The organism is Stenotrophomonas sp. YJH_SMC_130, assembly GCF_059369035.1.
In genome coordinates this window covers 1-54,557 of sequence record NZ_JCAFSH010000009.1, presented here as the reverse complement: position 1 = coordinate 54,557, position 54,557 = coordinate 1, and the positions used below count along the sequence as shown (strand labels likewise).

Below are 54,557 nucleotides of genomic sequence, written 5' to 3'. Positions count from 1 at the left end.
GCGAGGCGATCGCGCAGGGCGTGCCGGGCGTGATCGGCATCCATCTGGAAGGGCCTTACATCGCGCCGGCGCGCAAGGGTACGCACGATGCCAGCAAGTTCCGCGTGCCGGACGAAGAAGAGATCGCGCTGGCGGCGTCGCTGGACAACGGCGTGACGCTGCTGACGCTGGCGCCGGAGCGCGTGCCACTGGAAACCATCCGTGCGCTGGTCGAACGTGGCGTGATCGTGGCCGCCGGCCATACCGCAGGCACGTACGAAGAGATCCGCGCCGGCCTGGATGCCGGCGTACGCGGCTTCACCCACCTGTACAACGCGATGTCGCCGCTGCAGGGCCGTGAGCCTGGCGCAGTGGGCGCTGCGCTGGAAGACCGCGACAGCTGGATTGGCATCATCGTCGATGGCGTGCATGTGCATCCGGCCAGCCTGCGCGTGGCGCTGGCGGCCAAGCCGCGCGGTCGCCTGCTGCTGGTGACCGATGCGATGCCGCCGGTCGGTGCCGACGATCCAAGCTACGTGCTGTATGGCGAAACCATCACCGCCATCGATGGCGTGGTGCGCAATGCCGCCGGTTCGCTGGCCGGTTCTGCGCTGGACATGGCCACGGCGGTGCGCAACACCGTGCAGCTGCTGGGCCAGCCGCTGGCCGAGGCCGCGCGCATGGCCTCGACCTACCCGGCACAGTTCCTCAACGTCGACGACCGCCTGGGCCACATCGCCGAGGGCTACCAGGCCGACCTGGTGCTGCTGGATGACGCCCTGCAGGTGCGTGGCACCTGGATTGCAGGTCAGTACGAGGCCGCCTGATGAACAGTACGCCGCCACGCCGTCTGGGCTCGATCGATGCCCTGCGCGGCATCACCGTGGCGGCGATGCTGCTGGTCAACAATCCAGGCGACTGGAGTGCAGTGTTCGCGCCGCTGCGCCATTCGGAATGGCATGGCTGCACGCCCACCGACCTGGTGTTCCCGTTCTTCCTGTTCCTGGTGGGCGTGTCGATGGCCTTCAGCGTGGCACCGCGCGCGTTGGATGCCGCCGCACGCCCGGTGTTGGCGCGCGGCGTGCTGGAGCGCGCACTCCGCATCCTGGTGGCCGGCGTGCTGTTGCATCTGCTGATCTGGTGGGCGCTGCATACGCACCACTTCCGCATCTGGGGCGTGCTGCAACGGATCGCCGTGTGCGCGGCATTGGTGGGCGTGCTGGCGGTGTATGCACGGCCGCGCATGCAGGCCGGCGTGCTTGTTGGATTGCTGGTGGGGTACACGATGCTGCTGCTCGGCATGGGTGACCTGGCGCCGTGGACCAACCCGGCCAGCCGCTTGGACACCACGCTGTTCGCACCGTGGATCTATCAATGGCATGCCGATACCGGCCTCGGCCATGACCCGGAAGGATTGCTGAGCACGCTGGGTGCACTGGCCAGTACCGTGCTCGGCCTGTTGGCCGGTGGCCTGCTGCGCAGCGGGCGTTCGACGGCACTGGCCGGGCTGGGCGTGGCGACCGCCGTGCTGGGCCTGCTGCTGGCCGGGGTGCTGCCGTTGAACAAGCAGCTGTGGACGCCCAGCTACGCGCTGTGGACCGGCGGCCTGGCCGCGCTGGCGCTGTGGCTGGGCCACGTGCTGATCGACCTGAAGGGATGGCCGGCGCTGGGCCGGCGCTTCGGCGTCAATGCGATCACCGCGTATCTGGGGGCCTCGGTGATGTCGGTGGCGTTGATGGCCAGCGGTGCCTGGGGCTGGATCTGGCAGCAGCTGGCCAACGCGATGCCGGGTGCGCTGGAGCTGGCGTCGATGTTGCAGGCACTGGCGTTTGTCGCGCTGTGGTGGGGCGTGGCCTGGTGGCTGGACCGTCGGAAGATCTACTTGAAGATCTGAGCAGTCCCGGGGTCGGACCCCGTTCCGCAGGAAAGGGCCCTGACCCGATCCGCCAACGGCATCCACGCATGTGCGGCTCCCAACGCCCAGAAAAAATGAACGATTTCAGCCACATCACATTGGCGTGAGGGCCCGGCGATTTCATATCCGAAGTGTGATTTCCCGCACGCAAGTTCACCTATCGAAACGGTTCACATGACGGCAGACTGCACACGCAGCAGCGTGCATTTGCAGTTCCTGATTCCCTGTCCAGGAGGACTGTATGACCCGTGCCGTCCCGCGCGCTTTCCGTCCGCGCCGCCTCACCGTTTCCATGCTTCAGGCACTGGCAGTCCCGTCCATGGTGCTGTTGACCGCCAGCGCCGCCTGGGCCGGCTGCAGCACCGTCGCTCCGGTCGCCGGCCAGACGGTCACCTGCGACGCCAACGCGCCGAATCCGCAGACGGTGCCCATCTCGGCCAGCGGCGAAGCGGGCATCACCGTCAACGTCGCCAGCGGTGCCCAGTTGCAGCAGAGCGGTGGGGCGTCGGCCGTTACCCTGGTCGGTGCAAGTGGTCACTTGTTGACCAACCAGGGCGCGATCAGTTCGGTGGGGGGTGTGGCGGTCCAGCTCGGTGGCGGCAGCCGTGTCGAGAATTCGGGCAGCATCAGCACCGGCAACAACACCGCGCTGCAGTTCGTCGGTGCGGGCGACAGCGTGCTGGTCAACCGCGGAACGATCAGTGGGCGTACCGGCGTACAGTTCGATTCAGGCAACGACCGCCTGGACATGCAGGCCGGCAGCATCAGCGGCGGTGTCCTGCAAGGGGATGGCAACGACGTGCTGTTGCTGGGCAATGGCACCATCGACAGCGTCGACCAGGGCAGTGGCGATGACCAGATGACCGTCACCGGCGGCACCGTCACCGGCCTGGTAGCGCAGGGCAGTGGCCGCGATGATTTCGTCATGAGTGGCGGCACGATCGGCGCGCTGCAGCAGGGCGACAACATCGATACCTTCCGCATGAGCGGTGGTCGCATCATCGGCGCGTTCGAGGATGGCGACCAGGCCTGGATGACCGCTGGCCGCATCGGCCGCGTCAACATGAAGCTGGACAAGAACCTGTGGGACCAGTCCGGCGGCACCGTGGATGGCAACGTGGTGACCGGCTTCGACACCGACACCATCATCATTTCGGGCACGGCCTACATCGGCGGCAACATCAGCGTCAGCGGCGGCAACGACAGCGTGACCATCACCGACGGCACCGTGCGAGGGCAGGTACTGCTCAGCACCGGCGATGACACCTTCAACTGGAACGGCGGTGGCATCGTCTACGGTGCGATCGACATGGGCCCGGACAACGACGTGGCCAACCTCAGCAACCTCAACCAGGGCAACCTGGGTGCGGTGCCGCTGTTCGACGGGGGCAGTGGCATCGACCAGCTCAACCTGAGCAACGTCAAGACCGCAGGCGTGGGCCGCTTCCAGAACTGGGAGGCGATCAGCCTGGCCAACAGCACGGAGCTGAGCTTCGATGGCGACCTGGTGCTGGGCGACAGCGCAACCGGCACCGGTACGCTCACGGTGGACGACACCAGCACCGTCTACGCGGGCAGTGGCGGCCATGCCATCCGCCCGTTCAATAGTGCTGCACTGGTGGAGATGGTCAATGCCGGGCGCATCGACCTGACCGGTACCGGCGCCGGCGATGTGTTCACCGTGCGTGGCAACTACCGCGGTGACGGTGGTGGCCTGTACCTGCGCACCGTGCTGGGCGCGGACAACTCACCCAGCGATCGCTTGGTGATCGATGGCGGTACCGCCACCGGAACCACCGGCATCGGCGTGCTGAATGCCGGTGGCAGCGGCGCGGCCACGCTGGCCGATGGCATCCTGGTGGTGCAGGCCTTGAATGGTGGCCGCACCGCGCCGGGCGCGTTCTCGCTGTTCGCACCGGTCGCGGCCGGTGCCTACGAGTACTTCCTGTTCAAGGGCGGTGTCAGTGCCGGTACCAGCGAGAACTGGTACCTGCGTTCGACGCTGGTGACCGGCCCGACGCCGGCACCCAACGGTGGTGGCAGTGCCACCCCGCCGCCGCTGACGCCGCCGGTGGCACCACCGCCTCCCATTACCCCGGCGCCGCCACCGCCGCCCGAAGGCGCCACCGATCCGGACCTGACCGCAGGCGAGACCGCACCACCACCACCGCCGCCGGAACCGGCGCCGGTGGCACCGCCCAGCGATCCGGCGGTGCCGGATGTGCCCGTGGCCGGCGGTGCATTGCCCGGTACCGGTGCACCGCCGACGCCGGGTGCACGCCCGGCCGAAGGCGCGGTGGTACCGCTGTACCGCGTGGAAACCGCCGCCTATGCCGTGGTGCCGCCGCTGCTGCGCGAGACCTCGCTGGCCAGCCTCGGTACCTTCCACGAGCGGCAGGGCGAACAGCGCCTGCTGTACAACCAGGGCGCATTCCGCACCGCCTGGGGCCGCCTGGTGGGGCAGAGCAGCGAGATCCATTGGAAGGGCGATGCGCAGCCCGGCTTTGATGGCGATGTAATGGGCCTGCAGGCCGGCCTCGACGTGTGGGCCGCGGCGTCGGACAACCACCGCAACCAGATCGGCGTGTTCGTCGGCCGCACCCGCGCGCAGGGCAAGACCACCGGCCTGGCACTGGGCTGGGAGAACGTACAGGTGGGCCAGAACCGCCTGGACGACAAGCACGTGGGCCTGTACTGGACGTTCACCGACAGCAGCGGTGGCTACATCGACGCCGTGGCGATGCAGAGCCGCTACGACGGCCGCGTGCGTTCCTCGCGCGGGCTCGGCTTCGGCCTGAGCGGCGACGGCACCAGCGTGTCGGTGGAGGCCGGCAAGCCGCTGCTGCACGTCGGGCAGTCCGCATGGTGGCTGGAACCGCAGGTGCAGGTGATCTGGCAGCGCACTTCGCTGGATGACCGTCGCGATGAAGTATCGAGCGTGCGCTTCGACAACGACAACGCCTGGACCGGCCGTGTGGGCCTGCGTTTGGCCGGCGATTACCAGCTGGCCGACAACGGCTGGCAGCCGTATTTCAAGCTGAATTACTGGCATGGTCGTTCCGGCGAGGACCGCATCCGTTTCGACGGCGACGTGATCGTCAATTCGCAGCGCTCGCGGGCGCTCGAAGCCGGCGTGGGTGTGGTCGGGCGCTTCAACCGCACCATCAGCGCGTACGCGGTGGCCGACTACACGCGCGAGCTGGGCGGTGACCGCAACGAGAAGCGCCGCATCATCGAAGGCAACATCGGCCTGCGCGCGGACTGGTAGCGCGCGGTACGGATGTCATGACTCGTTCCGGTGGGTGTCGACCTTGGTCGGCACGAATCCTACCGGCGCCATGACCTCCGCGCAGCCGAGCATAGGCTCGGCTCTACAACAGCGGTGCGCAAGCATCCGGTTCCACCAGCGCCCCGGCATGATCGGCCAACACCACCACCGCATGTAGCAACCCTTCCTCCACCTGCGGTGGACACTGTGCCTGCGCGTCATCCATGTCGCGCGCCGATTGTGCGGCCAGCAACACACCGCCGCAGGCGGACAATGCGGCAAGACAGCGCGTCGCCTCGGCCAGTTCCCGGCCGCGCGCCTCGCTGAGTTGCCGCTCGCGCCACGCCTGGCCGTCGGCTCCGTGGCTGTGTGCGATGCCGCGCAACCGGGCGAAGAACGCCGACGGCGGCGCCTGTTCGTTGGCTTCGGTGAGCGCATCTTCCAGCGCTTCGGCGGCCGTAGTGGACAGCTGCAGGCCGGGCAGTGCAGCGCCGAGCAGCGCCTACAGGCGTGGATAGGCGGGGTAGGGCGTGTTCATGGCAGCAACCTCACAAGGCAAGGCCACCTGCGGGATGCAAGGTGGCGGGCGGTGCGGGTTGGCGTGCCGGTCAAAATCAAAGCGAAAAAAGCCGACGGATCACGAGGATCCCCACGCACCGCCCGCCATGGGCAAGCCGGTGCATTGTCGCGATTGCCGTTGATGCGGCAAATCGATCGCTTCGATGTTTGATTCAGGACGCCAATCCCGGCCAGCGCAAAGTACGTTGGCGCAGCCACCTTCGCGCTTTCACTCGAGCAACGACATGAGCAAAGTTGTAAATCATGCCCCGCATGGGGAGTGCCAAAGCCGACACACAACGGCGGCGGCAAGCGCGTATGCTGCGGTACCTGCTCACGACGAAGGAACGTCGAATGTCTATTGATCTCCGCGTGATGGCCACTGCACTCGGCGCCCTGTTCTGCACCACCGCACAGGCCGTGGCACCAGACGCCATCGACCTGCCGACAGCACAGGCACAGGCCCAGTTGCTGGACATGCTGGAGAAGGAATCGCTGTACCGCGACCGCGTGGACTGGCGGGCCATCCGCACGCGCCTGAAGGCGGCGCAGAACGACCCGGCTGAGGCCCGCGCGGTGCTCCGGCAGGCCATCGGCCGCAGTTCCGGCGGGCACGGGGCTTGGATCAGCGCAAAGCAGCTGCAGGCGATGGCAGAACGCCTGGCGCGCGCCAATGGCGCAGCAACAGCGGTCCAGAAAGCAACGACGGCCCCGGCCGAAGCGCTTGACCCGCGCATCGGCCGGGTACAGATCGAGGGCTACGGTGTCATGCAGAGCCCCACGGCGCACCAGCAGATGAAGGAGCGTGCCAAGCGCTGGCAGGCGATCATCGATGACCAGGACAACGGCAGCCGCTGCGGCTGGATTGTCGATCTGCGCGGCAACACCGGTGGCAACATGTGGCCGATGCTGCTGGGCGTGGCGCCGCTGTTGCGCGTCACGCCCAGCGCCGACGAGAACGTGGGTTCCTTCGCTGCCGCAGATGGACCGTCGCTCTGGCAGCTGACCTCGTCCAGTGTGCGTCTTGGCGGTCGCGTGCGGATCGATCTTGGTGGGCCCGGCTATCTGCTAAAACATCCGGGCGCGCCCGTCGCCGTGCTGACCGGGCCGCGCACTGCCAGCTCCGGAGAGGCCACCGTACTTTCCTTCCGCGGTCGGCCGCAGACGCGCAGTTTCGGCCAACCCACCTCGGGGCTGTCCACCGCCAACGTGATGCGGCCGCTGGCTGATGGCAGCGCGCTGCTGCTGACCACCAGCGTGATGCGGGACCGCAATGATCGTGGTGATGGCTTGAAGATCGAGCCCGACCAGCGCGTCGAGGGGGACGCCGCCACCGTGGCCGCCGCCCAAGCCTGGCTGCTGGCCCAGCCCGCCTGCCAGGGCACCCGGTCATGATCCTGATCGGCCAACAGGAACGGGTGCTGATCGTCGGCCCCACCGAAGCCCACCACTGCCTGCGCTGCCAGACCGAAACCGAATTCGCGCCGCAGCTGCGCTACAAGATGGCGCGCATCGACCTGCTGTTCGGCTTCACCTACCAGCGCCGCTACGAACTGGCCTGTACCCGTTGCGAGCACGGCTGGGTGCTGGATACCGAGACCATGGACCAGCAGCTGGGCGGGGTACCGATCCCGTGGCGGCACCGCTTCGGCCTGCCGTTGATGCTGGTGGTGGTGGCCGGGCTGGCTGCGCTGGGCTGGCTGTGGCGACACGGATACATCGGCCGCTGATGAAGATGAAACGGTTGCTTATGTCCCATACTGGGACTAGGATGTCCGAATGAAAGTGGTTGCTTTGGCGACGCTGAAACGATTCTGGGAACGTCACCCTGATTCGGAAGCAGCGCTGAGGTCCTGGTATGACGAAGTGAGGCACGCCGTCTGGGACACACCGCATGACGTACGCCAACGTTACGCAAGCGCAAGTTTCGTGGCCAACAGTCGTGTGGTGTTCAACATAAAGGGCAACAGCTACCGGCTCATCGTCGCTGTGGGTTACAGGTTTCAAGTGGTCTACATCAAGTTCATTAGCACCCACGCCGAGTACGACCGGATCGATGCCGACACTGTGGAGCTTCTATGAACATCCATCCCATCCGTACGGAAAGCGACTACGAAAACGCGCTGCGCGAGATTTCGTTCTATGTCGACAACGAGCCGGAGCTGGGCAGCGAGGATGGCGATCGATTTGAAATTCTCGTAACGCTGGTTGAAGCCTACGAAGCGAAGCACTACCCGATCGAGCCGCCAGATCCTATCGATGCAATCCGCTTCCGCATGGAGCAGGGCGGTCTGACCGTGAAGGATCTGGTGCCCTCCATCGGCCAGCTCAACCGTGTCTATGAAGTGTTGAATCGCAAGCGCGGTCTGACTCTTGAAATGATCCGGAAGCTTCACCGCAACCTGGGCATTCCCGCAGAAAGTCTCATCGGCCGCTGAAGCCCCTGCCGATACGCTGCCGTGCCTCACTCCCGGCCTGTTAAAGTTGCAGCCTGCAACCACGTACCGGAACCGACCATGGACCACGACACCCCGTTCGAACCCCTCAACGACCTCGAGGTGCGCCTGCTGCAGGCCCAGGACGGTACGCTGACCGCAGCGCAGTTCCTCGACGGCCTGCTGACCTCGACGGCGTTCGTGCTGCTGGACAAGGCCATCGGCGAAGATGGCGCCTGGGACGAGAGCATCTCGCCGCTGGTGCTGACCAGCGAGAGCGGTGAGCCGATGTTCGCGGTGTTCACTGCCCCCGAGCGCGCGGGCCTGTGGCACGAGCAGCTGCCGCAGTTTGCGCATGCCATGCCGATCGCGGTGCACGCGCTGCTGGCCGGTATCGGCGACGGCGTCGGCCTGGTGCTGAACCCGGGCCTGGACGTGGGCATGGAGATGATTCCCGATGCCGTGGCCCAGCTGAAGCAGCGTGCGGCGGCGATTACCCGCGGCATGGCGCACTGAATCCAGCGATTGCGTGGTTGCCGGCCAACGGCCGGCACTACCCGTGGTGCCGGACGGCGGCGATGGCTTGCAAGTGCGTCCTGTTCAATGGAGAGGAGCATCGTGGGCAGGCGTTCTAACCGATCGCTGTGGGTCTATGAGATCGGCCTTGTTGCGGGTTTGGCACTGGTAGCTGCGTTCATCACCCGGTTCAATCCGGTGGAGACGCTCCGATTGGGTGGATGGCTGTTCCTCTTGATGCAACCCATCTTGTTGGGTGCTCATGCTGTCGACCACTTCTCGCGTAAGCGTCGTCGATAGACGGGCGATCGGTGCCGGCCAGCAGCCGGCATCACCAGGTGCTTCAGCGGGCGGCGGCGATGGCTTTCACCCGCGCCTTGGCCAGCGCCTCGCCAATGGCCGGCCCCTTCAGGTGCGTGGTATCCAGATCACGTGCCTGCACTGACAGCGCCGCCTGGTGCAGGCGCTTGAGCGTTTCGCCCTGCGGGTAGTCGGCGTCCTCGAAGCCGAGCCGGCCGCGCTTGTCGGCTTCGCAGCACAGTGCGATGCGCGCCACGCGCTCCGGCCGACGCAGCGCATCACAGCGGCCCAGTAGTTCCAGCACGGTGGCATCGCGCAGTTCGTCGATGCGATGCACGTTCAAGTGCTCGCGGCACACCGCTTCAGCCAGCTGCTGGTGCTCGGCTGGAATCTTCAACCGCGCACACAGTGCCTTCAACGGCTTGATGCCGCGCTGCTCGTGCATGATGTGGCGCGGCCATTCCTCCGGCGGGGTCAGGCCCTTGCCGAGATCGTGGGTGAGGGCAGCGAAGCCGACCAGGTCATCGCCGGGGGCGAGCTTCGCGGCCATGTCGCTGACCATTTCCTGGTGGATGCCGGTGTCGACTTCCGGGTGGAATTCGGCACGCTGCGGTACGCCGTACAGTGCTTCCAGTTCGGGCAGGATCGGGCCCAGTGCCTGCGCATCGTGCAGCGTGCGCAGGAAGGCGGAGGGCCGCTCACTGACCAGCGCCTTGCGCAGTTCCTGCCAGACGCGTTCGGGCACCAGCGCGTCCAGCTCGCCGCTGGCGGCAACCTCGCGCATCAGTGCCATGGTCTCTTCGGCGACGCTGAAGCCCAGTGGTGCAAAACGGGCCATGAAGCGCGCCGCGCGCAGCACGCGCAGCGGATCCTCGACGAAGGCCGGCCCGACATGGCGCAGCACGCGCTGTTCCAGGTCACGGACACCGCCATAGGGATCGACCAGCGTGCCGGTGTCTTCGTCGCAGGCAATCGCATTGATGGTGAAGTCGCGGCGCTGCAGGTCTTCTTCCAGCGTCACCGCCGGATCGGCATCGACCACGAAGCCGCGATAGCCGCGGCCGGATTTGCGCTCGGTGCGCGCCAGTGCGTATTCCTCACCGGTCTTCGGGTGCAGGAACACCGGGAAATCACGGCCGACTGCGGTGTAGCCCTGTGCTTCCATCTGCGCGGGCGTGGCGCCGACCACCACCCAGTCGCGGTCGCCGGCAGGGCGCTGCAGCAGGCGGTCGCGTACGGCGCCGCCGACAAGATAGATCTTCATGGGGGGATGATCGCATGGCCGGCGCAGATGTTCCGGCACGACCGATGCTGAGGCCTCACGGCAGGCCGCGCCACTCCGGCACGAACAGGCCGGCCAGGAACCATAGGCCGTAGACGATCCACAGGCAGAGGACGTACAGCTTGATCTGGGCTTCGTCCCACAGGCTGCCCCAGCTGTCGACGAAGGCCAGCGACTTCCAGCCTTCCATCCAGGCCGCGCCACCCCAGCGCAGTACCCAGGTGGCGAACAGGCTCCAGGCGGCGAATATCCCGATCCAGGCCAACAGGCTCATTGCGTTCCCCTCCCCGGGAAATGGCTACCAGGTCGTGCCAGCCAGAAGCCGGCACGACCGCAGTGCGATCAATCGCCGCCCTGCTCAGCGTCGGCCGCGCAGCTGAATTTCTTGCGCTTGTCCACCAGGCGGCCCATCAGGCGGTCGCTCAGCGGCAGCGCATCACCATTGAGGCGCCAGTCGTAGATCACGCTGAAGGCCAGCACGCGGGCGACGTACTCGCGGGTTTCCTTGTAGCTGATGGTCTCGATCCACAGATCCGGATCGAAGCCCGGGCGTTGGCTCTGCCAGCGTGCTGTCGGCGTTGGCCCCGCGTTGTAGGCGGCGATGGTCACGTACGGCAGGCCGTCGTACTTGTTCATCAGCTGGCGCAGGTAGGCGGTGCCGATGGCGATGTTGGTGTCCGGGTCGTACAGGCTGTCGGCGCCGCCGTAGCCGGTCAGGCCGATCGACTTGGCGACGCTGGCACCGGTGGCCGGCAGCACCTGCATCAGGCCCATGGCGTTGGCAGGCGAGCGCGCGCGCGGGGTGAACGTGCTCTCGGCACGGATCTCCGCCGCCACCCAGGCCGGATCGATCGCGTTGCGTGCCGACTCGCGGCGGATGGTGGCGTCGTGGTGCAGCGGGAAGCGCAGGTCATACAGGCGCTGTTCCTGCGGCTGCTTGCCGAGCGCGAACACGGCGCGGTCGAACCAGCCGTTGTCCTGCGCCACGCGCACGGCGAGGCGGCGCTGGGTGTCGTCGAAGCGCGACAGCGCGCTGTTCCATTCGGCCACGGCCCAACCGGCGCGGTCGATCTGGTACAGCGCCATCGCGCGCTGGATGGCCGGGTCGCGCGCGACCGCTGCCTGTGCCTGCGCGCTGTCGTTCGGCTTCCACGGGCACAGGGTGTAGCCCTGCTGCAGCTTGTCGGCGGCCAGGAAACCGTGGAAGGTCGGTGCGCGTGCGGCTTCGCGGAACAGCGGCTGCGCCTGCTGGGCCTGGCCGGTCTTCTCCAGCATGCGGCCTTCGAAGTAGCGCCAGCGCGGGTCGCTGCGCTGCTTGCTGCCCATCTTGCGGATCGCGGTCAGCGCCGCCGGCCAGTCGCCGCGCGACATCGCTTCGCGCACGCGCCACTCGTGCAGGCGTTCGTCATAGGCCGACTCCGGCACCGCGTTGAGGCGGCGTGCCGAATCGGGCAGGTAGGAGGCCACCGTCCACAGCGCGATCTGGTACAGCACCTGGCCCTGCTGGTCGGCACTCAGGCCGAGCGCCTGGGCGTACTGCGGCAGCTGCTGCTCGGTGGCGCCGGGGTCGGCCTTGGCCAGCTTGGCCAGGCCATCGGTGGCGATGCGCCGGCTGCGCTCGTTACGAGGCCAGTTCAACGCGCTGGCGTTGGGCTTGTCGACAAAGGCGGCGTAATTGTTCGCCAGCGCCAGGTCGGCGGCGGGCAGGCCGCGTGCGGCGCTGCGCATCACCGCCGGTTGCTGGGCATCGGCGGCGGCATCGATGCGTTCCCAGCGCAGGGCGTCGCTCAGGCCACCCTGCGCCTGCAGCACGGCGAAAACGGCATCACAGCCGTCCGGCAGCGACTTGCCGTTCTTGCGCCACAGGTCCTGCGCCTCGCTGATCCACTGCGGATCGACCTTGCCCGTCACCTGACGCGCGGTCAGCTGCGCACAGCGCAGGCCGGCGTTGTCGGTGGGCACCCAGTTGGCGAGCAGGGTGGGCCAGTCCTGGCGGCGTGCGAGCGAGGGCAGCCACACGCTGCGGAAGGTGGTGGCCACGGCCTGGCCGTCGTAGCGCTTGAGGAAGGCCTGGGCCTGCGCGGTATCGACGCTGTCGATGTTGCGCCGCAGGTTGGCGTACTCCAGCCAGCCATAGGCCGGATGACGGCTGAGCGCAGCGGCCTGGCCAGGATCGTACTGGCCGCGTTCGGCGGCTGCGATCGCGGCTTTCAGCTGCGCGTTCTGGGCATCGAGGGACTGGGCATTGGCGCAGCCGATCAGCAGCGTGGTGGCCAAGGGCAGCAGGGACAGGGCGGTCGAAGTGCGTCGGGTCATGGCATGCAGCATAGCGGGCAGTGGCTGAATTCAGTTTCGCATTGCGTGCACGCCCGGCGTCGGCAACGACAGCTGAATGAATCCGCGCAGGCCCCTGCCGCACGGGGTCGCAGGCGTCGTAACGTCGGCCTTGGGCGAACGGCCCGGCTGCAGGGAGCGGCACATGGCGTTCAGTAGCGCAGGAAGAAGCGGCCCGCTGGCGAACATCAATGTCACGCCACTGGTGGATGTGATGCTGGTGCTGTTGATCATCTTCATTGTGACCGCGCCCATCGTGGCCCGGCCGATTGCGGTGCAGTTGCCGCAGGCCACCGATCGGGTGGTCGACCGTCCCGAACCGCCGCCTCCGATCGAGCTGCGCCTGGATGCCTCGAACCAGCTGAGCTGGGATGGCCAGCCGATGGTCATCGACGATCTGCAGGCGCGCCTGCAGGCGCAGGTGGACGAAAATGTCGGCAACCTGCCGGAACTGCGCATCGCCACCGATCCCGCGGCCGAGTACGAAGGCATGGCGAGGATATTGGCTGCGGCCGAGGCGACCGGCATGGAGCGGATTGCCTTCGTGCGATAGAGCGTTGCCTCACTGCCGCTCATGCGGTAATTGCTGCATGAGCGGCGCTTGCCCTGCTGACAGTGTCGCGTCCAGGATCCGCAGAAAAGCCATCTCAATCTGCGCCGGAACCGGGGTCGGATGTGCTCGCCACCTTCCGATCTCAGGGGCATGTTCAACGTCGAAAGCGGTCAACTCGGCTCTCTCGAAATCCACCACAACCGTCAACCCCTCTCCTGAGGCCGAGGCCGCATCGCTGGGAGAGAGGCAGTTGTTGCACTCGATCACGCCGCCTGCCCTCGATTCACCTGCCAGAGGAAGAAGCAGCGTGATCACCATCATGACGCTCGGCACGGCAGTTAGTGCTTTCATGATCGATCCTCTCGCGAATGGCTGGAGATGCGAGTCTGCACCGGGTCGATCAACCGGGCCTTCTGAATGAAGGAATTTCAGAATATTCCTGAAATGGTTCGGCAAAGGCACTTTCATGCGCGCGGCAGTTTCCGGCGCGCGCTGTCGCGGCCAGCATCAAAGCGAAGGCGGAGGAACATTACCGTCCGGTTCTAAACGGCCCCCATTTGACGCAAATGGCCGTCAATTGCGTCAATTCCGCGTGAAAGAGTGTCGATCGTCACGCCGTGATTTTTACCGCTTGTTTACAAAGGAGACGCTGCCGCCATGCAGGGGGGTGCGGCAGCCCATGTCCCGACATTCCTTTGGAGAGAGAGCGAATGAATCACCTGCACCACCGCCCTTTGGCGGTTGCCGTCGCGCTGTGCGTGATGACCCTGGCACCGTTGGGTGCCGCTGCACAATCCACCACCAACCTGGATGCGGTGGAAGTCACCGGTACCCGCATCAAGCGCGCTGAGGTGGAGGGCCAGGTGCCGATCCAGACCCTGACCCGCGGTGATATCGAACGCACCGGCCTGACCTCGATCGGCGAAGTGCTGCAGCAGCTCACCGGTTCCGGTTCGGCGCTCAACGCCAAGTTCAACTCGTCCGGTAACTTCGGTTTCCCGCCCGATGGCAGTGGCGTGGGTGCCGGCTCGGCGCAAGTCGATCTGCGCCACCTCGGTGCCAAGCGCGTGCTGGTGCTGGTTGACGGCATCCGCTGGGTCAACGAGTCGTCCGCATCGGGTGTCGGTGCGGCCACCGACCTCAACACCATTCCGCTGGCCATCGTCGAACGCATCGAGGTGCTGGAAGACGGCGCGTCGTCGCTGTACGGCTCCGATGCCATCGCCGGCGTGGTCAACATCATCACCCGCCGCGACTTCGATGGCGGGCAGGTGACCCTGAACTATGGTGAGTACAGCAAGGGCGACGGCACCCAGAAGGGCGTGGACCTGGCGTGGGGCAAGAGCGGTGATCGCTTCAGCCTGTTCCTCGGTGCCAGCTGGACCAAGCAGGACCCGGTGTTTGCCAAGGATCGCGAGCAGTCGCGCTTCCCGATTCCCGGTACCGGCCTGGCCTTCGGCAGCGGCGGCATTCCACAGGGCCGCTTCGCCTTCGTCGACCCCAACACCGGTGCCGAGCAGGACATCGTGCCCAACAGCGGCGTGCCCAACCCGCGCTATGACGGCAGCGCCGGCTGCAACCGCAGCGATGACTACCACTGCTTCACCAGCGCCGACCGCTTCAACTTCGCCGAATACAACATGGTGCTCACGCCGTCCGAGCGCAAAGGCCTGTTCGGCCAGTTCCGCTTCGACATCACTGGCAACGTGCAGTGGTACATCAAGGCACTGGGCAACCGCCGCGAGTCGACCAACCAGGCCGGCCCCGAGCCGCTGTTCTTCGGCCCCGATGGCGCCACCGGCAATCCGTTGGCCGACAACATCGTGGTCTCGCGCCTGAATCCGTACAACCCGTTCGGCTTCGACCTGGTGTCCTCGGGCAACATGAGCCTGATCGGCCGCCGCCCGGTGGAAGGCGGTGCGCGCGTGTTCAAGCAGGAGGTCAACACGACCTACGTGGCCACCGGCCTGGTCGGCAACTTCCAGGCCGCCGACCGCAGCTGGTATTGGGACGTCAACGGCATGTACAGCAAGAACAAGGCCGAACAGACCAACTACGGCAGCTACAACATCTACAACGTCAACATGGCGCTGGGTGACCCGGCGGTGTGCGCGGCAACCCCGGGCTGCGTGCCGTTGAACATCTTCGGTGGCGTCGGTTCGATCACCCCGGACATGCTGAAGTGGATCCAGCCGGTGGTGCGCGACCGCAGCCAGAACGAGCTGAGCCTGTTCACCGCCAACCTGTCCAGCGAGCTGTTCTCGCTGCCGGCCGGCCCGGTGTCCTTCGCCACCGGTTTCGAGTACCGCAAGTACGAGGGCTGGTACCAGCCGGATCCGCTGACGGTGATCGGCCACTACAACGGCGTGCCGTCGCAGCCGACCTCCGGTTCCTACGACGTCAACGAGGCCTACCTGGAGTTGAGCGTGCCGATCTTCGCCGACTCCTCGTTCGGCAAGAAGCTGGACCTGAGCCTGGCCGGCCGCTATTCGGACTACTCCACTTTCGGTGGCGAGTTCACGCCCAAGTACGGCCTGCGCTGGCAGGTGACCGATGACTTCGTGCTGCGCACCACGTACGCCGAGGGTTTCCGTGCACCGTCCATTGGCGAACTGTACGGCTCGGCCGCACGTGCCGACCTGCAGCTGTTCGATCCGTGCTCGGTGGGCCTGGGCGGTACGCCGCCGCGTGGCAGTGCCGCCAATTGTGCCGCGCTGGGCGTGCCGGCCGGCTTCCAGCAGGCCAACTCGCAGATCTCGGTGACCACCGGCGGCAATCGTGATCTGGAACCGGAGCGCTCGCGCAGCTTCAGTACCGGCTTCGTGTGGAGCCCGTGGTTCGGCAACAACGCGTCGTGGTCGGAGCGCTTCGATGTGGAGGTGACCTTCTACCGCCACGCCATCGATGGTGCGATCCAGGCCATCAACGCGCAGACCCAGCTGGACCTGTGCGTGGACACGCTCGACCCGGTGTACTGCGATGGCATCACCCGCGCCAGCACGGGTGCGGTCAGCAGCTTCAACAACCGCTTGACCAATCTGGGCTCGATCAAGACCGACGGCTGGGACGTGGACCTGTTCTGGACGTTGCCGCAGACCTCCTTCGGCCAGTTCAAGCTGGCCTGGAAGAACACGTTCGTCGGTCGTTACGAAGCCACCGGCGCGGCCGGGCAGAAGCAGCCGCAGAAGCCGGGCGTGGAAGTGGCCGACAGCTCCATTCCGGAGTGGACCAGCAACGCCAGCATCGCCTGGACGATGGATCGCTGGAGTGCGAACTGGACGGTGCGGCACATCTCCGAGCTGACCGAGAACTGCGGCGATGCCGTGGCATTCCCGGTGTGCAGCAACCAGGCCGACGGCACCAACACGCTCTCGGCCACCACCTTCCACGACATGCAGGTGGGCTACAAGATCGACTGGATGAAGGGGCTGCAGCTGACCGCGGGCCTGAACAATGTGTTCGACAAGGATCCGCCGATCTGCCTGTCGTGCTCGTTGAACGGGTATGACGCTTCGACCTACGACATCCCGCGCGGTCGTTACTGGTACCTGCGCGCGGACCTGCGGTTCTGATGTGAGGGGGGCAGCGCCGGTCAGTTCCGGCGCTGCCTTGCGGATGTAGCGCCGAGTCCGCGCTCGGCTGATTCTCTGAGCCGAGCATGGGCTCGGCTCTACAGGTGCGGGGCGGTCGTACCCCGCGTCTGATCAGAACGCCCAGGTGAACGTCAGTGAGCCATTGCGGCCATCGCCGTACGCACCGAAACCGGTGATCTGCGAGTAGTACTTCTTGTCCAGCAGATTGTTGAGGTTGGCCTGCACGCTCCATTCCGGCGACAGGCGGTAACGCACGAAGGCGCTGACCAGGGCGTAGCCGCTCTGTTCGATGCGGCCGTAAGCCGGCACCGCGTAGTAGATGCGGTTCTGCCAGTTGGCGCCGCCGCCGACGGTCAGTGCCTGCAGCGACTGCGGGGTGTAGCTGGTGAACAGTTTCAGCGCGGTCTGCGGCAGGTTGGTGTTGATGTCGGCGCCGTTGATGTCCTTGGCCACGTAGCGCGAAGCACCGAAGGTAGCGTTCCAGCCGGGCGTCAGTTCGCCGTTCACTTCGAACTCGAAGCCACGGCTGACGGTGCCGCGCGCGGCCACGTAGGCCGTTTCGCCGCCGGTGCCGCCGATGACCGGCTCGCCGGTGGACTGGCCGACGTTGTCCTGCTCGATGCGGAACACCGCCACCGAGGCATTCAGTCGGTTGTCGAACCAGGCACCCTTCACGCCCACTTCGTAGCTCTTGCCGTCCACCGGGTCCAGGTAGCTGCCGTTGCGGTCCTTCAGCATCTGCGGCTGGAAGATCTCGGTGTACGAGGCATAGGTGGAGTAAGTGTCGTTGATGTCGAACACCAGGCCCGCATACGGGGTGGTGACTTTGTGCGAACGGTCGGCGCCTTCGCCTTCGCTCTTCCAGTCGGTGTAGCGCGCGCCCACGATCAACTTCAGCGGATCAGCCAGCGACAGGCGTGCTGCAGCATAGGCGGCCTTCTGGGTGATGGTGCCTTCGCTGGCCAGGGCCAGCGGATTCCAGTTCGGTTCGCTGATGTTGCCGTTCCAGTTCAGGTAGCTGGAGAAGGGGTCCCAGGCGAGGCCGGCGCCGCCGATCTGGTAGTCGCCGTAGTTGGCGTACTCGCGCTTGTTGTAGCTCAGGCCGCCCATCACTTCGTGCTTCAGGCCAAACAGCTCGAACGCGCCACTGAAGTAGCCGTCCACCGCATTGACCTTGCGTTCGGTGTTGTAGAAGCCGGCCGACGGCGAAATGCCGGCACCGGTGTTCTTGTCGAAGAACGAAGCGCCGGTGACCCAGTCGTTGTAGGCCGGGTAGAACAGCTTGTCGTCGGCCTTGGTTTCGTCGTGGGTGGCGCCGATGCGGACTTTCCAGTCATCGTTGAAGGCGTGTTCCAACGTGGCGAACGCGCGCTTGCTGGTGGTGTCCCAGTAGGTGCAGCTCGGGTTCGGATTGAACGATTCGTCGTAGCCGGTGCTGGTTCCATCGGAGAACAGCATCGGGAAACCACCCCAGGTGGCGCCGTTGGCGCGCTTCTGCTGGTAGTCGTAGCCCACGCTCAGCTGGGTGTCCGGGGTCAGGTCGGCGTCGATGACGGCGTAGCCCAGCGTCTTGTGCTGGTTGTAGCGGTCCATCTGCGCGTCGGTGTCTAGGTAGCTGCCGATCACGCGGGCGCGCACCGAACCGCTCTTGTTCAGCGGGGTGGTCACGTCCACGGTGCTGCGGGTGCGGCCCCAGCTGCCGACGTTCACCGAGACGCTGCCGGTCAGTTCGGCGCTGTCGGCGTGCTTGCGCACCAGGTTCACCGACGCCGACGGGTTGCCGGCACCGGTCAGCAGGCCGGTGGCGCCACGCACCACTTCCACGCGGTCATACAGCGCCAGGTCCAGGCCGGAATCGCCGTAGCTCCAGTTCTGCACCATCTGCGTCGGCAGGCCATCGAACTGGTAGCTATCGATGTAGAAGCCACGCGAATAGAACTCAGTGCGCTCGCTGTCGGACTGGGTGCTGCTGACGCCGGTGGTGTTGGCCAGCACGTCGATGATGTCGTCCAGGTTCTGATCTTCGATGCGCTGGTGGCTGATGATGCTGAGCGACTGCGGGATCTCGCGCGGCGCCAGGTCGAAGCGGGTACCGGCCGAGGTGCGGCGCACCGAATAGCCTTCGGCGCGTTCGCCCTTGACCACCACTTTGTCGAGCGTGGTCGGGTCGGCGGCGGTGTCGGCGAAGGCGGCCGGGGCCACGGCGCAGAGTGCAGCGAGCACGGCAACGGACAGCCGTTGCGGCTGCGGGATACGGAAGGCGGAACGGTTCATGGGGGTCCTGGACGAGCACGCGCGCTCGGCCAGCATCCAGAAGGCGAGGCGCTACGGGTGGGAAACGGGCGGGCAGGCCGTCCTGGCACCACCGGAAACGAAAGAAATGGTAATACGAACTATTCCTATTTACAAACCATGAGCGCGGAAGGCGCTCACGCAGGACTCGACGCAGCACATGGCGTTCAGCGCAGCAGCGGCAGTGGATCGCGGGCACCGTCGGTGCCGTAGACGCCCCAGTGCAGGTGCGGCGGCGTGCCCTTGGCGTTGCCGCTGTCGCCGACGTGGCCGAGAAGGTCGCCGGCCTGGACCACCTGGCCGCGCGCCAGGCCCTCGGCCCAGTCGTCCAGATGGGCGTAGTAGTAGCGCTCGCGCCCGGGCCCGATCACCCACACCTGGCGGCCACCGAGGCCGCGGTCGCTGACATCCACGACGACGCCGGCGGTGGCACTGCGCACCGGGGTGCCGCGCCTGGCGAAGATGTCGATGCCGGCGTGGGAACGGTCACGGCCGCGCGGAGCGCCGAACGTATCGGCGATCTGGCGGGGCCGCACGCCTTCCACCGGCACCGGAAGCTCGGTGGCCGGAGGCATCCGCGAGAGTGTCCACAGCAGTTTCGGTGCAGCAGCCCATGGGCTGTTCCACAGCGCCATCGCGGCAACGATCGCGATGACCAGCCACAGGCCGCGCAGCAGCCAGCGGCGCAGGCGACGGGCGGGGGAGGGCGGTGTGTTCATGGTCTCCGACTGTAGCGCCGAGCCATGCTCGGCGGCTGTTGCTTTGCGGTCAAGGCGCAGTCGAGCATGGCTCAGCGCTACAGAACCGGGGCCAGCGGCACTTTGAAACTGCGCTTCAACGTTCCCAGTGCCACCGAGGTGCGGAAGCGCTCGATGTTGTCATCGCCACCGAACAGGCGCTCGGTGATCGCTTCGTACTCCTCCATCGACGCGGCCGAAAGCAGCAGCAGGAAATCGCCATCGCCGGTGATCGAGTAGCACTGCTGCACCGCCGGGTCGTCCTGCACGCGGCGCTTGAACGGCGCCACGCGTTCACGCAGCTCGCTGACCACGCGCACCTCGACGATGATGGTCAGCGGCCGGCCGATCTTTGCGGCATCGATCACCGCCACATTGGCCGCGATCACGCCGCTGTCCTGCAGGCGCTTGATGCGGCGCTGCACGGCCGGGGTGGACAGGTGCACGGCCTCGGCGATCTCGCGCTGCGGCAGGGTGTTGTCCCGCTGCAGCAGGTCGAGGATGGCGCGGTCGAAGCTGTCGAGCGCGGGGGCGGTGGCCATGGCGAGCAGAAGTTGCACGAACGGGCTGTCAATTGAGCCAAGTGCTCGGCGCCGGCGCAATAGACTTTGCCCATGCAGACCTCACGACTTGCGCCGATGTTGCCGGCGCTGGCGGTGCTCGGCTCGGTCACCTCGCTGGCCATCGGCACTTCCTACGCCAAACACCTGTTCCCGCTGATCGGCGCACAGGGCACCAGTGCGCTGCGCGTGGGCTTCTCGGCACTGTTGCTGCTGATGTTCTGGCGGCCATGGCGCTGGAAGACCCGCCGCGTGGACGCGATCACCATCCTGCGCTACGGGCTCACCCTGGGCCTGATGAACCTGCTGTTCTACATGGCGCTGCGCACGATTCCCTTCGGCATCGCGGTGGCCATCGAGTTCACCGGGCCGCTGACGGTAGCGATGCTGTCATCACGACGCCCCATCGACTTCGTCTGGGTGGGCTGCGCGGCGGTGGGGCTGTTGCTGCTGCTGCCGATCGGCGGTGGACCGGCGCTGGATCCGGCCGGCGTGCTGTATGCCATGGGCGCAGCGGCGTGCTGGGGCCTGTACATCGTGTTCGGCAAGCGTGCCGGCCACCTGCACGCCGGGCATTCGGTGTCGCTGGGGCTGCTGGCGGCATCGCTGGTGGTGGTGCCGGTGGGCGTGGTGCATGCCGGCACCGCGCTGCTCGATCCGAAGATCCTGGCAGCCGGCCTGCTGGTGGCGCTGGTGTCCAGTGCGATCCCGATGTCGCTGGAGATGATGGCGCTCAAGCGCCTGCCAAAGGAAACCTTCGGCATCCTGATCAGCATGGAGCCGGCGGTGGCCGCGCTGTGGGCGATGCTGCTGCTGCACGAGCACCTGCATGGATTGCAGTGGCTGGCGATCGGCTGCACGGTGCTCGCCTCGGTGGGCAGCACGATGACGGCGCGGGGGTTGAAGGCGTCGGCCACCGCCTGAAAAAAGGGGACGGAGGGGATTAAGTCGTTCATGCCCTGATTTAGGGGGCGCCAGGCGGCGGCCGGCGCGAAGCGTGCGGACCAACGGTCCGCACCTACCAGGGGGGCGGTTCAGCGCAGGGCGTCGGCCGGGACGTCGATCTGCATCGCCAGGGCGAGGTGATCGGAGAACGCGGCCGGTATGGCTTCCACGGTGCGGGTCTGCAGGCCACTGCTGACCAGGATGTGGTCGATGGCGCGGTCGGGGCGCCAGCTGGGGAAGGTCGGCACGATGCAGCCGGGCGGCTGCAGCCGGGTCTTCTGGTACAGCACCTGCATTTCCGGGCGTTCTGCCAGGCAGTTGAAGTCGCCCATCAGCACCGCGTTGGGATGGTCGGACAGCAGTTCGGCGATGAAGCCCAGCTGCGACATCCGCGATCCCGCGCCCAATGACAGATGCGCCACCGCCACCGCCAGGCCGTCGGTACCGTCGCCGAACTTGGCCAGCAGCACGCCGCGCCCGCCGATGCGGCCGGGCAGGGCGTGGTCCTGCACTTCCACCGGTTCGAGCTTGCTCAGCAGGCCATTGGCGCTGGAGGCGACCCCGCCCATGCGCCGGTTTGGCTGGTGGCTCCAGTAGTTGAAGCCGGCGCGCTGGGCCAGGTAATGGGTCTGGTTGGTGAAGCCCGAGCGCAGGCTGCCCGGGTCGGCCTCCTGCAGGCCGACGATGTCATGTTCGCGCGCCAAGGTGGCGATCGCGTCCAGGCTGCTGCGCTTGCGACCCGCCGGCAGCGCATGTGACCAGCTGCGGGTCACATAGTCGCTGTAACGGCGGGTACTTGAGCCGGCCTGGATGTTGGCCGTCAGCAAGCGCAGGGTCCGTGTACGGGGGGAATTCACGGCCGGGAAATGCTTCTCTTGGATCAGTGAGCCTGGGCCGCACCGCGTTCGCGGGCGATCAGGTGATCGGCGATGCGCAGCATGTCCGGGAAGCTCTTGCCCTTCACCAGGTACTTGCCGTTGACGATGATCGACGGGGTGCCGCTGATCTGGCTGCGCTGGGCGAACTGCTTGGCCGAGTTGGTCTTGGCATTCACCGCGAAGCTGCCCATGGTGGCCGCGAACTGCTTCGGATCGACGCCGTAGGCGGCGTAGAACTTGGCGATGTCTTCCACCGAGTCACGGCCGCGCTCGCCCTTCAGGGTCTTCTGCGAGTGGATGGCGGCGTACAGCGCTTCGTGGGTCTTCTCCTGCACGCCCAGGGTCTGCGCGGCGTAGAAGGCACGCGCGTAGTCATCCCAGGTGCCGCCGAACATGGCCGGCACGTAGACGAAGTTCACGTCGCTGGGCAGGCCAGCCTTCCACGGGCCGACCAGCGGCTGGAACGCGGCGCAGGCCGGGCAGACGTAGCCGAAGATCTCGGTCACTTCGATCTTGCCGGCGGCCGGCTGGAACGGCTGGCCGTTCGGGATCACCTGGTAGTCGGCACCTTCCACCGGAGCCGGGCCGGTCAGTGCGGCGGTGGTCGGGGCCGGTGCGGCGGCCGGCGCCGCTTCGGCCGGGGCCTTCTCGCCTTCAGCGGCAGCCGGCGCGGCGCCTTCGCTGCCCGCTGCCGGCGCAGCAGCCGGTTCGGTGCTGGCTGCCGGGGTGGCTGCCGGTTCGGCCGGGGCTGCGGTGGTGTTGGTGCTGCCGTCGTCGGCCTTGCAGGCGGCCAGGATCGGCAGCAGCGCTGCGAGGGCGAGGGCGTAACGGATCTTCATGGAAACGTCTCCAGCATCTGGAAAGGTGGGGCCGGCGGCAGGCGCCGGCCAAGGGGAAATGATGACATGCGGCGGCGGCGACGCCGTGTCGGTGGTGGGTGTTGGTTCAGCGGCCGCGGGCGGCGCGCGCCTGCGCGATCAGCGCCGAGGCAATGCGCAGCTGGTCGTCGAAGCTGTTGCCGCGCACCAGGTACTGGCCGTTGATGATGATGGCCGGGGTGCCCGGAATCTTGGTGCGCTGGGCGAACGCGCGCGCGGCGTCGACCTTCTTCTGCACGGCATCGCCGCGCAGGGCCTGGATGTAGCGGTCCGGCGTCACGCCGTAGGCCTTGTAGAAGGTGGCGAGCTCATCGGCCGAGACGTTCTGCATCGGCAGCGACCCCTGCTCGTGCAGGGCCTTGAACACGGCGGCATGGCTGCGCTTGGCCACGCCGACTTCGTCGGCGGCGTAGTAGGCCAGGGCCCAGGCATCCCAGGCACCGCCGAAGGCCGCCGGGACCGGGGTGAAGCGCACGTCGGCCGGCAGCTTGGCCGCCCAGGCTTCCAGCTGCGGTTCGAAATGGGCGCAGTGCGGGCAGGTGTAGCCGAAGACTTCGACCACCTCGATCTTGCCGGCCAGCGGCTGGAACGGGCCCGGCTGGGCGATGCGCTCGTAGTCTTTGCCCTCGACCAGCGGGACATTGGCGGGGGGGGCGGCGCAGGCTGCCAGCGGCAGCAGCACCAGCAAGGACAACAGCAGGCGGGAAATCAACCTCATCGACACGCATCTCCGTTGAAAAAAGCAACGCCGGCGCAGCCGCCGGCGTGAAGGAAACATACCGCAGCCGTGGGCCGGCGTCGCGGCCCGGGCCGACCAGTGGTGGTCAGGGGGCGGCAGCCGGTTGTGTTGGCGTGGCCGTGGTGGCCACATCGTCGGCCTTGTTGTGCAGGCCCTGCAGGTAGCTCGACAGCGCCTGCACCTCCTGCTCGCTGAGCTTCTGCGCGACCGTGGCCATGATCTGGAAGTGCGCCTTGTCGGTCTCGTTGGTCTGGCCGGCCTGGTACTCCTGCAGGCGGCGCGCGACATAGCTGGCGTGCTGGCCACCGAGATGCGGATAGGCCGGGCCGGGATTGCCGGCACCGCTGGGGCCATGGCAGGCCATGCAGGCCGGCAGGCCACGCTTGGCATCGCCGCCGCGGTACAGCTGCTGGCCGATCTCGTAGAACTTCATGCCCTTGTAGGGGCCCTCGGTGACCGCCGTGTCATCGGCGATGCCGGCGTTGGCATTCTGCGTGGCGAAGTAGGCGCCGATATCACGCATGTCCTGCGGGGTGAGGTTCTGCACGAACGGCACCATCGCCACTGCCGCGCCGGAACTGCGCTGGCCATTGGCGATCAGGGCCATCTGCTGGGCCACGTAGCGCTCGCTCTGGCCGGCAATGGACGGATACATCTCCACCGTGGAATTGCCGTCGACGCCATGACAGGCCGCGCAGGCCGAGGCCTTGGCCTGGCCGGCCTTGGCATCGCCCCAGTGGGTCTTGCTGAAATCCACCTCCAGCGAGGCGGTGTTGATCGGCCCATTGTCGGGCAGCGGGGTCAACGTGGTCTGCGCGAACGCAGCAGCGGCAACGACTACAGCAGTGGCAAGGGCGGATACGGCAAGAACGCGAGCGTGGCGCATGCTGAAGCTCCGTATGGACCGGGCCGGGCGGTGGCCGCCGGCATCGTTCGGATTATCAACGCCGTTTCCGCGCACGGTCAACGCAGCAGTGCAGCAAAATGCCCGCAAAGGCCGCCGGCACGGGCGCGCGGCGCCGCAACATGCGATCCTAGGCACATGTCATTGCTCATCGAACGCGCCCGTTACCACCTTTCGGCCCACAACGTGCGGCAGCTGCCGCCCGACGAAGGGGCCGAAGTGGCCTTCGCCGGCCGCTCCAACGCCGGCAAGTCCAGTGCGCTCAACGCGCTGACCCGCCAGAACGCCCTGGCGCGTGTCTCCAAGACCCCCGGCCGTACCCAGCAGCTGGTGTTCTTCCAGGTCACCCCGGAGGCGCATCTGGTCGACCTGCCCGGTTACGGCTACGCCAAGGTGCCGCTGGACCTGCAGGCGCACTGGCAGGCCTTCATCGACAAGTACTTCCGCACCCGCGAGGCCCTGAAGGGGCTGGTGGTGGTGATGGACATCCGTCATCCGCTGAAGGACTACGACCGGCAGATGCTGTCCTATGCCGTGCAGCGCGGCCTGCCGGCGCACGCCCTGCTGACCAAGGCCGACAAGCTCAGCCGCAGCCAGCAGATGCAGTCCCTGCAGAAGGTGCGCAAGGAGCTGCAATCGGCCTACGGTGACAGCGTCAGCGTGCAGGTGTTCTCCGGCGAAGACCGTACCGGCGTGGACGAAGCCCGCGCCGTGATCGGCGGCTGGCTGGGGCTGGAATAAGGCCTTCCCTGCCTTCCTGTAGAGCCGAGCCTATGCTCGGCTGTGGAATCCCGGCACGCTGCGCGTGGTAGCCGAGCATGGGCTCGGCGCTACACGAGGTCATTTCAACGGCGAATACTCCGCCGGCACCCAAGCGTAGGCCTGGCCTTCGCTGCGGACGTGGCCCAGGCCGGGGAACGGCAGGTGCGCACCGGCCACCCACCAGCCGTTGGCGGTGGCCTGCTGCAGCAGCCCGCGACGGCTGGCGATGGCCGCCTTGCGGTCCGAATCGGCCTCGAACGCGGCCTCCGGGTGCGCGAACTGCACCGCATGGAAGTGCAGCACGTCGCCCCACACCAGCAGTGACTGGCCCTGGCTGTCGAACCGGTAGGAGACGTGGCCGGGGGTGTGGCCATGGGTGTCCATCGCCACCGCGCCGCCGGGCAGGGCATCGCCGGGGTTGAACGTGCGCAGGTGGCCACTGGCCTGGTACGGCGCCACCGCGTTGCGCGCCAGCGGGAAGGCGAAGCGCACACCCTTCGGCGCAGAAGCCTCGCTGGCCGGGTTGAGCCAGTAGTCGGCATCGGCCCTGGACAGCCACACCGTGGCATTCGGGTAGGCCGGCTTGCCCTGCGCATCGAGCACCCCGCACAGGTGGTCCGGATGGGCGTGGGTCAGCAGCACCTCGTCCACCTCGGCCGGGTCCACGCCGGAGGCGCGCAGGTTGCCCAGCACCTGGCCCAGGCCGGGGCCGAAGCACTGCGCGGTGCCGGTATCGACCAGGGTCAGGTGGTTGCCCTGGCGCACCAGGAAGGCGTTGATCGCGGTCTGCAGGCCCTTCTTGTCTTCGGGCACGTAGCGGCCTTCCAACAGGCGGCTGACCAGTGTCGGCGGCACGTCGACCACTTCCTGCCGGCCCAGCGCGACCACGCCGTCGAACAGGGCGGTGACCTGCAGCGCACCGACGCGCTGGTGGTAGACGCCGGGCACCTGCTGGGTGGGCGCGGGCGAGGTGGCTTCGGCCAGCGCGGCCAGTGGCAGGGCGGACAGGGCAAGCAGCAGGGCGGTGCGCAGGGGCAGGTAACGCAGGGTCATGGCGGTTCTCGGTGGATGACGGGTGGTTCCGTTGGCTTAGCGTGCCGTGGCCGGCGTGTGCGCGGCGCTCAAACCACTACGTGGAATGCTCAGGGAAGGGTGGGGCAGGGCTGCGCCCTGCACCCGCAGAGGCAACAGCAACAGTAACAGCGGGCTATCCGTGGGATGGCGGGGCGGGTCCGGTTGCGGGGGACGCCGTAAATACGTCCCTGTAGGCTCGGTCGCGCCATCCATGGCGCTCACGCCCCCGCAACCGGACCCACCCCGCCTTCGACAGTTTTCCGCGAACTGTTGGAGATGCTCTTGGGGTCAGATCCGTTTTCCGCAGGAAAACGGATCTGACCCCAGAGTTTCATTCGATATCTGACAGATGTGTCGACCAAGGTCGACACCTACCAACAGCCGAGTGAACCTGTCGAAGGTGGGGCGGTGTCGGAGTGCGGGGTGTCAGCCGCATGGATGCGGCTGCCAAGCCTACAGGGACGTACTTGCGGCGTCCCCGCACTCCGGCACCGCCCTGCCATCCCACGGATAGCCCGGTGTTGCTGTTGCTTCGGCCGTTGCCGTTGCCTCTGCAGGTGCAGGGCTGCAAGCCCTGCCGAACCCCCTCAAATGTCTGTGGGAGCCAGCCCGTACTGCTCGGCAAAGCGTTTGCTGAAGCTGGCCGCAGACCGGTAGCCCGCGCGTGCGGCTACGGTCTTCAGCGGCAGGTCGGTGGTGTAGAGCAACTGCATGCCATGCGCCAGCCGGGCCTCGGTGAGCAGCTGGCGCAGGCTGGTGTCCTCGGCGGCGAGCCGACGGCGCAGGGTCGCGCCGCTCAGCGCGAACAGCGCTTCCACATCACGCGATTGCCAGTCGCGAGCCGGCTCGGCGGCGATGCGGTCGCGGATCTGTTCGCCCAGACTCGGCGCCTGCGGCAGCAGCAGGTTGCCGTGGCCCTGCCGGCACAGGGTCAGTACCAACGAGGCCAGGGCCAGCCGCGCTTCGCTGTAACGGCCGTCCTGCAGCGATTGCCGCCACTGGCGCAGCACCACGCCATGATCGATCAACGGCAGTCGCGCCATCGCATGACCGGCGGCGGGAAGCTCCCCGCTCCACAGCGTACGTGCGGCCGCCAGCACTTCGGCACACAGCGGCACGATGGCGCTGAGGTAGCGCCCACTGCGTGGGTCGGGGGTGTTGACCACATCGATGCGGCAGCGCTGGGTCAGCAGCAGGATGTCGCCGGGGATGAACTCCAGCGACTGGTGCGCGGTACGCACCTGCTTGCGGCCTTCCAGCAGGATCGCGAACTGTGGTTGTGGAATCTCCACCGAGCTGGCGCCATGTTCGCGCCGAGCGGTGATGCACGCATAACCTTCGGCGCGTGCGCAGCCGGCCAGGCTGGCCATCTCGGCCAGCAGTGCGGTGGCCGGTGGCAGCATGGCGGTCATGACACGTGGGCACCGAACAGGCGACCGACGCCGGCCGCCGCGGCCATCGCCAATGCGCCCCAGAACATCACCCGGATCGCGCCGCGAACCGGCGGTGCGCCGCCGGCCCTGGCCGCCACTGCGCCGGTCAGGCACAGGCCGAGCAGGGTACTGGCCGTGGTCATCAGTGCGACCCTGTCGACCGGCGCGAGCAGGGCGGTCAGCACCGGGAGCGCCGCGCCGCAGGTGAACGCACCGGCCGAGGCCAGCGCTGCCTGCAGCGGGCGGGCGCGCAGGGTATCGGTGATGCCCAGTTCGTCGCGGGCGTGGGCACCCAGCGCATCATGGGCGGTGAGCTGTTCGGCCACCTGCCGTGCCAGCGCAGGCTCCAGGCCGCGGTGGCGGTAGATCGAAGCCAGCTCCTCCAGCTCGCTGTGCGGATTTTCGCGCAGCTCGCGCCTTTCCATTGCCAGGTCTGCGTCCTCGGTGTCGGCCTGGGTCTGTACCGAGACGTACTCGCCGGCGGCCATCGACATCGCGCCGGCCACGGTGCCGGCCACGCCGGTGGCGAGGATGGTGGTAGCGGAGGCGCCGCCGGCGGCCACGCCCACCACCAGGCCGGCCACCGAGACGATGCCATCATTGGCGCCCAGCACGGCGGCACGCAGCCAGCCGACGCGCTCGGAGCGGTGCAGTTCGGGGTGTCGTGAATGGCGGCTCATGACGTTGAGTGTACGAGGGTCAAGAGGGCGTCGGTAGGATGCTGAAACCCGTCACCGTCGCATGACGCAACGAGGTGCCACGCTATAGTGCGCCCTTGCGATGGAAGGCCGCGAGCCCCACATCCCCCGCCACCGTCCAGCGAGCCTTCCCCTTGTCGAGCCCCAGCCACGTCGCCGATACCCCCATTACCGACCGCTCGCAGCTGGTGGAGGTGATCGCCTCCGGCGAGAAGCCCCGCGCGCAGTGGCGCATCGGCACCGAGCACGAGAAGTTCGGGTTCCGCCTGGATGACCTGCGCCCGCCGACCTTCGAGGGGGAGCGCGGCATCGAAGCACTGCTCAACGGCCTGGTCCGCTTCGGCTGGGAGCCGGTACAGGAGAATGGCCGCACCATCGCCCTGCTGCGCGATGGGGCCTCGGTGACGCTGGAACCGGCCGGCCAGCTGGAGCTGTCCGGTGCGGCGCTGGAGACCATCCACCAGACCTGCGTGGAGACCGGCACCCACCTCAACGAAGTGGCGCAGGTGGCCGGCGAACTGCAGCTGGGCTTCCTCGGCATGGGCTTCCAGCCGAAGTGGAAGCGCGATGAAATGCCGTGGATGCCGAAGGGCCGCTACAAGATCATGCGTTCGTACATGCCCAAGGTCGGTTCGCTGGGCCTGGACATGATGACCCGCACCTGCACGGTGCAGGTGAACCTGGACTACGCCACCGAAGCGGACATGGTGAAGAAGTTCCGCGTGTCGCTGGCGCTGCAGCCGATCGCCACCGCGCTGTTCGCCGATTCGCCGTTCACCGAAGGCAAGCCGAACGGCTACCTGAGCTATCGCTCGCACATCTGGACCGACACCGACGCCGACCGCACCGGCATGCTCGACTTCGTGTTCGAGGATGGATTCGGCTACGAGCGCTATGTCGATTACCTGCTCGACGTGCCGATGTACTTCTCCTATCGCGACGGCACCTACCACGACGCCAGCGGGCAGAGTTTCCGCGACTTCATGCAGGGCAAGCTGCCGGTGCTGCCGGGCGCGTTGCCGACCCTGCGCGACTGGTCGGACCACATGACCACCGCGTTCCCGGAAGTGCGCCTGAAGAAGTACCTGGAAATGCGCGGCGCCGATGGTGGCCCGTGGAGCCGCCTGTGTGCGCTGCCGGCGTTCTGGGTGGGCCTGCTGTACGACGACACGGCGCTGGACGCTGCCTGGGACCTGGTGCGTGACTTCACCCTGGCCGAGCGCCATGCGCTGCGTGACGGCGTGCCGAAGCATGCAATGAACCTGCCGTTCCGCAACGGCACGGTGCGCGACCTGGCCCGGGAAGCGGTCAGGATTTCCGTGGAAGGCCTCAAGCGCCGTGCGGCGCGCAATGCCGATGGCCAGGACGAGAGCAAGTTCCTGGACGTGCTGCAGGAGATCGTCGAATCCGGCCTGACCCCGGCCGAGCGCAAGCTGGCGCTGTTCCATGGCCGCTGGCATGGTGACGTCGATCCGGTGTTCCGCGAGTTCGCGTACTGACCGTCATGCGGGGTTGCCGGCCAGCGGCCGGCACTACCCAAAAGAAAAACCCCGGCATTGCCGGGGTTTTTCATTTCCAGATCCGTCTTGGCTCAGGCCGCGTTCTTCAACGTCGCCATGTCGATCACGAAGCGGTAGCGCACATCGTTCTTCGCCATGCGCTCCCAGGCTTCGTTGACGTTCCTGATGTCGATCATCTCCACATCGCTGACGATGCCGTGCTCGGCACAGAAGTCCATCATTTCCTGGGTTTCGGCCATGCCGCCGATCGCCGAGCCGGTCAGGTGCTTGCGGCCGAAGATCACGCTGCCGCCGGTCAGCGGCGGGTCCAGTTCGGTCAGCACGCCCACCAGGCACATGGTGGCTTCGCGCTTGAGCAGGCCCATGTACGGATTGGTGTCATGGCTGACCGGGATGGTATTGAGCAGGAAGTCGAAGCTGCCGGCGTGCGCCTTCATCTGCGCCGCATCGCGCGAGACCAGCACCTCATCGGCGCCCAGGCGCTTGGCATCGGCGCCCTTTTCCGGGGTGGTGGTGATCATCACCACGTGCGCGCCGAGCGCCTTGGCGAACTTCACGCCCATGTGGCCGAGGCCGCCGAGGCCGATCACGCCGACCTTCTGGCCCGGGCCGACCTTCCAATGGCGCAGCGGCGACCACGTGGTAATCCCGGCGCACAGCAGCGGTGCGGCCGCCTTCAGGTCGAGGGTATCGGAGACCTTCACCACGAAGCGCTGCTCTACCACCACGTGGTCGGAATAGCCGCCGTAGGTCGGTGCGCCGCTTTCGCGTTCACGGCCGTTGTAGGTCCAGGTCGCGCCCTCGGCGCAGTACTGCTCCAGGTCGTGCTGGCAGGCGTCGCAGTGGCGGCAGGAGTCGACCATGCAACCCACGCCGGCGTGGTCGCCGACCTTGAAGCGGGTGACGTTGCTGCCGACCTCGGTGACGCGGCCGATGATCTCGTGGCCCGGCACCATCGGGTAGATCGAGCCACCCCAGTCATCGCGGGCCTGGTGCAGGTCGGAGTGGCAGATGCCGCTGTAGAGGATCTCGATGCGCACATCGTCGGGACCGACCGCACGGCGTTCGAACTCATAGGGGACCAGCGGAGCGGTATGGGAATGGGCGGCGTAACCACGGGCGAGGGACATGGGGAATCCTTGGCAGGGTTTATCGAAAGGCGCTTTACAATACGCCGCGTTCCCAATGGCAAGAAGCGTGGATATCGGCATGATTCATCAAGTGAAACTGCACAATCATGGCCACTGACAACCTTTCTCACCTGGCCGCGTTCGCCGCAGTCGCCCGTCACCGCAGCTTCCGCCGCGCTGGCGCCGAGCTGGCGCTGTCGACCTCGGCGGTGAGCTATGCGATCCGCGCGCTGGAAGAACGACTGGGCGTGGGCCTGTTCCACCGCACCACGCGCAGCGTGGCCCTGACCGAGGCCGGGCAGCGCCTGCTGGAGCGCTTGCAGCCGGCGCTGGGGCAGGTGCATGACGCGCTGGAAGAAATGAACCACTTCCGCGCCGCCCCGGCCGGCCTGCTGCGCATCAACGCCACCCGCGCGGCGGTGGCGACCCAGCTGCGGCCGCGGCTGGCGCGCTTCCTGCACGCTCACCCCGATGTGCGCGTCGAGCTGACCGAAAATGATGGGCTGGTCGACATCGTCGCCGAGGGCTACGACGCCGGCGTGCGCCTGCACGAGTTCGTGCCCGAGGACATGGTGGCGGTGCCGATGGGGCCGCCGCTGCGTGGGCTGATCGTCGGCTCGCCGGATTACCTGCGGCGGCATCCGGCGCCGCTGCATCCGCGCGACCTGGCCGCGCATGAATGCATCCGCTTCCGCTTTGCCAGCGGGCATCTGTACAAGTGGCAGTTCGAGCGCGGTGGGCAGGCGCTGGAAATCGACGTGCCCGGACGGCTGACGCTGAGCGAGCAGGGCACCGTGGTCGGCGCGGTGCTTGATGGCATCGGCCTGGCCTACGTGCTGGAAGACACCGCGCGGCCGTATATCGAATCGGGGCAGATGGTGGCGGTGCTGGAAGACTGGAGCGAACCGTTCGCCGGGTTTGCGCTGTACTACCCGAAGCAACGGCAGATGCCCGGTGCGTTGCGTGCGTTCGTGGATATGTTGCGGGAGTGAGGTGCGGTGGTTTGCATCCACGCCGTGCGTGGATCTACTGCCGAACGACAACCTCCACGCGTTGCTTGAAGCGGATCAGTAGATCCGCGCCATGCGTGGATTGGCGCCCGCGACGCAGCCAGCAATTCATTCGACCAGCGCGTCGTAGCCTTCGCCACTGAACTGGATCAGGCAGAAGCCGTGCCCGAACGGATCGGCCAGCACGGCGATACGGCCCCAGCGGCGCTCGCGCACCGGTTGCTCGAGCATCGCCCCGGCCGCGACCGCACGCATCAACGCGGCATCGATGTCCTCCACCACCCAGTCCAGGTGCAGCGGGGTCCAGTGGCGCTCGTAGTCACGCACGTCGCCGTCTTCGGTGGCGGCGCTGCCAGCCTCGTTCTGCAGCAGATAGAGCGGTGTTGGCCCACCGAGCAGTTCCACCGCGCCGGTACCGAGCCGACGACCGATGCGCAATCCAAATGAGGCCAGGTAGAACGCTTCGGCGGCGGCCAGGTCGGGCACGGCGATGTTGATGATGAAGTTGCGGGCAGTGGCGTTCATGGCAGTGATTTCCAGCATCCGGTGATTGCAGTCTAGTCCCGCCACCTGTTGCTGCCGGTTCATCTCCTGCGAGGATTCGGGCAAGCTGGGCGACCTCTATCGACAAGGACTTCCATGAGCGCGCTATCCGACATCGAACAGGCCACCGGCCAGGCCTTCCCGCCCCTGTTCAAGCAGTTGCATGCAGCGGGTCGGTTGAGCTGGGGCAGTCCGCATTCGGAATGGTCCGAGGTGGTGTTCCCGACGCTGCAGGCGGATCCGCCGGTGCTGCTGTACGCGCAGGAATACGAACCACTGGAACACGATGAGCTGCTCGAAGCGTGGCAGGAGCTGACCGCCGAGGATCATTACAATCCCCTGCGTCCCGACCTGCAGCTCCTGCCGTTTGCGCGGACCGGCGGCGGCGACAGCTACTGCTTCTGGAGCAACGCGCCCGGTGTTGCCGAGCCGCCCGTCGTGCTGGTGTGGCATGACGATGATCGTGCCGATGTGCTGGCCGCCAACTACCAGGATTTCCTGTTCCGCAAGATGGTCGAAGCGGTTGCCGACTACCAAGCGCCGTATACGCTGCTGTCGCACGGCGAGCTGGCCGGCAATCTGCAGCGCTGGCTGCAGAGCCACCAGTCGTTCCTGCGCGGCGACCAGTTCGCGGCGTTGCAGCGGTTGTTCGCCCGCGTTGACGATATTGAAGAAGGAAACATCAGCGAAGACGACGCACAGGCCATCGTCGTTGAAGTGATCGGCTTCGAGCGGTTGGACGAGTCGTTCGCTTACGTGCGCGAGGAGGCTTGAACCAAGGGTCGGAGCCGCACCTGTGGCGGGGATCCGACCCCGTGCGGGATCAGCCTGCGGCCGGGTAATCGAGGTAGCCTGCCTCGCCGCCCCCGTAATAGGTGCTGCGGTCCGGCGTGGCCAGCGCGACGTTGCGCTGCAGGCGCTCGACCAGATCCGGGTTGGCGATGAACGGCTGGCCAAACGCGGCCAGGTCGATGGTGCCAGCTTCGACCAGCTGCAGGGCGCGTTCGCGGGTCATGCCACCTGCCAGGATGACGGTGCCGCCGTAGGCCTGCTTGAACTGCCGCAGGAACACCTCGCCCAGCACCGACTGGCCCGCCTGCAGGTTGTCGTTGAGATGCACATAGGCCAGGCCGCGCTTGCCCAGCTCCTCGGCCAGGTACAGGTAGGTGGCCTCGTTGTCGGGGTAGAACGGCATGTCGAAGGTGAGGTTGTTCGGCGCCAGGCGCACGCCGATCCGCTGCGCACCGATGCGCTGGGTCATCGCATCGACGGTCTCCAGGATCAAGCGCGCACGATTGGGCAGCGAGCCGCCATAGCGGTCCTCGCGCTGGTTGATGAGCGGGTTGAGGAACTGTTCGAACAGGTAGCCGTTGGCGGCATGCAGTTCGATGCCATCGAAACCGGCGGCGATGGCGTTGTCGGCGCCGCGCGCGAAGTCGTCGACGATGCCGGGGATCTCTTCGGTGGCCAGCGCACGTGCCGGGGTGGGATCGGCGTGGCCGCGGCTGCCGTCGTCCAGATAGACGAACGAGGTGTTCTTCGGTGCGCTGGCGACCGGCCGGGTACCGGCGCTTACCGGTTGACCACCGTCGGGCTGCAGCGAGTAATGCGACATGCGGCCGACGTGCCAGAGCTGGGCGAAGATCGTGCCCTGTGCGGCATGCACCGCCTCGGTGACGAGCTTCCACCCGGCGACCTGCTCGGCCGACCAGATACCCGGCACGTCAATGTAACCCTGGCCCTGCGGCGAGACCGGGGTGCCTTCACTGATGATCAGGCCCGCGCTGGCGCGCTGCCGGTAGTACTGCGCGGTGAGTTCATTGGCCACCGCGCCGGGGTTGCGGGCGCGGGTCATCGGGGCCATCACGATGCGGTTGCGCAGGGCGATGTCTGCCAGATCGAAGGGGCGGAACAGGGCGGCGGTCATGTCGGTCATCTTGATGCGGGGAGGAGGCGCCAGCGGCGCGATGCACACAGAATGGAGTTGACATGCAGGCGCATAAAGCGCTTCGATCTCCCCAAGTGCGGGACTATTTGTCCCCAATGGAGCGCGATAGATGCTGCCGCTGGAATCATTGAATGGCCTGGTCACGTTCGTTACCACGGCCCGCTCAGGCAGCTTCACCGAGGCTGCCGACGCGCTGGGCATCTCACGCTCGGCGGTCGGCAAGGCCATCGCCCGGCTGGAAGCGCGGCTGGGCGTGCGCCTGTTCCACCGCACCACGCGGCGCATCGCGCTGACCACCGACGGTGAGGCGTACTACGCATCGTGTGCGGCGGCGCTGGAAGAAATCTCCGCCGCCGAGGCCTGCCTGGGGTCGGCCGGCCTGCCCAGCGGTCGGCTGCGCATCGACATGCCATCCTCGTTCGGGCGCCTGGTGGTACTGCCGGTGCTGCTGCGCCTGTGCCGGCAATACCCGGACCTGCAACTGACGATGACCTTCACCGATCACTTCGTCGATCCGGTCGAAGAGGGCATCGACCTGCTGATCCGCTTCGGCGGATTGCACCAGGCCGAGCATCTGGTCGCGCGCCGGCTGGGTCGCCAACGACTGGTCACCTGCGCATCGCCGGAGTACCTGCAGGCGCATGGCGTGCCGGCCTCCGTGGAGGATCTGGCGCAGCACCGCAGCGTCGTTGGTTTCCGCCACGGCCAGCCGGTGGCGTGGCGGATCGGCAGGGACGATGCCGAGGGAACGTTCATCCCGAATGCGACCTATCAGCTCAACGATGGTGACGCGGTGATCGATGCGGCCATCGCTGGGCTGGGCATCTGCCAGATGCCCGTTTCACTGGTACGCCGTCATCTGGAATCCGGGGCGCTGCAATCGGTGCTGGATGCGCACATGCAGCGGCATATCGACATCCATGCGCTGTGGCCACCGACCCGCCACCTGCGGCCCAAGGTGCGCTACGTGGTGGATGAGCTGGCGCGGTTGGCGGCTCAGGGCGTGTTTGATTGAGCGTAGGGCATCAGTAGTTGATGATCCGGGCGGACGTGTCTTCGCCTTCCTGAAGTGCTTCAAACACCTCGGCCAGAAGCGCGATCAGATCGCGCCCATGTGAGGTGACGAAGTAGGTCGCCAGGCTGTCGATGTCGCCAGCGATATCGTCTCCCCACGGTGGACGCTGGGTTCTATCCTCGAACGACCATATGACACGGGCTGGCGCATGCTCGGCCAGCTCTCGGCGGACCCTATGTAGTTCGGCCAGCGCGGCGGCAGCATCTGATTGCTGCAGTCTGCCGGCGTATAGCTGATTCAAGAGGATTGGGAATCGACTTCCCCAGCCATTCGGCTCCAGGTTGCCGGATATGGTCGAGAAGAAGGCATAGAGAAACGCGCCACTGCCGATCTCATCGGTGATGCGCCCGAGTTGGATGCCAACACCCATTGCCTGGTTCCTGATTCTGCCGATCCTACAGCATGCCCCGATGCGTTAACGGTAGAAGCGCAATTGCTCTAATTGATTGATATGAAAGGATTCAACGGCACTATTGCGGAGACGGGAGATGCCATTTCCGTCACTTTGACAATACGCATGTATACTATCCCCCAGTATAGTTCCGAACTGGCCCGCCATGCCGCACTCCCCCGAAGAGAAGAAGAAGGTCCTGGCCCGCGTGCGCCGCATCCGCGGCCAGTGCGATGCGCTTGACCGCGCGCTGGAAGCTGGCGCCGACTGCGGGCCGGTGCTGCAGCAGATCGCCGCCATCCGTGGCGCGGTCAACGGCCTGATGTCCGAGGTGATGGAGGCCCATCTGCGCGAGGAATTCGGCCAGCCCGCCGCCTCCGACGAACAACGCGCCGAACGCGTGCGCGACATGAGCGCGTTGATCCGCTCGTACCTGAAGTAAACGACGGCGCAACATGGCGCCGCCCATCCTGTCATTGCCTGTCTCTGGAGAGTCCACCCATGAAGTCCCGTGCCGCCGTCGCCTTTGGTCCCGGCCAGCCGCTGCAGATCGTCGAGATCGACGTCGCCCCGCCGAAGAAGGGCGAAGTGCTGGTGAAGATTACCCACACCGGTGTCTGCCACACCGACGCGTTCACCCTGTCCGGCGATGACCCGGAAGGCCTGTTCCCGGTGGTGCTGGGCCATGAAGGCGCCGGCATCGTGGTGGAAGTGGGCGAGGGCGTGACCAGCGTCAAGCCGGGCGACCACGTGATTCCGCTGTATACCGCCGAGTGCGGCGAGTGCCTGTTCTGCAAGAGCGGCAAGACCAACCTGTGCGTGGCCGTGCGCGCCACCCAGGGCAAGGGCGTGATGCCCGATGGCACCAGCCGCTTCAGCTACAACGGCGAGCCGCTGTATCACTACATGGGCTGCTCGACCTTCAGCGAGTACACCGTTGTTGCCGAAGTCTCGCTGGCGAAGATCAATCCGGACGCCAACCCGGAGCATGTCTGCCTGCTCGGCTGCGGCGTCACCACCGGCATCGGTGCGGTGCACAACACCGCCAAGGTGCAGGAAGGCGACAGCGTGGCGGTGTTCGGCCTGGGTGGCATCGGCCTGGCGGTGATCCAGGGTGCGCGCCAGGCCAAGGCCGGCCGCATCATCGCGGTGGACACCAATCCGTCCAAGTTCGAACTGGCGCGCGAATTCGGCGCCACCGACTGCATCAACCCGAAGGACTTCGACAAGCCGATCCAGCAGGTCATCGTGGAAATGACCACCTGGGGTGTGGACCACAGCTTCGAGTGCATCGGCAACGTCAACGTGATGCGCGCGGCGCTGGAATGCGCGCACCGTGGCTGGGGCCAGAGCGTGGTGATCGGCGTGGCCGGTGCCGGGCAGGAGATCTCCACCCGCCCGTTCCAGCTGGTGACCGGTCGCAAGTGGATGGGCACTGCCTTCGGTGGCGTGAAGGGCCGCAGCCAGCTGCCGGGCATGGTCGAGGACGCGATGAAGGGCGACATCGAACTGGCCCCGTTCGTCACTCACACCATGGACCTGGACAAGATCAACGACGCCTTCGACCTGATGCATGAAGGCAAGTCGATCCGTTCGGTGGTCCACTACTGAGGCGCGGCGTGGGCTGGTTCGATGCCTTGCGCAGGCCGCGTGCGGAAGATCCGCGCGCGGCGCTGGTCGACCCGATCGAGCAGGCGTTGCGTGCGCTAGGCTGGGTCGACGGCGAGGTGGGGCCACCGCGTGCGGTGACTTCGGCCTTCGGCAGCGACAATGGCATGCCGTTCGAGCAGTGGCTTGCGCAGGTATTCCTGCCGCGCCTGCACGAAGCCCGCGCCGACGGCCAGTGGCCACCGCGCAGCGACGTGGCGGTGGCGGCGTACCGCAATCTGGATGGCCAGCCTGGCGTCGAATCGCTTCTGCGCCTGCTGTCGCAGCTGGATGAGTTGATCAACACACGTGACGGCTGACGCCGCCGCGCAGGAGAGCACCATGGAACGCATTGAACACCGCGCCTGTTTCGGCGGCTGGCAGGACGTCTACCGGCACCATTCCACCACGCTGGGCTGCGACATGCAGTTCGCCGTGTACCTGCCGCCGCAGGCGGAAACGCAGAAGCTGCCGGTGCTGTATTGGCTGAGCGGCCTGACCTGCACCGAGCAGAATTTCATCACCAAGGCCGGCGCGCAGCGCTATGCGGCCGAGCACGGTGTGATCATCGTCGCGCCGGATACCAGCCCGCGCGGTGATGACGTGGCCGATGCCGAAGGCTACGACCTGGGCAAGGGGGCAGGCTTCTACCTCAATGCCACCCGTGCTCCGTGGGCGAAGCACTACCGCATGCACGACTACGTGGCGCAGGAACTGCCGGCGCTGATCGAGGCGAACTTCGCGGTGACCGATGCACGCGCGATCAGCGGCCATTCGATGGGCGGCCATGGTGCGCTGGTGATCGCGCTGCGCAACCCGGGGCGCTATCGCAGTGTGTCGGCATTCTCGCCGATCGTCGCGCCCAGCCGTGTACCGTGGGGGCAGAAGGCGTTCACGGCTTATCTGGGCGACAACCCGACCGACTGGGCGCAGTGGGATACGTGCGCGCTGCTGGAGGCGGCCAGCGAGCGCCTGCCGCTGCTGGTCGACCAGGGCGAGGCGGACGAGTTCCTGCAGACCCAGCTGCAGCCGCAGCGCCTGCAGGAGGCCTGCGCGGCCGCCGGCCATCCGCTGACCCTGCGCCTGCAGCCGGGTTACGACCACAGCTACTATTTCATCGCCAGCTTCATCGGCGAGCACATCGCCCACCACGCCCGCGCCCTGCACGCCTGAGGGCTCTCCGGTAGTGCCGGCCGCTGGCCGCCGGCAACCCGCAGCCCTGCAATTCCCTGGGATTGCCGGCCAGCGGCCGGCACTACCATGGTGATGCACGCGGAGTGTCGTTTTGCCGCAGTGGATCACGCCGCTGTGGCGTGCCGGCGCGCTATCGTGCGCTCAGACGGCCTTGCGGATCGGGGGGATGCATGCCGGTAGTGCTGGCGCTGCTGTACGTGCTCTGCCATGGGCTGGCCGTGGCGTTCTGGCCGAGCCCGGCGGGCGTGGGCTCTTTCCTGTTCCTGACCGGCGCACCGCTGCTGGCCGCCGCCGCGTGCCTGGTGCGGGCGCAACGTGACCGCGCCGCTCTGGGCTGGCGTTCTACCGCGATGGCACTGCTGCTGTGGGCCGGTGGCATGACGTTCAACATGGTGGATGCGCTGGGCGCCGGCCGGGCTGACTTCACCCCACGCATCAGCCTGTTGTTGTACGTGCTGTATGGCGTGCCGCTGGTGTTCATCCTGGCCCGGGCACGCCGCGAGCGCCCGAGCATCAGCCTGATCGACGCGGCGATGGCGGCGCTGCTGGGTGTGCTGTTCTTCGCGCACACCGCATCGTTCGCCGCCCGTGTCGAGGTCGACGCCCATGCCATGTCCAACATGCAGCGCATGTTCGACATCCAGAACCTGTGTATCGCCGCGTTCGCCGTGGTGCGATGGCTGGCCGGCGATGTGCCCGAACGGCGCAGGTTCTTCCGTGCACTGGCGTTGTACGCACTGGCCTATCTGCTGGTGGCCTACTACATCAACCACTACACCTCCGATGATGCATTCGGTGCGTTCAACGACCTGCTGATCGACGTCCCTTTTCTGCTGATCGCCTGCATGGCGCTGGACACGGCGCCGGACACAGGCACCACGGCACACCCGCGGCTGGCGAGGACGGTGCAGGCCGCCGGTCCGATCATCCTGCCGTTGCTGCTGCTGGTGGTCGGCACGCTGGTGGTCGATCATGCGCGGCCGTTGGCCGTCGCGGGCTTCGTCGTAGCCACCCTTGGTTTCGGCCTGCGCAGCGTCCTGCTGCAGACCGATCTGCTGGAGCGTCAGGCAGCGCTGGATCAGCTGGCCCGTCAGGACGGCCTGACCGGCGTGGCCAACCGCCGCGAGTTCGACGCACGGCTGACCTCCGAGTGGAATCGCGCACGGCGCAGCGGCACCGAGCTGGGCCTGCTGCTGGTGGATATCGACCACTTCAAGGCCTTCAACGACCGGCACGGCCATCCGGCCGGTGATCGTTGCCTGCAGGCGGTGGCCGGGGTGCTGAAGGGCGTCGCAGGTCGCGGCGGTGACAGCGTTGCGCGTTATGGCGGTGAAGAATTCGCTGTCATCGTGCCTGGAAGCCCACTGTCGGGCGTGCTGGCGCTGGCCGAGCGCCTGCGTGAAGCGGTCGAAGCGCTGCCATTGCCGGAAGGCCCGGTCAGCATCAGCGTCGGCGTGGGCTACCTGCACCCACCGGCGCTGGCCAGTGCCGACCAGCTGCTGGCCGATGCCGATGCCGGCCTGTATGCCGCAAAGCGTGCCGGCCGCAACCGGGTGGTCCTGCATGCGCGCGTGCTGGATGACGAGGGCAACGCGCACGGCACCATGGACTGTTGAGCGGACCGGCCCATGGCGTGCCGCCCGTCCAGGGACATCGCACTCGGTAGTGCCGGCCGGTGGCCGGCATCTCCTCGGTTGTCGGCCAGCGGCCGGCACTACCACGGCGTGGCCTCAACGCACGTCGCGCAGTTCCCAGTGGTGGCCGGCCAGCAGGCGCAGGCGCTGCTTGAACACGTCACTGTCGATACGGGTGGTGGCGACCAGGTTGATGCGCAGGTCCTTCTGCTCGCCGGTCACGGTGGCGTCCGGATCGGTCACGCCCCACTGCGGTTCCACCGCATCCGGGTCGGGTTGCTTGGCTTTCCAGCGCTCGAACAGCGTGCCGCTGCGCAGGGCGTCCTGCAGCTCTTCGGCGAAACCGGCGGCGCCCTGCGAATGGAAGGACAGGTCAGGGTCGTTGCCGCGGGCTTTGGACGGGTCGGGCAGGCTGATGTGGTACTGCGCAGGCATGAAGTTCTCCTTGAAGTGCGGCAAGACTGGCACAACCGCGGTGGAATCGATGTGCAGATTCCAGCCACGGTCGGCCTTCATTCAAACCGGTGTGGCCCATCGGCGAAACCCACCGTGACCGCGCCCTTGCCGACATTGACCATGCCGGTCAGGCTCATCACCGATTCGTACACGGTCACGCCATGGCCGGCGCAGACCTCTTTCAGCTGTGCGTAGCCGGGCAGGGCACGCAGCTCGTCCAGTTCTCCGCCGTAGCTGACGCACACCGTCGGCGTCATCAGCCCGGCACGTACGCGCTGGCCGACCACCGCGAACAGCTTCTGCACGGCGCTGTCGAAGCCCTTGATCTTGGCGACCGGCCCGGTTTCGCCGCGGTAGCCGTGCAGCACCGGCTTGATGTCCAGTGCGCTGCCCAGCGCCGCACTGAGCAGGCCGACGCTGCGGTCGCCCTTGTGCCGGGCGCGCGCACGCATGTAGTACAGATCACGGGTGACCATGTAGCCGTGCACGTTGCCGGCCAGTTCTTCCAGCCGCTCGCGGATCTGCTGCACGCTGGCGCCACTGTCACGCAGGCGAACCGCCTCCACCGCAGTCACCGCCTGCGCGGCGAACAGGTTCTGGGTATCGAGCACGCGCAGCGCGAACGGCGAGTTGTAGCCCGCTGCCTGCCGCACCGGCTTGTAATCGTTGAGGATGGCGAAGCTGGCCTGCAGCGCATTGTCGTGGATCGGGCTGCGGGTCTTGGTGATGGTCATGCAGAACACGTGGTCGTAATCGATCACCAGCTGCTGCAGGAACAGGTCGCGGATCTGGTTGACACTGAAGGGGATGGTCTCCGCCTCGGCACCGTGCTCGGCCACGTGTGCATGCAGGAAACTCAGCGTGGCCTGCTCATCGCGATGATCGGCCAGCACGGCTTCGCCGATGCGGACGGTGATCGGCAGCAGCACGATGTTGTGCTCGGCAATGAAGTCCTGCGGCAGGTCGCAGGCCGAGTCGACGACGATTCCGATGCGCATCCGCGGCTCCCCCTCCAGGGCGGTTGTAGGTTCGGAAACGTGAAATCTATCTCAAATTCTGGCGTGGCGCGCGAGGGAAACGCGCCAGGCCCTGTTCAGCGACTGCGCTGCACGGCCACCGGAAGTTCGGCCAGGCGCTGCCATTCGGGCTGCTGCAGCAGGGCGGGATCGGCCAGCACGGCGGCCATCAACGGATGGGCGTCGTTGCCCCAGAACAGTTCGTCATCGATGGCCAAGGTCGGTACCCCGAACACGCCGGCAGCAATGGCGGCCTCGGTGTTCCTCCGCAGCTGCTCCTTGACCGCGGGGGCCGCGATGGCGCTGGCGACATCCTCGATCCCCAGCCGCGCAGCCGGTTCGCGCAGGGCCTCGGCGCTATCGGCGGCATTGCCGTCGCGCCAGATCCAGTCGAACAGCACGTCCACCGCCTGCACGCTGCCACCGGCGGCCAGGCACAGCCGCAGGGCAGACAACGGGTTGAACGGGTGGCCCGGCGGGAACCGCAGCGGTGTGCCTTCGGCCTGCGCAGTCCACAGCAGCTGGCGGTACATGAAGCGGCGCTTGGCCGGAATCTCGGCCGGCCCGAGGTTGCCCAGGTGATGCAGCACCGCACCGAAGGCGATCGGCACGGTCTGGATCTGTGCGAACTGGGGCAGCTGCTTCAGCTTCTGCCAGTGCAGGTAGGAATAGGGCGAGACGAAGTCGAAGTACCAGCGCAGGGTGGCCATGCGGGTTTCCTTGGATGACTGGAGGTCAGGGCTGCGCGTTGCGCTGCAGGTAGCGGTCGCGCAGTTCGGTCTGGCGCGAGCGCATCGGCATCGCCCGGCCGCCCAGCCAGACCTGTTCGGCATAGTGCGCCACGTCCAGCGGGTCGCCTTCCCACAGCACCAGGTCGGCACGCTTGCCCGGCTCGATGCTGCCGATCTGGTCGGCCACGCCGAACGCCTGCGCCGGCACCCGGGTCAGGCCGGCCAGGCCGTCGGCCCAGGGCAAACCGTTGGCCACGGCATTGCCGGCCAGCTGGCGCATCTTGCGGGCGTTGTGCGAGGCGTCGCCACGCTGCACGAACGAGACCGCCACGCCGGAACGTTGCAGGCGTGCCGCATTTTCCAGCGTGGCGCCGATCTGGTCGAAGCTGGCCGGCAGGTTGGACAACACATCGACGAACACCGGTACCTGTGCGGCGGCCAGCTCCGGCGCCAGCTGCCAGGCTTCGCTGCCACCGGCGATGGCGATCTTCACCTTTTCGCGGGCGGCCCAGCGCAGCAGCTGGCGGATGTCCGCCGCGCGGTCCACCTCCACCACGATGCGGCCCTGGCCGGCCAGGTAGCGGCCCAGCGTGCGGCGCCCGGCCGGCGTCAGCAGCGCGTGCGGTGAGTCCGCGGCAACCTGGCCACGCGCCTCGTCCACCATCTGCTGCAGCAGCATCCATTGCGCTGCACGCGACTGCCCGGTCAGCTCCACTGCGGCCGACCCCAGGCGCAGGAACAGCGCGCGCGGCCCGAGGGGATCGGCGCTGCCGTCCAGCCGCATCACGCCACCCTGGCCTGCAACGAAGCCGCCGCCGGTGGCAGCCCCCAGGGCGGTGAAGCCGATGCCGTCCAGGCGTGCCACCGGGATCAGCACCGAGGCCGGGTTGTACGCCAGGGTGACATCGAACTCGGGGCGCAACGGTTGTTCGCCGATCTTCAACGTGCTGTCGACCGTGCTCGCTTCACCGGAGACCTCTTCGATGCCGATCTCGGTGATGCCCCCGAACAGCGCCGGTGTCAGCGGGCGGCCATCGGCCTCGACCACGCTGGCCCCGGCCGGGGCGGACAGCCCGCTGCCGACTGCGCGGATGATCCCGCCCTGCACCAGCACATCGGCGTGCTGCAGGCTGCCGCGCGTGCTGGCCGTATGCACGGTCGCGTTGCGCACCAGCAGGTCCTGCGCCTGCGCGGATGCGGAGAGGCAGGCCAGCACCATGACCGTAGCGCCGAGCCATGCCCGGCGACGCTTGTTCAACGCGCCCATCAGTGCACCTCCTGGCCAAGCTGGAAGTCGGAACGTGGCGTGGCCGCAGGTGCGCTGCGGTCGTACAGGCGGCGGCCGTCGATGAAGACCTGCTCGGCCAGCGCGTACGAGCTGAAGGGGTTGCCGTTCCACACCACCACGTCGGCCATCTTGCCGGCCTCCAGGGTGCCGGTCTGGCCTTCAATCCCCAGCGCCCTGGCGGCGTTGGCGGTCATCCAGGTGATGGCGTGTTCGGGGGGGATCTCCGGCATGCGTGCGCGGCGCGCGGCGGCGATCACCTTGGCCGCTTCCTGGTTCAGGCGCTGGATGCCTTCGGGTGAATCGGAATGGACGATGGCGCAGCTGTTCTTCGGCCGATCGACCAGTGCGATGTTCTCCGGAATACCGTCGAAGGCTTCCATCTTGAATCCCCACCAGTCGGCCCACAGCGCGCCGCAGACGCCGTCGGCGGCCAGCCGGTCGGCCAGCTTGTAGGCCTCCACGCCGTGGTGGAAGGCGGCCACCTTGAAGCCGAATTCCTTGGCCAGGTCGAGCATGGTGGCCATCTCGTCGGCGCGGTAGCAATGGATATGCACGCGGATGTCGCCTTCGATCGCACCGGCCAGCGTGTCCAGCTTGAGATCGCGCTTGCCGCCGGCATCACCGGCGCTGTCGCCCTTGTCGCTGCCGAACCAGCTCCTGCGCTTGGCCGGCTTCGGTTTGTTCTTGGCGATGTAGTCGGCGGCATCGATGAAGGCGGCGCGGTAACCGGCAACGTTGCCCATCCGCGTGGCCGGAGCGACGCCCTTGCCTCCGCCGTACACCCGCTTCGGGTTCTCGCCACAGGCCATCTTCAGCCCCCACGGTGCGCCGGGAAACTTCATCGCCTGGTAGGTGATGGCGGGGACGTTCTTCAGGGTCACACCACGACCACCGACCAGGTTGGCCGAGCCCGGCAGCACCTGCATGCTGGTCACGCCGCCGGCCAGTGCGGTGGCGAAGCCCGGGTCCTGCGGCCACACCGAGTGCTCGGCCCAGACGTTGGCGGTGACCGGCGCGGTCATCTCGTTGCCGTCGCTGTGCGCGCCAACGCCGGGGCTGGGGTACACGCCCAGGTGCGAGTGCACGTCGATCAGGCCCGGCGTGACCCACTTGCCCTGCGCATCGATGCGGGTGACGCCGGCGTCGGTCTGCAGCTGGCGGCCGACGGCAACGATGCGGCCCTCGCGCAGCAGCACGTCGGCGTTGTCCAGGCGCTGGCCGGTGCCGGTCAGCACGGTGGCGTTCTGGATCAGCACCGGTGCATCGGGGTGTGCCTGGTAGGTGCTGGGGTAGGGATCGGCGACGAAGCGCGAGGCGCCCACCGCCGGAGCCGTGCTCAATGAAAGCAGTGCCAGGGCTACCCCAGCGCGCAACAACGTCGATGCCATGCAGTTCCCCTTGCAGCCTGGTCCAACCGCCGACGCTAGCCCGGAGGCGGCGGGCTTGCCAAGTGACCTTCTTCACAGGCCTGCCGACGATAGCTCGACGGCACCGGCCGGGTGGCTGAAAATACCCGGTCCCCCGCCGTACCGGACCGCCCATGAAGAGCAAGCAGGAAATCGTCGACAACTGGCTGCCCCGGTATACCGGCGTGCCCTTGGACCAGTTCGGCCAGCACATCCTGCTGACCAACTTCGGCGGCTACCTGCACACCTTTTCCGAGCTGACCGGTGCGCCCATCATCGGCCTGGACCGGCCGATGGCCAGCGCCACCATCGATGGCATCACCATGATCAACTTCGGCATGGGCAGCCCCAATGCCGCGATCATCATGGACCTGCTGTCGGCGGTGATGCCCAAGGCGGTACTTTTCCTGGGCAAGTGCGGTGGCCTCAAGCGCAAGAACCAGCTGGGTGACCTGGTGCTGCCGATCGCGGCGATCCGCGGCGAGGGTACGTCGGGCGACTACCTGCCGCCGGAAGTGCCTGCCTTGCCGGCGTTTGCGCTGCAGCGTGCAGTCTCGACCATGATCCGCGACCTCGGCCACGACTACTGGACCGGCACCGTCTACACCACCAACCGCCGGGTCTGGGAGCACGACGAGGCCTTCAAGGAGCGGCTGCGGGCGATGCGCTGCATGGCCATCGACATGGAAACCGCCACGGTGTTCGCGGCCGGTTTCGCCAACCACATTCCCAGTGGCGCGCTGCTGCTGGTCTCGGACCAGCCGATGATCCCCGACGGGGTCAAGACCGAGGCTTCCGATGCCAAGGTCAGCTCCCAGTTCGTGGAAAACCATATCCAGATCGGTATCGAGGCGCTTAAGCTTATCCGGCGCAACGGCAAGTCGGTCCGCCACCTGCGCTTCGATGAATGATGATGATGGCCTGGCGCGGCGCGCCGGCCCTGGGGAGTAGGTGATGGACGTTGCCGCGCAAGTGGTGGATTTCTGGAAAGAAGCGGGCCCTGCGAAGTGGTTCGCCCGCGACGATGCGTTCGACGCGCAGTTCCGCCAGTTGTTCCTGGATGAGCATTTCGCCGCCGCTTCGCGTGGGCGCGAGCATTGGCTGGGCAGTGCCGAGGGCGCGCTGGCGCTGATGCTGCTGCTGGACCAGTTCCCGCGCAACTGCTTCCGCGGTACTGCCCATTCCTATGCCACCGATGGCCTGGCCCGGCACTACGCCATGCGCGCCATCGAGGAAGGCCTGGACCTGCAGCTGGTGCCGAAGCTGCGCGCCTTCATCTACCTGCCGTTCGAGCACTCCGAGGACCCGTTGGACCAGGACCGTTCGGTGGCGATGTTCGATGTGCTGGGCGACAAGGAATACCTGCAGTACGCCGAGCTGCACCGCGACATCATCCGCCGCTTCGGCCGTTTCCCGCACCGCAACGCCGTGCTGGGGCGCATTCCCTCGCCGGAGGAACTGGACTACCTGGCCGAAGGCGGTTTCGCCGGCTGAAAGAAAGGGGACGGAGGGGATTAAGTCGTTTGTGGCATAAACGACTTAATCCCCTCCGTCCCCTTTTTTGGGGGGCCAGATCCGCTTTCCGCAGGAAAGGGCGCTGACCCCGCGCCGTCAATCAGTACTTCGGCACGCCGTTGTCGACGTCTTCCGACCAGGCGTTGATGCCGCCGGTCACGTTGAACACCTTGGTGAAGCCCAGGGCGCGGAACTGCTCGGCGGCCTGCGCGCTGCGACCACCGTGGTGGCACATGAAGGCCAGTGCGGTGTCCTTCGGCAGGGCTTCCAGCGCGGCACGGCCGTTGCCGTCGAAGGTCTTGAACGGCACGCCGACGGCGGCGATCTCACGTTCGTCGGCCGGGCGCACGTCCACCAGGGTGATGTTGCCGGCACGCACCAGGTCGTCGGCATCGCGCACGCTGATTTCCTGCACCGGCTTGGGCGCATTCGGGTTGTCGATGGCCAGGCCCTTGCCGCGGATGTCGTCCACCCAGTCGATGGTGATGCCGTTGGCGCGACGGGCACTGGCCAGGTCGAACTGCACGCGCAGGCCATTGGACTCGGCAGCGATCGCGCCTTCGTCGTGCGGGGCCAGCTGGAAGTTCGGCTGGAAACCGGCGTCGATGGACAGCTGCAGGGCCGCGCCCGGGGCATCGGCCAGCGCGCCCTTGAGCATTTCCACGGCGGCCGGGGTGACGGTGATGCTCGGCGGGGTACGGTCCGGCGCAGCCAGGCCCAGCACGCTGCTCAGCTCGCCGCTGGCAGCCATCTGCAGCACGATGTCACTGCCGCCGACCAGTTCGCCGTCGATGTACAGCTGCGGGATGGTCGGCCAGTCGCCATAGGCCTTGATGCCTTCACGGATTTCCTGGTCGGCCAGCACGTTGACGTGGGCGAACTCGACGCCCAGGTCCTGCAGGGCGCCCACGGCCTTGGCCGAGAAACCGCACTGTGGCATCGACGGCTGGCCCTTCATGAACAGCACGACGCGGTTGGCGTTGAGGATGGATTCGATGCGCGAACGCAGGGCGGGATCGAGGGACATGGACGTCGGGGTTCCGGGAATTCGAACCATCGATTCTACCCCTCATGGCATCATGGGGGATGAGCAACGCAGGAACATTGCATCGCATTCCGACCCGGCCCTGGCGCTGGCTGCCCTGGCTGGTGGCGTCGCAGCTGCTGGTGATCCTGGTCTGGGTCCTGGCGGGCTGGCACTGGGGGTTGCCGCTGATGGTGGCCAGCCACGCACTGTTCTTGGTGCCGGTGTTCCTGCCCAACAGTCGCTTCTATGCGCCGGTGCTGAGCCGGTTGCCGGATGCCGGCAACAGCGTCTGGTTGACCATTGATGACGGTCCTGGCCCGGAAACCCGTGCCGTCCTCGACCTGCTGGACCGCTACCAGGCCCATGCCACCTTTTTCCTGGTGGGCGAGCGCGCGCTGGCGCAGCCGGAACTGGTGCAGGAGATCCTGCGCCGCGGCCACGACCTGGGCAACCACAGCCACAGCCATCCGCAGGCGCGCTTCTGGCGGCTGGGCCCGGCGGCGATGCGCGCCGAGATCGAGGGCTGCCAGCACGCGCTGCAGGCGGTAAGCGGTCGCCCGGTGCGCTGGTACCGCTCGGTGGTGGGCATGACCAATCCGTTCGTGGCGCCGGTGCTGCAGCGGCTGGGCCTGGTCCGGGTCGGCTGGAGCGCGCGCGGCTTCGACGGCATCGGTTGCACGGCGCAGGGGGTGCTCGACCGCCTGCTGCCGGATCTGCGACCGGGGGCCATCGTGCTGCTGCATGAGGGGGCCGCCCACGGTCACAACCTGGCGATCATCGAGGGCGTGCTGCAGGCACTGGACGAGCGCGGGCTGAAAGCGCGGCTGCCGGTCCCGTAACGCCGGCCCTGGTGATGTAGAGCAGCCGGGCATGGGCTCGGCTCTACAAGGGGGGCGCTACTGTAGCGCCCGAGCCGATGCTCGGGCGGCGGTGCGCAGCACCGGAAAAACGTCGCAGCGCGGCTCTACAGCGCGGGGCGTTCGGCCACCAGCAACCAGCTGTTGAATGGCGTGCGCCCATGCAGGGGACGCGGCGCCGTCACCTGCAATCCGGCCTCGGCCAGTGTCGCTTGCAGCACGTGCGGGTCGGGGTAATGGCGCGGCCGCATGCCCATCCAGCCGACCAGCCAGGCCAACCGGTCCGCCACCCGCGTGGTGCGGTCGCGACCATCGCCGGTGGCCAGCGGGGTGCGCAGCAGCAGGCGGCCGCCGGCGGCCACCCGCGCGCTGGCCGCACGCAGCAGTGCCAGTTGTGGGCCCGCGTCCAGGTACTGCAGCACATCCAGCAACAGGACGTGTCCGGGTTGCGCCGGCAGTGGCGCCTGCACGTCCAGGCAGTCGAAGCGCACAGCGTGCAGGCCGGTGGCGGCACGCTGGGCACGGGTGATCTTGCTGGCATCCACGTCCACGCCGAGGTAGGGGTGGGTGCCGCCGCGCTGGCGCAGCACATGGGCGAACAGCCCCAACCCGCAGCCCAGGTCCAGCACCGGCTGCCCGTCGTCGCGCAGATGCTGCAGCACGCCGTCATACAACGGGTCGCTGCCGAGCTTGCCGCGGGTGTAGTAGTAGTCGCGACGGCTGCCCCAGGCCCGTGCCGGGCGGAACGCTTCGGCGATCGCGCGGGCCTGCGGGGCGGTCAGCGGTGTGCAGGGCAGGGGCGGGCCGTTCCGTGGCTTACCATCCATCGTGTCAGTCCGTTCCGCCGAGCAGGCGTGCGGCGACCGGCAGCGCGCGCGCGCTCCACAATGCGTACATCCGCGCCGACGGGTGCAGGCCGTCTTCGGCGATCATTGCCGGGTTGCCGCCCTGGTCACGGCTGATGTCGGTGATGTCGACGAAGGCCACGCCCTGCTGGGTGCTGATCACCTCGGCAGCTGCGTTGAACTCGTCGGTCTCGATCTCGATGGTGGCCAGGTCGCGGCCGCTGCCGGCACCGAACGGCGTCGCGCCCCAGTCGGGGAAGGACAGCACCAGCACGCGCCCGGGGCGGCCACCGGCAAAGCCGATCGCCCGCTGCAGCAGGGCCTGGAACTGTACGCGGTACTCGTCCAGCGGCCGGCCGCGGTACTGGTTGTTGACGCCGATCAGCAGGCTGACGAAATCGAACGGGCCCTGGGGCGCAGCCGCATCGATGCCGGCGTCCAGCTCGTCGGTGGTCCAGCCGGTGGTGGCGATGGTCTGCGGGTCGGCCAGCGCCACATCCTGCGCACGCAGGGCGGCGGCCAGCTGGTGCGGCCAGCGGCCTTCGACAGCAACGGCTTCTCCGACGGTGTACGAGTCGCCCAGCGCCAGGTAGGACAGCGCCACCGCTCAGGCCACCGAACGGCGCGGCTTCAGCGGCACGACCTTGGTCGCGTCCTCGGCACGCCGGGCCAGCACGCGGTCGATGCGGGCGAACACATCGCGCATCACCGAGGCTTCCGGCAACAGGGTCACGCGGAAATGATGGCGGTAGGGCACGTTGAAGCTGGAACCCGGTACCACCAGCACGCCTTCGTTGTTCATCAGGTCCAGCGCGAAGGTGTGGTCGTCAAAGCTCTTGGCAGCGGCACCGACCACGGCCGGGAACGCATACAGCGCACCGGCCGGCGCGACCAGCGACAGGTGCTCGCTGGCTTCGCAGGCGTCGATCACCGCGCGGCGGGTTTCATACAGGCGGCCGCCCGGGGTGCACAGTTCGGAGATGGTGTCCGGGCCGTTCACTGCGGCCTCGATGGCGTACTGGCCCGGTACGTTGGCGCACAGGCGCAGCGCGCCCAGCAGGTCCAGCGCGGCGCGGAAGTCGCCCAGGCGCGCGTCGTCGCCGCTGAGATGGGCCCAGCCCACGCGCCAGCCGCAGGCACGGTGCACCTTGCTCAGGCCGCTGAAGGTCAGGCACGGATGGTCGCCGGCCAGCGGCGCGACCGGTTGGAACACCGCATCGTCGTACAGGATCTGGTCGTAGATCTCATCGACCAGCAGCAGCAGGTTGTGGCGGCGTGCGATCTCGACCACGCGCTCCAGCAGTTCGCGCGGGTAGCTGGCGCCGCTGGGGTTGTTCGGGTTGATCAGCACGATGGCGCGGGTGCGCGAGGACACCAGCGTCTCGATCTCGCTCGGGTCCGGCTGGAAGCCGTTTTCGGCGGCGCAGCGGTAGTACACCGGTCGGCCATCGTTGAGGATGGTGGAGGCCGACCACAGCGGGTAGTCCGGCGACGGCACCAGCACCTCATCGCCCGGATTGAGCAGTGCGCGCAGCGACAGGTCGATCAGCTCGCTGACACCGTTGCCGACGAACACGCGGTCCGGATGTGCATCCGGTGCGCCGCGGCGGGCGTAGTAATCGGCGATGGCTTCACGCGCCACCGGCAGGCCCTGCTGGTGGGTGTACGGGTCGGTGCGGCCCATGTCGTCGGCGATCGCTCGCTGCAGGTGCTCGGGTGCGCGGAAACCGAAGTTGCCCGGGTTGCCGATGTTGAGCTTGATCAGCTTGCGGCCCTGCGCCTCCAGCTCCCGCGCTCGCCGGGCCAGTTCTCCGCGGATTTCGTAGCGCACTTCGGAAAGGCGCTCGCGGATGGCCAGGGGCTTGGGCGAGATGGTGGACATGAGGCTGGGCCGTCAAAAGGCATGGGGATTCCATCCTACCGGAATTGCTGCAGTGCATGGCAATGGCTCCGGGCCTGCCATTGCTGGGCTGGCCGGGGGCCGTCACAGGTAGAATGGCGGCGATGACCCAGACCCCCGATTTCATCGCCCTGCAGACCATCGGCTGGCCCTGGCCGGGCCCGGCGCAGCAGGCCGACTGGCAGGCCGTGATGGCCGCACATCCGCAGGCCCGCCCGGCGCGGGTGATCGAGCAGCACCGGACCCATTACGTGGTGGCCGATGGCCCGGATGCGGCGATCAAGGCCGAGTCACTGCCGGAATGGCAGCGCCCGCGCTTTCCCAGCCACGAGCGGCCGGCCGTGGGCGACTGGGTGCTGCTGGACGGCGTCCGCATCGTCGCGCTGCTGCCACGTCGCACCGCGATCAAGCGTGGCGCCGCCGGTGAGCACTACCACCAGCAGGTGATCGCAGCGAACATCGATACGGTGTTCATCGTCTGTGGGCTGGATGCCGACTTCAATCCGCGCCGCATCGAGCGCTACCTGCTGCTGGTCGGTGGTGGCGGCGCCGAACCGGTGGTGGTGCTGACCAAGGCCGATCAGACCGAGTACAGCGAGGATGCGCTGGCAGTGCTGGAAGAGCTGGAGATGCAGGGCATCGCGCTGCATGCGATCAACGGCCTGGATGCCGACAGCGTGGCGGTGCTGCGGCCGTGGCTGGGCCCGGGGCGCACGGTGGTACTGGTGGGTTCCTCCGGTGCCGGCAAATCCACGCTGACCAACACCCTGCTCGGCGAGCAGCGGATGAAGACCAACGCGGTGCGCGCCAACGATTCGCGCGGCCGCCACACCACCACCCATCGCGCGTTGATGCCGCTTCCGACCGGCGCCTGCCTGATCGACACCCCCGGCATGCGCGAGCTGAAACCGACCGGCGAAGAAACGCTGTCCGAAGGTGGCTTCGCCGATATCGAAGCGCTGGCCACGCAGTGCCGTTTCAACGACTGCAAGCATCAGCAGGAACCGGGCTGCGCTGTTCGTGCAGCGATCGACGCTGGCGAGATCGAAGAGAGCCGCCTGCTGAACTACTTCAAGCTGAAGGAAGAAGTGGCTGCCGCCGCCGCCAAGCTGGCGGTTCGCCAGGCCGAGACCGCGCAGGAACGTGGCGGCAAGAAGGGCAAAGGCCAGCAGTTCCGCCCGGCCGGAAAGCCACGCCGGCGCTGACAGTGCAGCCGAGCGTGGGCTCGGCTCTACAACGGTTGTATCCCGGGACACCTTGTAGCGCCCGAGCCAATGCTCGGGCGGCGGCGCACTGCGCCTGGCACGGCAGGGCGCTATAGTTCGCGCATGGAACCGACCGCGACGCTGGACCGTGAGGTGGCCCACCATGCAGCGCTCGATGCGCGCCTGGTCGAGGCCGTGGGAGGCATCCGCCTGCTGGGGCTGACCAGCTGGCCGGCCACGGTGCAGGTACCGTTCCTGGACAGCGTGGCGCGCGGCCAGCCGGTGCTGCCGAAGGTGGATTACCCTCGGCTGGACTTCAGCGAAGAGCGCCGTGCGCTGGCCGCGATCGCTGCCGACTGCGATGACAGCCACCCGCTGGGCCACTATGTGCAGCAGTCGGCGCAGAGCTGGGACCTGGCCGCGCAGCTGCTTGAGGGGCTGGGCACTGCCGCCGTCGATACCTGTTCGGTGCAGCTGTTCGGCGCGCCCGAGCAGCCGCTGCCGGGCAATGGCCCGAGTACGCGCGACGCGGCACGCCACTTCATCCAGATTGCCGCCGAACTGGACCACGAACTGCTGGCACCGGAAGAGCAGGTACCGGTCTCGGCCATCGCCCTGCAACTGCAGTTGCAGAACGACCTGGATGCGTTCTTCGAATCGCGCATCATCCAGGTGCAGCTGGATCCGGAGCTGGTGTCCAAGGCGGCTGCCGGCCCGACCCGCATCCGCCTGCGTACCAGTGCGCGCTTCAGTGCCTACGACCGCGCGCAGCTGTTCCACCACGAAGCGCTGGTGCATTCGCTGACCGCATTGAACGGCCGCGAACAACCGGTGTTGCCCAGCCTGGCGTTGTCCTCGCCACGGGTGACCGCCACCCAGGAAGGGCTGGCGACGTTTGCCGAGCAGATCACCGGCAGCATCGACATCGAGCGCCTCAAGCGCATCAGCCTGCGTACCGAAGCGATTGCGATGGCACGCGAAGGCGCCGATTTCATCGAAGTGTTCCGCTATTTCTGCGATGCGGGGCAGAACGCGGAAGAGAGTTTCGCCTCGGCGCAGCGCGTGTTCCGCGGCGTGCCGCCCCGTGGCGGCCTGGCCTTCACCAAGGACACGGTGTACCTGCGCGGGCTGGTGTCGGTGCACACCTTCTTCCGGCACATGCTGGCCGAAGACCGCCTGCAGGTCTGCCGCTGGTTGTTTGCCGGCAAGATGAGCCTGGCCGATGCGATCGCGTTCGCGCCGCTGTTCGAGGCGGGGGTATTGAAGCCACCGCGCTGGCTGCCGCACTGGGTGAGCCGGGCGAACGGCCTGGCCGGCATGCTGGCGTTTTCGCTGTTTGCCAACCGGATACGGATGGACCAGCTGGCACCGGAATGAAATGCGTTGGCGGGATGATGCGCTGGCGCCTCGATGGATATCGCTGGGCGGCGGTGGGGCACCCTGGCCAGGACACGCCGTAAACCCATCCATGAAGTGACCCCCGAGACTTGGACGGTGGGGTCAGGCGGCTGCTTGGGCCTGTTCCCGGTACTTTACCGGGCTTAGCCCCTTCAATTTCAATCTGATTCGCTCTTGGTTGTAGTACT

Annotated in this window: 55 protein-coding genes (1 of these 55 running past the window's edge); 26 read left to right on the top strand and 29 right to left on the bottom strand. The window is 67.2% G+C overall.

Translation table 11 applies throughout. The features are described from left to right. The 3 genes from nagA to AC5P5V_RS12370 form a co-directional block, all read left to right on the top strand. On the top strand, nucleotides 1-806 hold the 3' portion of the coding sequence (nagA, locus tag AC5P5V_RS12380; RefSeq protein WP_134968140.1) for an N-acetylglucosamine-6-phosphate deacetylase. 343 nt of this gene lie to the left of the window's left edge; the window shows 806 of its 1,149 coding nt (coding positions 344-1,149); the start codon falls outside the window, past its left edge; it ends in the stop codon at nucleotides 804-806. After that, nucleotides 806-1,873, top strand: a complete 1,068-nt coding sequence (locus tag AC5P5V_RS12375) for an acyltransferase family protein (RefSeq protein WP_134968141.1) — start codon at nucleotides 806-808, stop codon at nucleotides 1,871-1,873. The genes nagA and AC5P5V_RS12375 overlap by 1 nt, the downstream gene beginning before the upstream one ends. Nucleotides 1,874-2,135: 262 nt before the next feature. Further along, a complete protein-coding gene (locus AC5P5V_RS12370) occupies nucleotides 2,136-5,162 on the top strand; it encodes an autotransporter family protein (protein WP_231352294.1) in 3,027 nt (1,008 codons plus the stop codon). Nucleotides 5,163-5,265: 103 nt separating this feature from the next. Here the strand turns inward: AC5P5V_RS12370 and AC5P5V_RS12365 are convergent, their stop codons facing one another. After that, complete coding sequence (locus AC5P5V_RS12365; RefSeq protein WP_231352766.1) at nucleotides 5,266-5,661, bottom strand: hypothetical protein; 396 nt, start codon at nucleotides 5,659-5,661, stop codon at nucleotides 5,266-5,268. 413 nt (nucleotides 5,662-6,074) lie between these two features. Here AC5P5V_RS12365 and AC5P5V_RS12360 point away from each other — a divergent pair, with 413 nt between their 5' ends. The 5 genes from AC5P5V_RS12360 (at nucleotide 6,075) to AC5P5V_RS12340 (ending at nucleotide 8,671) form a co-directional block, all read left to right on the top strand. Next, the gene (locus AC5P5V_RS12360) at nucleotides 6,075-7,115 is read left to right on the top strand and encodes a S41 family peptidase (protein WP_495215894.1); all 1,041 of its coding nucleotides are present in this window, start codon (nucleotides 6,075-6,077) and stop codon (nucleotides 7,113-7,115) included. Continuing rightward, nucleotides 7,112-7,450, top strand: coding sequence for a hypothetical protein (locus AC5P5V_RS12355; RefSeq protein WP_061479619.1), 339 nt, complete (start codon nucleotides 7,112-7,114; stop codon nucleotides 7,448-7,450). Before AC5P5V_RS12360 ends, AC5P5V_RS12355 begins: the two co-directional genes overlap by 4 nt. Before the next feature lie 49 nt (nucleotides 7,451-7,499). Further along, the gene (locus AC5P5V_RS12350; protein WP_134968901.1) at nucleotides 7,500-7,802 is read left to right on the top strand and encodes a type II toxin-antitoxin system HigB family toxin; all 303 of its coding nucleotides are present in this window, start codon (nucleotides 7,500-7,502) and stop codon (nucleotides 7,800-7,802) included. Continuing rightward, on the top strand, nucleotides 7,799-8,158 hold the full coding sequence (locus AC5P5V_RS12345) for a helix-turn-helix domain-containing protein (RefSeq protein ID WP_061479618.1): 360 nt from the start codon (nucleotides 7,799-7,801) through the stop codon (nucleotides 8,156-8,158). The genes AC5P5V_RS12350 and AC5P5V_RS12345 overlap by 4 nt, the downstream gene beginning before the upstream one ends. A 78-nt stretch (nucleotides 8,159-8,236) precedes the next feature. Next, nucleotides 8,237-8,671, top strand: coding sequence for an SseB family protein (locus AC5P5V_RS12340; RefSeq protein WP_005419309.1), 435 nt, complete (start codon nucleotides 8,237-8,239; stop codon nucleotides 8,669-8,671). A 343-nt stretch (nucleotides 8,672-9,014) separates the two neighbouring features. Here the strand turns inward: AC5P5V_RS12340 and AC5P5V_RS12335 are convergent, their stop codons facing one another. From AC5P5V_RS12335 to AC5P5V_RS12325, 3 genes are all read right to left on the bottom strand, one after another. After that, on the bottom strand, nucleotides 9,015-10,235 hold the full coding sequence (locus tag AC5P5V_RS12335) for a multifunctional CCA addition/repair protein (RefSeq protein ID WP_061479617.1): 1,221 nt from the start codon (nucleotides 10,233-10,235) through the stop codon (nucleotides 9,015-9,017). Nucleotides 10,236-10,290: 55 nt separating this feature from the next. Further along, nucleotides 10,291-10,527 (bottom strand): hypothetical protein, encoded by a 237-nt coding sequence (locus tag AC5P5V_RS12330; RefSeq protein ID WP_019338423.1) that lies wholly within the window; start codon nucleotides 10,525-10,527, stop codon nucleotides 10,291-10,293. 68 nt (nucleotides 10,528-10,595) lie between these two features. Next, nucleotides 10,596-12,581, bottom strand: coding sequence for a transglycosylase SLT domain-containing protein (locus AC5P5V_RS12325; RefSeq protein ID WP_134968900.1), 1,986 nt, complete (start codon nucleotides 12,579-12,581; stop codon nucleotides 10,596-10,598). Between the two features lie 151 nt (nucleotides 12,582-12,732). Here AC5P5V_RS12325 and AC5P5V_RS12320 point away from each other — a divergent pair, with 151 nt between their 5' ends. Further along, nucleotides 12,733-13,140, top strand: a complete 408-nt coding sequence (locus AC5P5V_RS12320; RefSeq protein WP_134968904.1) for an ExbD/TolR family protein — start codon at nucleotides 12,733-12,735, stop codon at nucleotides 13,138-13,140. Between the two features lie 9 nt (nucleotides 13,141-13,149). Here AC5P5V_RS12320 and AC5P5V_RS12315 read toward each other — a convergent pair whose 3' ends face one another. Beyond that, the gene (locus AC5P5V_RS12315; protein WP_271162762.1) at nucleotides 13,150-13,491 is read right to left on the bottom strand and encodes a hypothetical protein; all 342 of its coding nucleotides are present in this window, start codon (nucleotides 13,489-13,491) and stop codon (nucleotides 13,150-13,152) included. Between the two features lie 410 nt (nucleotides 13,492-13,901). On the opposite strand from AC5P5V_RS12315, the gene AC5P5V_RS12310 reads away from it, so the two are divergent. After that, a complete protein-coding gene (locus AC5P5V_RS12310) occupies nucleotides 13,902-16,712 on the top strand; it encodes a TonB-dependent receptor (protein WP_404830568.1) in 2,811 nt (936 codons plus the stop codon). 132 nt (nucleotides 16,713-16,844) lie between these two features. On the opposite strand, the gene fhuE is transcribed toward AC5P5V_RS12310, so the two are convergent. From fhuE to AC5P5V_RS12295, 3 genes are all read right to left on the bottom strand, one after another. After that, nucleotides 16,845-19,007 (bottom strand): ferric-rhodotorulic acid/ferric-coprogen receptor FhuE, encoded by a 2,163-nt coding sequence (fhuE, locus tag AC5P5V_RS12305; protein WP_495215893.1) that lies wholly within the window; start codon nucleotides 19,005-19,007, stop codon nucleotides 16,845-16,847. Between the two features lie 185 nt (nucleotides 19,008-19,192). Further along, nucleotides 19,193-19,744 (bottom strand): M23 family metallopeptidase, encoded by a 552-nt coding sequence (locus AC5P5V_RS12300; RefSeq protein WP_231352293.1) that lies wholly within the window; start codon nucleotides 19,742-19,744, stop codon nucleotides 19,193-19,195. Nucleotides 19,745-19,821: 77 nt separating this feature from the next. Continuing rightward, on the bottom strand, nucleotides 19,822-20,304 hold the full coding sequence (locus tag AC5P5V_RS12295) for an Lrp/AsnC family transcriptional regulator (RefSeq protein ID WP_134969194.1): 483 nt from the start codon (nucleotides 20,302-20,304) through the stop codon (nucleotides 19,822-19,824). Between the two features lie 72 nt (nucleotides 20,305-20,376). Here AC5P5V_RS12295 and AC5P5V_RS12290 point away from each other — a divergent pair, with 72 nt between their 5' ends. Further along, nucleotides 20,377-21,246, top strand: a complete 870-nt coding sequence (locus AC5P5V_RS12290) for an EamA family transporter (protein ID WP_134969193.1) — start codon at nucleotides 20,377-20,379, stop codon at nucleotides 21,244-21,246. Nucleotides 21,247-21,356: 110 nt separating this feature from the next. Here the strand turns inward: AC5P5V_RS12290 and AC5P5V_RS12285 are convergent, their stop codons facing one another. From AC5P5V_RS12285 to AC5P5V_RS12270, 4 genes are all read right to left on the bottom strand, one after another. Further along, entirely contained in the window at nucleotides 21,357-22,094 is a 738-nt protein-coding gene (locus AC5P5V_RS12285) for an endonuclease/exonuclease/phosphatase family protein (RefSeq protein WP_172412138.1), read from the bottom strand. A gap of 53 nt (nucleotides 22,095-22,147) precedes the next feature. Next, nucleotides 22,148-22,984 (bottom strand): thiol:disulfide interchange protein DsbA/DsbL, encoded by an 837-nt coding sequence (locus AC5P5V_RS12280; RefSeq protein ID WP_061479608.1) that lies wholly within the window; start codon nucleotides 22,982-22,984, stop codon nucleotides 22,148-22,150. A gap of 106 nt (nucleotides 22,985-23,090) precedes the next feature. Then, nucleotides 23,091-23,741 carry a thiol:disulfide interchange protein DsbA/DsbL gene (locus tag AC5P5V_RS12275; RefSeq protein WP_134969192.1) on the bottom strand — a complete coding sequence of 217 codons (651 nt, stop codon included), beginning with the start codon at nucleotides 23,739-23,741 and terminating at the stop codon, nucleotides 23,091-23,093. Between the two features lie 106 nt (nucleotides 23,742-23,847). Then, on the bottom strand, nucleotides 23,848-24,648 hold the full coding sequence (locus tag AC5P5V_RS12270) for a c-type cytochrome (RefSeq protein WP_134969191.1): 801 nt from the start codon (nucleotides 24,646-24,648) through the stop codon (nucleotides 23,848-23,850). Between the two features lie 156 nt (nucleotides 24,649-24,804). Here AC5P5V_RS12270 and yihA point away from each other — a divergent pair, with 156 nt between their 5' ends. Next, nucleotides 24,805-25,407 (top strand): ribosome biogenesis GTP-binding protein YihA/YsxC, encoded by a 603-nt coding sequence (gene yihA / locus AC5P5V_RS12265; RefSeq protein ID WP_049414655.1) that lies wholly within the window; start codon nucleotides 24,805-24,807, stop codon nucleotides 25,405-25,407. A gap of 99 nt (nucleotides 25,408-25,506) precedes the next feature. On the opposite strand, the gene AC5P5V_RS12260 is transcribed toward yihA, so the two are convergent. From AC5P5V_RS12260 to AC5P5V_RS12250, 3 genes are all read right to left on the bottom strand, one after another. Next, nucleotides 25,507-26,481 (bottom strand): MBL fold metallo-hydrolase, encoded by a 975-nt coding sequence (locus tag AC5P5V_RS12260; RefSeq protein ID WP_134969190.1) that lies wholly within the window; start codon nucleotides 26,479-26,481, stop codon nucleotides 25,507-25,509. A 608-nt stretch (nucleotides 26,482-27,089) separates the two neighbouring features. Beyond that, a complete protein-coding gene (locus AC5P5V_RS12255) occupies nucleotides 27,090-27,914 on the bottom strand; it encodes a helix-turn-helix transcriptional regulator (RefSeq protein WP_061479605.1) in 825 nt (274 codons plus the stop codon). Continuing rightward, nucleotides 27,911-28,615 carry a VIT1/CCC1 transporter family protein gene (locus tag AC5P5V_RS12250; protein ID WP_088497520.1) on the bottom strand — a complete coding sequence of 235 codons (705 nt, stop codon included), beginning with the start codon at nucleotides 28,613-28,615 and terminating at the stop codon, nucleotides 27,911-27,913. The genes AC5P5V_RS12255 and AC5P5V_RS12250 overlap by 4 nt, the downstream gene beginning before the upstream one ends. Nucleotides 28,616-28,767: 152 nt before the next feature. On the opposite strand from AC5P5V_RS12250, the gene AC5P5V_RS12245 reads away from it, so the two are divergent. Further along, nucleotides 28,768-30,132 (top strand): glutamate--cysteine ligase, encoded by a 1,365-nt coding sequence (locus tag AC5P5V_RS12245; RefSeq protein WP_061479603.1) that lies wholly within the window; start codon nucleotides 28,768-28,770, stop codon nucleotides 30,130-30,132. A 92-nt stretch (nucleotides 30,133-30,224) separates the two neighbouring features. Here AC5P5V_RS12245 and AC5P5V_RS12240 read toward each other — a convergent pair whose 3' ends face one another. Then, nucleotides 30,225-31,283 (bottom strand): NAD(P)-dependent alcohol dehydrogenase, encoded by a 1,059-nt coding sequence (locus tag AC5P5V_RS12240; RefSeq protein WP_061479602.1) that lies wholly within the window; start codon nucleotides 31,281-31,283, stop codon nucleotides 30,225-30,227. Nucleotides 31,284-31,390: 107 nt separating this feature from the next. Here AC5P5V_RS12240 and AC5P5V_RS12235 point away from each other — a divergent pair, with 107 nt between their 5' ends. Further along, nucleotides 31,391-32,275, top strand: a complete 885-nt coding sequence (locus AC5P5V_RS12235; RefSeq protein ID WP_061479601.1) for a LysR family transcriptional regulator — start codon at nucleotides 31,391-31,393, stop codon at nucleotides 32,273-32,275. Between the two features lie 126 nt (nucleotides 32,276-32,401). Here the strand turns inward: AC5P5V_RS12235 and AC5P5V_RS12230 are convergent, their stop codons facing one another. Then, nucleotides 32,402-32,818, bottom strand: a complete 417-nt coding sequence (locus AC5P5V_RS12230; protein ID WP_495215892.1) for a VOC family protein — start codon at nucleotides 32,816-32,818, stop codon at nucleotides 32,402-32,404. 114 nt (nucleotides 32,819-32,932) lie between these two features. On the opposite strand from AC5P5V_RS12230, the gene AC5P5V_RS12225 reads away from it, so the two are divergent. After that, nucleotides 32,933-33,610, top strand: a complete 678-nt coding sequence (locus tag AC5P5V_RS12225; protein ID WP_134968878.1) for an SMI1/KNR4 family protein — start codon at nucleotides 32,933-32,935, stop codon at nucleotides 33,608-33,610. Nucleotides 33,611-33,659: 49 nt separating this feature from the next. On the opposite strand, the gene AC5P5V_RS12220 is transcribed toward AC5P5V_RS12225, so the two are convergent. After that, the gene (locus tag AC5P5V_RS12220; RefSeq protein WP_134968877.1) at nucleotides 33,660-34,763 is read right to left on the bottom strand and encodes an alkene reductase; all 1,104 of its coding nucleotides are present in this window, start codon (nucleotides 34,761-34,763) and stop codon (nucleotides 33,660-33,662) included. Between the two features lie 130 nt (nucleotides 34,764-34,893). Here AC5P5V_RS12220 and AC5P5V_RS12215 point away from each other — a divergent pair, with 130 nt between their 5' ends. Then, on the top strand, nucleotides 34,894-35,799 hold the full coding sequence (locus AC5P5V_RS12215; RefSeq protein ID WP_061479599.1) for a LysR family transcriptional regulator: 906 nt from the start codon (nucleotides 34,894-34,896) through the stop codon (nucleotides 35,797-35,799). 10 nt (nucleotides 35,800-35,809) lie between these two features. Here the strand turns inward: AC5P5V_RS12215 and AC5P5V_RS12210 are convergent, their stop codons facing one another. Next, on the bottom strand, nucleotides 35,810-36,229 hold the full coding sequence (locus tag AC5P5V_RS12210) for an Imm70 family immunity protein (protein WP_134968876.1): 420 nt from the start codon (nucleotides 36,227-36,229) through the stop codon (nucleotides 35,810-35,812). A gap of 187 nt (nucleotides 36,230-36,416) precedes the next feature. Here AC5P5V_RS12210 and frmR point away from each other — a divergent pair, with 187 nt between their 5' ends. From frmR to AC5P5V_RS12185, 5 genes are all read left to right on the top strand, one after another. Then, nucleotides 36,417-36,692 (top strand): formaldehyde-responsive transcriptional repressor FrmR, encoded by a 276-nt coding sequence (frmR, locus tag AC5P5V_RS12205; protein WP_005411009.1) that lies wholly within the window; start codon nucleotides 36,417-36,419, stop codon nucleotides 36,690-36,692. Nucleotides 36,693-36,751: 59 nt separating this feature from the next. Beyond that, complete coding sequence (locus AC5P5V_RS12200; RefSeq protein WP_134968875.1) at nucleotides 36,752-37,861, top strand: S-(hydroxymethyl)glutathione dehydrogenase/class III alcohol dehydrogenase; 1,110 nt, start codon at nucleotides 36,752-36,754, stop codon at nucleotides 37,859-37,861. A gap of 8 nt (nucleotides 37,862-37,869) precedes the next feature. Further along, nucleotides 37,870-38,217: a YqcC family protein gene (locus AC5P5V_RS12195; RefSeq protein ID WP_134968874.1), complete on the top strand. Its 348-nt coding sequence runs from the start codon at nucleotides 37,870-37,872 to the stop codon at nucleotides 38,215-38,217. Between the two features lie 22 nt (nucleotides 38,218-38,239). Further along, nucleotides 38,240-39,070 (top strand): S-formylglutathione hydrolase, encoded by an 831-nt coding sequence (gene fghA / locus AC5P5V_RS12190; RefSeq protein WP_134968873.1) that lies wholly within the window; start codon nucleotides 38,240-38,242, stop codon nucleotides 39,068-39,070. A gap of 191 nt (nucleotides 39,071-39,261) precedes the next feature. Continuing rightward, complete coding sequence (locus tag AC5P5V_RS12185; protein ID WP_134968872.1) at nucleotides 39,262-40,707, top strand: GGDEF domain-containing protein; 1,446 nt, start codon at nucleotides 39,262-39,264, stop codon at nucleotides 40,705-40,707. A 114-nt stretch (nucleotides 40,708-40,821) separates the two neighbouring features. Here AC5P5V_RS12185 and AC5P5V_RS12180 read toward each other — a convergent pair whose 3' ends face one another. The 5 genes from AC5P5V_RS12180 to AC5P5V_RS12160 all read right to left on the bottom strand — a co-directional run bounded on the left by AC5P5V_RS12180 (nucleotide 40,822) and on the right by AC5P5V_RS12160 (nucleotide 45,604). After that, entirely contained in the window at nucleotides 40,822-41,160 is a 339-nt protein-coding gene (locus AC5P5V_RS12180) for a hypothetical protein (protein ID WP_006469105.1), read from the bottom strand. A gap of 77 nt (nucleotides 41,161-41,237) precedes the next feature. After that, nucleotides 41,238-42,179, bottom strand: coding sequence for a DegV family protein (locus tag AC5P5V_RS12175; RefSeq protein ID WP_019662081.1), 942 nt, complete (start codon nucleotides 42,177-42,179; stop codon nucleotides 41,238-41,240). 95 nt (nucleotides 42,180-42,274) lie between these two features. Further along, on the bottom strand, nucleotides 42,275-42,907 hold the full coding sequence (locus AC5P5V_RS12170; RefSeq protein WP_061479593.1) for a 2-hydroxychromene-2-carboxylate isomerase: 633 nt from the start codon (nucleotides 42,905-42,907) through the stop codon (nucleotides 42,275-42,277). Between the two features lie 25 nt (nucleotides 42,908-42,932). Continuing rightward, nucleotides 42,933-44,195 carry an amidohydrolase family protein gene (locus tag AC5P5V_RS12165; protein ID WP_231352291.1) on the bottom strand — a complete coding sequence of 421 codons (1,263 nt, stop codon included), beginning with the start codon at nucleotides 44,193-44,195 and terminating at the stop codon, nucleotides 42,933-42,935. Continuing rightward, nucleotides 44,195-45,604, bottom strand: coding sequence for an amidohydrolase (locus AC5P5V_RS12160; RefSeq protein WP_134969386.1), 1,410 nt, complete (start codon nucleotides 45,602-45,604; stop codon nucleotides 44,195-44,197). Before AC5P5V_RS12160 ends, AC5P5V_RS12165 begins: the two co-directional genes overlap by 1 nt. A gap of 152 nt (nucleotides 45,605-45,756) precedes the next feature. On the opposite strand from AC5P5V_RS12160, the gene AC5P5V_RS12155 reads away from it, so the two are divergent. After that, nucleotides 45,757-46,533, top strand: coding sequence for an AMP nucleosidase (locus AC5P5V_RS12155; protein WP_049415280.1), 777 nt, complete (start codon nucleotides 45,757-45,759; stop codon nucleotides 46,531-46,533). Nucleotides 46,534-46,576: 43 nt separating this feature from the next. Further along, entirely contained in the window at nucleotides 46,577-47,116 is a 540-nt protein-coding gene (locus tag AC5P5V_RS12150; protein ID WP_005419210.1) for a DUF924 family protein, read from the top strand. 121 nt (nucleotides 47,117-47,237) lie between these two features. Here the strand turns inward: AC5P5V_RS12150 and grxD are convergent, their stop codons facing one another. Then, nucleotides 47,238-48,164 carry a Grx4 family monothiol glutaredoxin gene (gene grxD, locus AC5P5V_RS12145; RefSeq protein ID WP_032956577.1) on the bottom strand — a complete coding sequence of 309 codons (927 nt, stop codon included), beginning with the start codon at nucleotides 48,162-48,164 and terminating at the stop codon, nucleotides 47,238-47,240. 59 nt (nucleotides 48,165-48,223) lie between these two features. On the opposite strand from grxD, the gene AC5P5V_RS12140 reads away from it, so the two are divergent. After that, the gene (locus tag AC5P5V_RS12140) at nucleotides 48,224-49,003 is read left to right on the top strand and encodes a polysaccharide deacetylase family protein (protein WP_231352290.1); all 780 of its coding nucleotides are present in this window, start codon (nucleotides 48,224-48,226) and stop codon (nucleotides 49,001-49,003) included. A gap of 125 nt (nucleotides 49,004-49,128) precedes the next feature. Here the strand turns inward: AC5P5V_RS12140 and AC5P5V_RS12135 are convergent, their stop codons facing one another. From AC5P5V_RS12135 to AC5P5V_RS12125, 3 genes are read right to left on the bottom strand one after another with little or no spacing between them, the layout of a single operon-like run. Then, a complete protein-coding gene (locus AC5P5V_RS12135) occupies nucleotides 49,129-49,848 on the bottom strand; it encodes a class I SAM-dependent methyltransferase (protein ID WP_154351405.1) in 720 nt (239 codons plus the stop codon). Between the two features lie 4 nt (nucleotides 49,849-49,852). Further along, a complete protein-coding gene (locus AC5P5V_RS12130) occupies nucleotides 49,853-50,470 on the bottom strand; it encodes an SGNH/GDSL hydrolase family protein (protein ID WP_065196456.1) in 618 nt (205 codons plus the stop codon). Nucleotides 50,471-50,473: 3 nt separating this feature from the next. Further along, complete coding sequence (locus AC5P5V_RS12125) at nucleotides 50,474-51,748, bottom strand: pyridoxal phosphate-dependent aminotransferase (protein ID WP_072167610.1); 1,275 nt, start codon at nucleotides 51,746-51,748, stop codon at nucleotides 50,474-50,476. Between the two features lie 113 nt (nucleotides 51,749-51,861). Between AC5P5V_RS12125 and rsgA the strand changes: the two genes are divergently transcribed. Both rsgA and AC5P5V_RS12115 read left to right on the top strand, forming a co-directional pair. Then, nucleotides 51,862-52,971, top strand: a complete 1,110-nt coding sequence (gene rsgA / locus AC5P5V_RS12120; protein ID WP_134969347.1) for a ribosome small subunit-dependent GTPase A — start codon at nucleotides 51,862-51,864, stop codon at nucleotides 52,969-52,971. 123 nt (nucleotides 52,972-53,094) lie between these two features. Further along, nucleotides 53,095-54,348, top strand: a complete 1,254-nt coding sequence (locus AC5P5V_RS12115; RefSeq protein ID WP_061479584.1) for a flavohemoglobin expression-modulating QEGLA motif protein — start codon at nucleotides 53,095-53,097, stop codon at nucleotides 54,346-54,348. Nucleotides 54,349-54,471: 123 nt separating this feature from the next. Here the strand turns inward: AC5P5V_RS12115 and AC5P5V_RS12110 are convergent. Continuing rightward, a partial coding sequence (locus tag AC5P5V_RS12110; protein ID WP_494541530.1) for an IS3 family transposase occupies nucleotides 54,472-54,557 on the bottom strand: 86 nt, incomplete at its 5' end.

Coding starts and splice junctions, on each gene's coding strand:
- AC5P5V_RS12340 (WP_005419309.1), top strand. CDS start 8,237: ATGGACCACGACACCCCGTTCGAACCCCTCAACGACCTCGAGGTGCGC.
- rsgA (WP_134969347.1), top strand. CDS start 51,862: ATGGCGGCGATGACCCAGACCCCCGATTTCATCGCCCTGCAGACCATC.
- AC5P5V_RS12260 (WP_134969190.1), bottom strand. CDS start 26,481: ATGACCCTGCGTTACCTGCCCCTGCGCACCGCCCTGCTGCTTGCCCTG.
- fhuE (WP_495215893.1), bottom strand. CDS start 19,007: ATGAACCGTTCCGCCTTCCGTATCCCGCAGCCGCAACGGCTGTCCGTT.
- AC5P5V_RS12310 (WP_404830568.1), top strand. CDS start 13,902: ATGACCCTGGCACCGTTGGGTGCCGCTGCACAATCCACCACCAACCTG.
- AC5P5V_RS12140 (WP_231352290.1), top strand. CDS start 48,224: ATGAGCAACGCAGGAACATTGCATCGCATTCCGACCCGGCCCTGGCGC.
- AC5P5V_RS12280 (WP_061479608.1), bottom strand. CDS start 22,984: ATGAAGATCCGTTACGCCCTCGCCCTCGCAGCGCTGCTGCCGATCCTG.
- AC5P5V_RS12370 (WP_231352294.1), top strand. CDS start 2,136: ATGACCCGTGCCGTCCCGCGCGCTTTCCGTCCGCGCCGCCTCACCGTT.
- AC5P5V_RS12255 (WP_061479605.1), bottom strand. CDS start 27,914: ATGACCGCCATGCTGCCACCGGCCACCGCACTGCTGGCCGAGATGGCC.
- AC5P5V_RS12150 (WP_005419210.1), top strand. CDS start 46,577: ATGGACGTTGCCGCGCAAGTGGTGGATTTCTGGAAAGAAGCGGGCCCT.
- yihA (WP_049414655.1), top strand. CDS start 24,805: ATGTCATTGCTCATCGAACGCGCCCGTTACCACCTTTCGGCCCACAAC.
- AC5P5V_RS12240 (WP_061479602.1), bottom strand. CDS start 31,283: ATGTCCCTCGCCCGTGGTTACGCCGCCCATTCCCATACCGCTCCGCTG.
- AC5P5V_RS12220 (WP_134968877.1), bottom strand. CDS start 34,763: ATGACCGCCGCCCTGTTCCGCCCCTTCGATCTGGCAGACATCGCCCTG.
- AC5P5V_RS12125 (WP_072167610.1), bottom strand. CDS start 51,748: ATGTCCACCATCTCGCCCAAGCCCCTGGCCATCCGCGAGCGCCTTTCC.
- AC5P5V_RS12165 (WP_231352291.1), bottom strand. CDS start 44,195: ATGGGCGCGTTGAACAAGCGTCGCCGGGCATGGCTCGGCGCTACGGTC.
- AC5P5V_RS12230 (WP_495215892.1), bottom strand. CDS start 32,818: ATGAACGCCACTGCCCGCAACTTCATCATCAACATCGCCGTGCCCGAC.
- AC5P5V_RS12115 (WP_061479584.1), top strand. CDS start 53,095: ATGGAACCGACCGCGACGCTGGACCGTGAGGTGGCCCACCATGCAGCG.
- AC5P5V_RS12200 (WP_134968875.1), top strand. CDS start 36,752: ATGAAGTCCCGTGCCGCCGTCGCCTTTGGTCCCGGCCAGCCGCTGCAG.
- AC5P5V_RS12355 (WP_061479619.1), top strand. CDS start 7,112: ATGATCCTGATCGGCCAACAGGAACGGGTGCTGATCGTCGGCCCCACC.
- AC5P5V_RS12155 (WP_049415280.1), top strand. CDS start 45,757: ATGAAGAGCAAGCAGGAAATCGTCGACAACTGGCTGCCCCGGTATACC.
- fghA (WP_134968873.1), top strand. CDS start 38,240: ATGGAACGCATTGAACACCGCGCCTGTTTCGGCGGCTGGCAGGACGTC.
- grxD (WP_032956577.1), bottom strand. CDS start 48,164: ATGTCCCTCGATCCCGCCCTGCGTTCGCGCATCGAATCCATCCTCAAC.
- AC5P5V_RS12270 (WP_134969191.1), bottom strand. CDS start 24,648: ATGCGCCACGCTCGCGTTCTTGCCGTATCCGCCCTTGCCACTGCTGTA.
- AC5P5V_RS12170 (WP_061479593.1), bottom strand. CDS start 42,907: ATGGCCACCCTGCGCTGGTACTTCGACTTCGTCTCGCCCTATTCCTAC.
- AC5P5V_RS12375 (WP_134968141.1), top strand. CDS start 806: ATGAACAGTACGCCGCCACGCCGTCTGGGCTCGATCGATGCCCTGCGC.
- AC5P5V_RS12215 (WP_061479599.1), top strand. CDS start 34,894: ATGCTGCCGCTGGAATCATTGAATGGCCTGGTCACGTTCGTTACCACG.
- frmR (WP_005411009.1), top strand. CDS start 36,417: ATGCCGCACTCCCCCGAAGAGAAGAAGAAGGTCCTGGCCCGCGTGCGC.
- AC5P5V_RS12295 (WP_134969194.1), bottom strand. CDS start 20,304: ATGGCCACCGCCCCCGCGCTCGACAGCTTCGACCGCGCCATCCTCGAC.
- AC5P5V_RS12250 (WP_088497520.1), bottom strand. CDS start 28,615: ATGAGCCGCCATTCACGACACCCCGAACTGCACCGCTCCGAGCGCGTC.
- AC5P5V_RS12275 (WP_134969192.1), bottom strand. CDS start 23,741: ATGAGGTTGATTTCCCGCCTGCTGTTGTCCTTGCTGGTGCTGCTGCCG.
- AC5P5V_RS12210 (WP_134968876.1), bottom strand. CDS start 36,229: ATGGGTGTTGGCATCCAACTCGGGCGCATCACCGATGAGATCGGCAGT.
- AC5P5V_RS12325 (WP_134968900.1), bottom strand. CDS start 12,581: ATGCTGCATGCCATGACCCGACGCACTTCGACCGCCCTGTCCCTGCTG.
- AC5P5V_RS12135 (WP_154351405.1), bottom strand. CDS start 49,848: ATGGATGGTAAGCCACGGAACGGCCCGCCCCTGCCCTGCACACCGCTG.
- AC5P5V_RS12180 (WP_006469105.1), bottom strand. CDS start 41,160: ATGCCTGCGCAGTACCACATCAGCCTGCCCGACCCGTCCAAAGCCCGC.
- AC5P5V_RS12300 (WP_231352293.1), bottom strand. CDS start 19,744: ATGAACACACCGCCCTCCCCCGCCCGTCGCCTGCGCCGCTGGCTGCTG.
- AC5P5V_RS12360 (WP_495215894.1), top strand. CDS start 6,075: ATGTCTATTGATCTCCGCGTGATGGCCACTGCACTCGGCGCCCTGTTC.
- AC5P5V_RS12225 (WP_134968878.1), top strand. CDS start 32,933: ATGAGCGCGCTATCCGACATCGAACAGGCCACCGGCCAGGCCTTCCCG.
- AC5P5V_RS12235 (WP_061479601.1), top strand. CDS start 31,391: ATGGCCACTGACAACCTTTCTCACCTGGCCGCGTTCGCCGCAGTCGCC.
- AC5P5V_RS12185 (WP_134968872.1), top strand. CDS start 39,262: ATGCCGGTAGTGCTGGCGCTGCTGTACGTGCTCTGCCATGGGCTGGCC.
- AC5P5V_RS12315 (WP_271162762.1), bottom strand. CDS start 13,491: ATGAAAGCACTAACTGCCGTGCCGAGCGTCATGATGGTGATCACGCTG.
- AC5P5V_RS12290 (WP_134969193.1), top strand. CDS start 20,377: ATGCAGACCTCACGACTTGCGCCGATGTTGCCGGCGCTGGCGGTGCTC.
- AC5P5V_RS12345 (WP_061479618.1), top strand. CDS start 7,799: ATGAACATCCATCCCATCCGTACGGAAAGCGACTACGAAAACGCGCTG.
- AC5P5V_RS12335 (WP_061479617.1), bottom strand. CDS start 10,235: ATGAAGATCTATCTTGTCGGCGGCGCCGTACGCGACCGCCTGCTGCAG.
- AC5P5V_RS12350 (WP_134968901.1), top strand. CDS start 7,500: ATGAAAGTGGTTGCTTTGGCGACGCTGAAACGATTCTGGGAACGTCAC.
- AC5P5V_RS12320 (WP_134968904.1), top strand. CDS start 12,733: ATGGCGTTCAGTAGCGCAGGAAGAAGCGGCCCGCTGGCGAACATCAAT.
- AC5P5V_RS12330 (WP_019338423.1), bottom strand. CDS start 10,527: ATGAGCCTGTTGGCCTGGATCGGGATATTCGCCGCCTGGAGCCTGTTC.
- AC5P5V_RS12175 (WP_019662081.1), bottom strand. CDS start 42,179: ATGCGCATCGGAATCGTCGTCGACTCGGCCTGCGACCTGCCGCAGGAC.
- AC5P5V_RS12160 (WP_134969386.1), bottom strand. CDS start 45,604: ATGGCATCGACGTTGTTGCGCGCTGGGGTAGCCCTGGCACTGCTTTCA.